The sequence below is a fragment of the Rhodococcus jostii RHA1 genome, assembly GCF_000014565.1.
GTDB classification, from domain to species: domain Bacteria; phylum Actinomycetota; class Actinomycetes; order Mycobacteriales; family Mycobacteriaceae; genus Rhodococcus_F; species Rhodococcus_F jostii_A.
On record NC_008268.1, the window covers coordinates 7105688 to 7163159 of the forward strand.

Genomic DNA, 57472 nt, shown 5'->3' on the forward strand with positions numbered 1-57472 from the left:
GGTACGGCGAGGAGACGTCACCGAGCGCGAAAACGCCTTCGGCACTGGTTCGTTGGTAGTCGTCGACCACGACGCGTCCTTCGTCGTCGAGGTCGATGCCGCCGGCGGCGGCCCCGATGGCGTCCCCGTTCGACTGCCGCCCGGTCGCGACCAGGAGAACGTCACCCGAGACGACGGTGCCGTCCTCGAGTTCGACCACGACGCCGTCACCGTCGCGGCGCACGGCAGCGACGGTGCTGCCGCGGTGCACGTCCCATTTCTTCTGGGCGAGATCCGTGAACCGGCGGGAGACGTCCTCGTCGAGATGCCGTAGCAGGTGGGAGCTGCGCGCGATCAGCGACACCCGGGTGCCGAGCGCGGAGAACACGTGCGCGAACTCGGCGGCGATGTATCCCGCACCGATGATCACCATGCGCTCGGGCAGCTCGGGCAACCGCATGATGTCGTCGTTCGTGTAGTACCGCACACCGGATTCCCGGACCACGTCGGGAATGATCGGCCGGGACCCGGCCGCGATCACCACCTGGTCGGCGGTGATGACCTCCCCGGTTCCGGTGTCGAGGGTCCGTGGGCCCACGAATGTCGCGTGCCCGCGGAACAGCGTGGTGTTCGGGCTGTCCTCGGCGCGGTAGCGTTCCCCGCCTGCCGAGATCGGGTCGATGCGGCCGAAGACCCGTTTGACGATGTCCGGCCAGCGCACCCCCTCGAGCTCTGCGTCGACGCCGTACTTCGCGGAATTGCCGACCGTGCGGGCCACCTCCGCGGCATAGACGAACATCTTCGTCGGGATGCAACCCACGTTCAGGCACGTCCCGCCGAACGTGCCCTCCTCCAGGATCGCGATCGTCTTGTCGGCGAACCGTTCGTCGGGCAGCGAGTTTCCGGAACCCGAACCGATGATCGCCAGATCGAAATGTGTCATCGGTTGGCCTCCGCAGCGTTGTGGCCGTGCAACCAGTCGAGCCAGAGGTCCACTTCGGCGAACGCCTCCGCCCGGGGCTGGTCGGCGGACAGGAACACGTCGTGCCGGGCGCCCGCGATGGGCACGATCGTGGTGCGGTCACCGAGGCACCCCGCCCAGCGGGCGATCTGCCGGACGTCGAGGACGGCGTCGGCCGTGTCCACCCTGGGGTCGTACCGCGGCGCGAAGTACGACGCCTTGGACCGGAGGATCAGGGCGGGAACCCCGATGTCGAGACCGCGGTGCAGCTGGGCGTGCCCGCGGCGCACCGCACGCAGCCACCCGAACGTCACCGGGAAACCGCTCAGCGGCTTCCAGTCGAGGTTGTAGTTCCAGATGCCGTTGCCCTCCACGTGCAGGCTGACGCCGTACGTGTCGAGCCCGGTCTTCGGGATGATCGACTTGCGTTTGACGCGCCCGACCGCGTCGACGGCCACCGTTCCCACGTTCCGCAGATACGACGGTCCCTGCAGGTCGAACCACGGGCTGTTGAGGATGACCCCGCTGATGCCGAGTGCGGCGGTGCCGCCCGGCCTGCGCTGCAGGCGGTGCAGCCACAGCGGCAGTACCAGACCGCCCGTCGAATGCGCGACCAGCAGGACCTCCCCGTCACCGGTCTGTTCCCGGACCTGGCGCAACGCCTCGTTCAGCTCGGCGTCGTACAGCGTCAGATCGGAGACGAAGTGCGGCGTCTGGCCGGGTTCGAGCGAGCGGCCGCACTTGCGCAGATCGAGCGCGAAGAAGGCGTAACCCTGTTCGGCGAAGTGCTCGGCCAGGTGCTTCTGGAAGAAGTAGTCGGTGAACCCGTGGACGTAGAGCACGGCGCGGCCGGTCTTCTTCGTCTCCTGCGCGGGCTGGTAGCGGATCAGCGTCGCCTTCACCTCCCCCTCGCCGTCCGGGTCGGTGCCGAGAGGAATGGTCAGCTGCTGATATCCGTCGCCGAGAACGTCGGGAGCCCATGTAGTCACAGATCACAATCTAATGTGCGATTCGGGGGCGCGGGGAGGCGCACAATTGGGGCAGGTGATTCTCGCTCATACGCGCGGGTAACCTATCCGGCGAACACGGCAGGCGTATGCGCGTACGGCTATGGACAAGGAAGTCGATACTCCAGTGTCAGATCAGAATGCGGTAGAGACGAGAACGGATGTAGTGCTGGTTGGCGCGGGCATCATGAGCGCGACGCTGGGAGCGATCCTGCGTCAGGTGCAGCCCGATTGGTCGATCACCACATTCGAGCGGCTCGACGCAGTAGCCGCCGAGAGCAGCGACCCGTGGAACAACGCGGGCACCGGCCACTCCGCGCTGTGTGAGCTCAATTACACTCCGCAGAACGCCGACGGCACCGTGGACATCACGAAGGCTGTCAACGTGAACGAGCAGTTCCAGGTGTCGCGGCAGTTCTGGGCGCACGGTGTCGAGAGCGGTGTGCTGACGCAGCCCAAGGAGTTCATCAACCCCATCCCGCACGTGAGCTTCGTGCACGGCGAGGCCAACGCGAAGTACCTGCGGGCCCGCTACGACGCCCTCGCCGGTCACCCCCTGTTCGCGGGCATGGAGTACATCGACGCACCCGACGAGTTCACCCGTCGCCTGCCGCTGATGGCGAAGGGCCGCGACTTCAGCGATCCCGTCGCCCTCAACTGGACCCAGGACGGCACCGACGTCGATTTCGGCGCCCTGACCAAGCAGCTCCTCGGTTACGTCGGCGCGTCCGGCGGCGTCGTCCACTTCGGGCACGAGGTCACCGACCTCACCAAGCAGTCCGACGGCAGCTGGGTGGTCAAGGTCACCAACCGCCGCAACGGTGTGAAGAAGGTCGTGCGCGCCAAGTTCGTGTTCGTCGGCGCCGGCGGCGGTGCGCTGCACCTGCTGCAGAAGTCCGGGATCGAGGAGGCCAAGGGCTTCGGCGGGTTCCCCGTCAGCGGCGCCTTCCTGCGCTGCACCAACCCGGAGCTCATCGACCAGCACCGCGCCAAGGTCTACGGCAAGGCCGCCGTCGGCGCACCGCCCATGTCGGTTCCGCACCTCGACACCCGCGTGATCGGCAACAAGCCCGGACTGCTGTTCGGGCCGTACGCCGGCTGGTCGCCCAAGTTCCTCAAGCAGGGCCGCGTCACCGACCTGCCCAGCTCGGTCAAGCCGGACAACCTGCTCTCGATGCTCGGTGTCGGCGTCAGCGAACTCGGTCTCGTCAAGTACCTGATCAGTGAGCTCGCGATGTCCGAGGCCGGCCGGATCGAGACCCTGCGGGAGTTCGTCCCGAAGGCGCTCGGCAAGGACTGGGAACTGATCACCGCCGGCCAGCGCGTCCAGGTCATCCGTCGAGCCAAGGGCAAGGGCGGCGTTCTCGAATTCGGCACCGCCGTCGTCAACGCCGCCGACGGCACCATCGCGGGCCTGCTCGGCGCGTCGCCGGGTGCGTCGACCGCGGTGCCCGCCATGCTCGACGTGCTGCAGCGCTGCTTCCCGGCCCAGTACGAGTCGTGGAAGCCGAAGCTCCAGGAGATGGTTCCGTCGCTGGGCGTCAAACTCTCCGACGACACCGCGCTGTTCTCGCAGGTGTGGGACTGGACATCGAAGGTGCTCCAGCTCGACACCAGCAAGGTGGAGGACGCGTCGGTCGCGGTCTGACGCACGGCCCGGGCCGGGTCCACGGGCGCGCGCACTTGCCGGTGCTGTGCGATAGTTGCCTGTCATGACGGCAACTGCAGCACTCAAGCGTTCGTGGGCACTCGATCTCGACAACAAGACGCTCTACGAGTTGCTCAAGCTTCGCGTAGAGGTCTTCGTCGTCGAGCAGGCGTGCCCGTACCCGGAACTCGACGGCCGCGATCTGCTGGCCGAGACCCGCCACTTCTGGCTGGAACAGGACGGCCAGGTGGTCTGCACTCTCCGCCTCCTCGAGGAGCACGCCGACGGCACCACGTCGTTCCGCATCGGTCGGCTGTGCACATCGCGGCCTGCGCGCGGTCAGGGGCACACGACGCGTCTGCTGCGCGCCGCGCTCGCCGAGGTCGGCGACGCGCCGTGCCGCATCAACGCGCAGACGTATCTGGTGGACATGTACGCCAAGCACGGTTTCAAGCCGGACGGCGAAGAGTTCGTCGAGGACGGCATCCCGCACGTCCCCATGCGGCGCGGCGGCGGCGCCGCCTTCGGCGCCGGCAGTGCCGCGCACGAGGTCGCGGAGACGGCCCCGTCGAGCGCCGGGCAGTAGGCCCCGACTAGGGTCGTCAGGTGAATGTCCGCGGGGAAGTCCTGTTCGAATCAGGCGCGGTCCCGCCACTGTGACGGATCTCTGACCGGCTGCCACCACCCTGGTTGCCGATCCGGTCTCCCAGCCAGATTGCCGCGGCGTTCGTACCGGCCAAAGCTCTCGGCGAGGAAACCGGGACGTGAAGGGATGCAGCGTGCGTACGGATCGTGAAGTGAACCAGGTTCGACCCGACTTTTCGTGGGGATTCCCGTTCAGCGCGGTGGTCGGTCAGGACCGGTTGCGCCTCGCCCTCATCCTCTGCGCAGTCCACCCCGGTATCGGCGGCGTCCTCGTCCGCGGTGAGAAGGGGACGGCCAAGTCGACGGTGGTCCGCGCTCTCACCGCACTGCTGCCCGCGGTGCACGACGAGAACGGGACGCGCCCGGCGCGACTGATCGAACTGCCGGTCGGAGCAACGGAGGACCGCGTCGTCGGTTCCCTCGACCTCGAGAAGGTCCTGCGCGACGGTGAGCGCGCGTTCCAACCCGGGCTGCTGTCGGCCGCCCATCAGGGTGTTCTCTACGTCGACGAGGTCAATCTTCTGCACGACCATCTGGTCGACGTGCTCCTCGACGCGGCGGCGATGGGCCGCGTCCACATCGAGCGTGACGGCATCTCGCACTCGCACGCCGCCCGGTTCGTGCTGGTCGGCACGATGAACCCGGAGGAAGGCGAGCTCCGGCCGCAGCTCCTCGACCGGTTCGGGCTGGCCGTCGACGTCGCCGCGTCGCGGGAGGTGGACGTGCGCATGGAGGTGGTCCGGCGGCGCCTGGACTTCGAGCGTGACCCGGCACGGTTCGCCGAGCGCTACGCCGAGCAGGACGCGGCCTTGGCGGCCGCCATCCTCGAGGCCCGCGACCGGCTCGACTCCGTCGAGCTCGACGACGTCGAGTTGCGCCGAATCTCTTCTCTCTGTGCGTCGTTCGACGTGGACGGCATGCGCGCCGATCTCGTCCTCGCCCGGACCGCGACCGCGCACGCCGCATGGCGGGGCGCCGGGGCCGTCACGGCGGAGGACGTGCGGGTCGCCGCCGAGCTGACCTTGCCGCACCGCCGCCGCCGGGATCCGTTCGACGAACCCGGCCTCGATGAACAGCAGCTCGACGACGCGCTCCGCCAGGCCGACGAGGACGCCAGGTCCGGTGCCGAGGAACCGCCGGAGCAGGCGCCGGGAACTCCGCCCGGCACCCCGCCCGGACCGGACGGCAGGGACACCGACCCCGAGGGGCCCGACGATCCCGACGGACCCGGAGGTGGGGCTCCGGCACCCCCGGAACGCCCGGCGGGGCCGACCGGCACCCAGTTCACCACCAAGCTCCTCGAGGTACCCGGAGTCGGCGAGGGCGCGCCGGGCCGGCGTTCCCGTTCGCGCTCGTCCCGCGGTCGCGCGGTGCGCTCCACCGCCGAACAGGGGCACGGACTCCATCTGGTGGGCACGCTGTTCGCCGCCGCTGAGCGGCAGGTCGCCCGCGGCCGGAGCACGGGCCGGATGATCCTGGACTCGGCCGATCTGCGCGGGGCGATTCGCGAGGGGCGCGAGGGCAACCTCGTGGTGTTCGTCGTGGACGCGTCCGGGTCGATGGCGGCCCGTGACCGATTGTCGGCCGTGACCGGTGCCGTCGTCTCACTGCTGCGCGACGCCTACCAGCGCCGCGACAAGGTGGCGGTGATCACAGTTCGTGGACGAGCCGCGGAACTGGTCCTGCCGCCCACGTCTTCGGTGGACATCGCCGTCCGCCGCCTGCGCGGAATGAAGACGGGCGGCAAATCCCCACTGGCAGAAGGATTCCTGCGCGCGCGTGAGGTCGTGCTGCGGGAACGTCTCCGCGATCCGCAGCGCCGCGCCCTCGTCGTCGCACTGACCGACGGGCGGGCGACGGGCGGCAAGGACGCACTGCACCGGGCCAAGGTGGCCGCGGGGCTGCTCGCCGACAGCTCGGTCGCGTCGGTGGTCGTCGACTGCGAGACCGGCATGGTCCGGCTCGGGCTGGCCGCGGAGCTGGCCCGCCGGCTGCGGGGCGGCTACGTGCGCCTCGGCGAATTGTCCGCGCAGCAGGTCGCGGGCGTCGTCCGCGCCGCGGCGTGATCCGGATGCGGCTTCGGTAGGGGAGAGAGTAGAGAGAAGAGACATGCCCAAGGGTGTTCCCGAGAACGTTCCGAACGACGGCCTCACCACACGTCAACGACGCAACGCTCCCGTGCTCGCGGTCCACACCGGACCGGGCAAGGGGAAGTCGACGGCGGCATTCGGCATGGCGCTGCGTGCCTGGAATCAGGGATTCGACGTCGGGGTGTTCCAGTTCGTCAAGAGTGCCAAATGGAAGGTGGGGGAGGAAGCAGCCTTCCGAGCCCTCGGTCAGCTGCACGAGGACACCGGTGTCGGTGGGTCGGTGCAGTGGCACAAGATGGGCGAGGGCTGGTCGTGGACGCGTAAGCACGGCAGCGAGGAAGACCACGCCGCCGCGGCCGCCGAGGGTTGGCGCGAGATCGCCCGCCGGCTGGGGGCCGAGGAACACCGGTTCTACGTTCTGGACGAGTTCACCTATCCCCTGAAGTGGGGGTGGGTGGACGTCGACGAGGTGATCGAGGTCCTGCAGAACCGGCCCGGCAACCAGCACGTGGTGATCACGGGCCGCGACGCCCCGCAGGCACTGATCGACGCCGCGGATCTGGTGACGGAGATGACCAAGATCAAGCACCCGATGGACGCCGGCCGGAAGGGCCAGCGGGGCATCGAGTGGTGACCACGCTCCCCGCGGCGCCGGCGGTGGTCATCGCCGCTCCCGCATCGGGCAGCGGAAAGACCACTGTCGCAACCGGTTTAGTGGGAGCGCTCCGTGCGTCGGGCTGCACGGTGGCACCGTTCAAGGTCGGCCCCGACTACATCGACCCCGGATACCACGGGCTCGCGGCCGGACGTCCGGGACGCAATCTCGACCCGGTCATGGTGGGCGCGCAGCGGATCGGCCCGCTGTACCGGCACGGCAGTTCGGGGTGTGACCTCGCGGTCGTCGAGGGCGTCATGGGCCTGTTCGACGGCAAGATCGACGCGGCGTCGCAGGAGCCGTCGGCCGAGGGATCGACGGCCCAGGTGGCGGCACTGCTCGGCGCCCCGGTCGTGCTCGTGGTCGACGCCCGCGGCCACAGTCAGAGCCTGGCTGCGATCCTGCACGGCTTCTCCACCTATGACTCCGGGGTCCGCATCGGCGGGGTGATCCTCAACCGGGTGGGAAGCCCGCGGCACGAACAGGTGCTGCGGCAGGCATGCGAGCGCGTCGGGCTCCCCGTGCTCGGCGCCGTGCCGCGGATGGCCGAATTGGAGGTCCCGTCCCGCCACCTCGGGCTGATCCCGGCGGCGGAGCACGGGGCCGACGCGGTGGACGCCGTCGACGCGATGACCCGATTGGCCGCTCGCCACCTCGACCTGCCTGCCATCCGCGCGCTCGCGTCGTCGGCGGTCGACGGGCCGGTGTGGGACCCCGCCGCCGAGGCCGGGCCGATTCTCCCCGGCCCTCGCCCGGTCGTGGCGATCGCCGGGGGCCGGGCATTTACGTTCGGGTACGCCGAACACCGCGAACTCCTCGGCGCCGCCGGTGCGGACGTGATCACGTTCGACCCCCTGCACGACGGGTTGCCGCCCGGCACCAGCGGCGTGGTGCTGCCCGGTGGCTTCCCCGAGGAGCACGCCGTCGCGCTCGCGGAAAACTCCGTGCTCCTGACGCAGATCCGCGAACTCGCCACCGCGGGGGCGCCGATCCATGCGGAGTGCGCCGGTCTGCTCTACCTCGCCCGCAGTCTCGACGGGCACGCGATGGCCTCCGTGGTCGGGGTCGACGCTTCGTTCGGGTCTCGTCTCACGCTCGGGTACCGCGAGGCGGTGGCGGTCACGGACTCCGTCCTCTTCGCGGCAGGTGAGCGGGTGGTCGGCCACGAGTTCCATCGCACGTCGCTCGCCGCGGCCGAGGCGGACGGCTTCGCGCCGGCCTGGGGCTGGCGGCCCTGGGACGGCCACCCTGCGCGCGAGGGTTTCGTCCGCGGCGGCGTGCACGCCTCGTACCTGCACACACACCCTGCGGGTCATCCGGAGGCGATCACCCGTTTCGTGGCCGCGGCCCGCACCTTCGCCGCGCATGGGTGACGTCTGCGTCGGCGTCGGGTTCCGCGCGGCAACGAGCAGCACGGACATCCTCGCCGCCGTCCGGCACGCGCTGACGTCCGCGAACCCGGGTTCGGACGCGACCCTGGACTGCCTGTGCACCCTCGACCGGAAGGCCACGGAGCCGGCTGTCCGGGATGCGGCAGCGGCGTTGGGTGTCGCCGTCCGCGGATTCGCCGCGGGGGAGCTGGCCGCCGTCGAGGTGGCGAACCCGTCGGACCGCGTGCACTCGGCGACGGGATCGCCGAGCGTCGCGGAAGCGGCGGCGGTGCTCGGAGCGGGCGGCGGGCCCTTGATCGTGACCAAGTGGTCCGCGAATGGCGTCGTCGTCGCGGCAGCCCGTAAAGTTTCGTAGGTTCGAGACGAGACGTGCAGGATTTTCTGGAGAAACGGGGAGAGCGCGTGACTGCTGCCACCGGAGACGAGACCAACTACCTGGTCGGACTCAATTTGGCCGATCGTCGTGTGGTCGTGGTCGGTGGCGGAACAGTGGCACAGCGCAGGCTCGGGCTCCTGATCGCATCGGGTGCGCGGGTGCACCTGATCAGCCGCGCGGTCACGCCGGCGGTCGAGGGAATGGCCACCGCGGGACAAATCACACTGGAACTTCGCGAATACCGGGACGGCGATCTGGCCGACGCCTGGTACGCCATCGCGTGCACGGACGAACCGGACACCAACGCGGCGATCGTCGCCGAGGCCGAGCGGAATCGTGTCTTCTGCGTCCGCGCCGACAACGCCCGCTACGGCACCGCCGTCACACCGGCGAGCGCAAGCTACGACGGGATGAGCATCGGCGTGCTGGCGGGCGGCGACCACCGCCGGTCCGCCGCAGTGCGCACCGCCCTCGTCGAGGGCCTGCAATCCGGTGCGGTCGCCGACACCGCCGACCACCCGGCGGCCGGTGTCGCACTGGTGGGCGGCGGCCCGGGCGACCCCGATCTCATCACCGTGCGCGGCCGGCGACTGCTCGCCCGCGCCGACGTGGTGGTCGCCGACCGCCTCGCCCCGCCGGAACTGCTCGCCGAACTCGGCTCCGACGTCGAGGTCATCGACGCCGCGAAGATTCCCTACGGCCGTGCGATGGCGCAGGAGGCGATCAACGCCGCCCTCATCGACGGTGCGAAGGCAGGCAAGTTCGTGGTGAGGCTCAAGGGCGGCGACCCGTACGTGTTCGGGCGCGGCTACGAGGAACTCGAGGCGTGCGCCGCGGCGGGTGTGCCCGTGACGGTCGTCCCCGGCATCACCAGTGCCATCTCGGTGCCGTCGGCCGCCGGCATCCCGGTCACTCATCGAGGCGTCACCCACGAGTTCGTCGTCGTCAGCGGTCACGTCGCCCCCGACCACCCGGATTCGCTCGTCGACTGGTCGGCGCTCGCCCGGTTGAAGGGCACGATCGTGTTGCTGATGGCCGTCGAGCGCATCGAGGCGTTCGCGACGGTCCTCATGGAGGGAGGGCGTCCGGTGGACACCCCGGTCACGGTCATCCAGGAGGGGACGCTGCGCACGCAGCGCACCGTGCGGGCCGATCTCCAGACCGTTGCCGCCCGGGTGAAGGAAGAGCAGATCCGGCCGCCCGCCATCGTGGTCATCGGGCCGGTGGCCGGGTTTTCTGTGGACGCTGGGTAACGTGAACCCTCGTGTCTGAATCCCGAGTACCCGAAGGCGCGTCGGCGTCGAACAAGTCTGCGGCGAGAGCCACGGTGAATCCGCCGGCTGCCACCCGCGTGATGGGGCTTGCGATCATCGTGCTCAGCGGGCTGCAGATGATGGTGGTCCTCGACGGCACCGTCGCCAACCTGGCGCTCGCACCGCTGCAGGCCGATCTCGGTCTCAGCGACAGTGGCCGCAACTGGGTGCTGACGTCGTACGCACTGGCGTTCGGTGGCCTCATGCTCCTCGGCGGACGGCTCGGCGACGCGTTCGGCCGGAAGAAGATGTTCGTCGGCGGTGTCGCCCTGTTCACCGTCGCCTCGCTGCTGTGCGGTCTCGCGGTGGGCGAGTTCATGCTGATCGCCGCCCGGTTCCTGCAGGGTGTCGGCGCCGCGGTGGCGTCCCCGACGGCGCTGGCCCTGGTCGCGACCACGTTCGCGGCCGGACCTGCGCGTAACCAGGCCATCGCGATCTTCGCGGCCATGACGGGCATCGGGTCGATCGCGGGCCTGATCATCGGCGGCGCCCTCACCGAGGTGTCGTGGCGACTGATCTTCCTCATCAACGTGCCCATCGGCGTCGTCATCGTGGGGTGCGCGTTCGTGGCATTGAAGGAGACCGCGGGTGAGCGCCTGGCCCTCGACGTTCCCGGGGCGGTTCTCGCCACGGTCGCGGCGACGGGCGTGGTGTTCGCGCTCACCGAAGGTCCGGAACTCGGCTGGGGGAGCCCGTACGTGATCGGTGCGCTCGTCGCCGGTCTGCTGCTGTTCTGCGCGTTCCTGTACGTCGAACGGACCGCCGACAACCCGCTGCTGCCGTTCTCCCTCTTCCGCGACAAGAACCGGGTCGCGACGCTCGTCGCGATCTTCTTCGCCGGTGCCGTGATGTTCACGGTCGCCGCCTTCGTCGCGTTGTTCGTCCAGGACATCCTCGGCTACAGCCCCCTCGAGGCCGGCCTCGCGTTCATCCCGTTCGCGTTCGGCCTCGGCGGCGCGGCCGCGGTGGCGTCCAAGCTCGCCGTGCGGATCCAGCCCCGGTGGCTCGTGATCGCCGGCGCGGCGATCATGGTGGTCGGGCTGCTGTACGGCTCGACCCTCGACAGCTCCGCCACCTACCTCGGCAACCTGTTCGTGCCGGTCATCGGTATCGGATTCGGTGTCGGACTCGCCGTCGTCCCGCTCCCGCTGTGCGCCATCGCCGGTGTGTCGGAGACGGAGATAGGTCCGCTCGCCGCCATCGCCCAGGTGGCGCAGACCCTGGGTGGACCCCTCGCCCTGGCGGTCATCGGGGCGATGGCCACCTCGCGAACGCTGTCCCTCGGCGGCATCTCCGGCAAGGTCGCCGACATGAATCCGACGCAACTCGAGGCGCTCGGCAACGGGTACACGTTCGCCCTCGTCGGCAGTGCCGGGTGCGCCCTCATCGCGGGACTGGCCGCGCTGTTCATCCGCTTCACCCCGCAACAGGTCGCGCAGGCCCAAGCCGCCGAGAAGGCCGCGCAGCAGGCGTGAACGCGGTCCGGTCCGGTTTCGGCCCGGTTGACGTAGTCCGTCTATAGCATCCGGTCATGGACTACAAAATCGAGCTGATCATTCTGCCGGTGTCCGACGTGGACCGGGCCAAGGCGTTCTACGCCGACCAGGTCGGCTTCGTCGTCGACCACGACCACCGCGTGAACGAGAACGTCCGGTTCGTCCAGCTCACGCCGCCCGGGTCGGCGTGCTCGATCGCTGTCGGCGAGGGCCTGGTCGACACGCCGCCCGGCTCGGTGCACGGGCTGCAGATCGTCATCGACGACGCCGACGCCGCCCACGCCGAGCTGTCCGCCCGTGGCGTTCCCGTCAGCGACGTACAGGACCTGGCGTGGGGGCGCTTCGTGTACTTCGCCGATCCCGACGGCAACGAGTGGGCGCTGCAGCAGCTTCCGCCGCGGACCTGACGTCGCGGCCGGTAGCGGAAATCGGCCTGCCCTCGCGCGATGAGCGGAGCATGATGGTCCTGTGGTCACGCCCTCCCGCACGTCCGTCACGGGGGCAGCCGCGGTGGGCCTGCTCCTCGCTGCCTGCGTAGCAGGGGGATCGGCCGCCGCCGCGCCTGCCGCCGCAGCCCCGGATCCTCGCGTCGGTCCGCTGTTCCTGGCCGGCACGCCCATCCACGTCTGCACCGGATCGGTTCTGGACAGCGCGGACGGCGACCTCGTCCTCACCGCCGCGCACTGCATCGCGGGGTCCGGCGGCGCGCTGTCGTTCGCGCCCGGATTCGACCGCGGCGTGGCCCCGTTCGGACTGTGGACGGTGTCCCAGATCTATGTCGACCCCGCATGGCTGGAGTCGCAGGACCCGCAGCACGACTTCGCCGTGCTCCGGGTGGCCCCGAGCGGAACCACCGTGCCGGCATCCGTCGAATCGGTGGTCGGTGGGGGATTCGAGTTGGCGTCCGCGCCGGAACCCGCGACCACCGTGGCCGTGACCGGCTATCCGACCCTCGGGGACGGTCCGGTGTCGTGCACCGCCGCGACCACGTCGACGGACAGCTATCCCACGGTGGTCTGCGACGGTCTCGGTGAGGGAACGAGCGGCGGCCCGTGGATCACGGGTTCGCGGGTCGTCGCCCTCGTCGGCGGCCTCGACCACGGCGGGTGCACCGAGTCGGTGTCCTACTCGCCGACGTTCGGTTCCGGAACGCTCGCCCTGCTGGATCGCGCGGAGCGCCGCGATGCAGGCGACTCGACACCGTTCGCCCTCGCCGGCGCCTGCACCCGATCCTGACGAACCGGGTCAGCGCGGGGCAGGCCGATATCGGCGGACTGGCCTGCCGGCGCCCCCGTATTCGAGCCGGACCTCCAGCAGTCCCTCGGACAGGTAGTGCTCGAGATAACGGCGCACACTGACCCGGGACAGTCCGGCGAGTTCGGCGCATTCGGTCGACGACAGCTCGCCCTTCGACCGCAGGATGTCGAGCACCAGACGCCCGGTTTCGGCGCTGAGCCCCTTCGGGAGCCGGCTCGGCTCCGGATTCTTGCCCTTGCCGCCGAACAGGGAGTCGATCAGGGATTGGTCTGCACCGGACTGTGATTCGAGGGCACGGGCACGGCGGCGGAAGTTCTCGAGTTTCTCCTGCAGCTGCGTGTAGTCGAACGGCTTGACCAGATAATCGGAGGCGCCGCCGTGCAGTGCGCGGCTGACGGTGTCGATCTCCCTGGCGGCGGTGATCATGATGACCCCGACGGCGTTGCCCTCCGCACGCAGTCGCTGCAGGACGTCGAGGCCGGACATGTCCGGCAGGTACACGTCGAGGAGCACGAGGTCGGGGTGTGCGGTGCGCACCGATTCGAGGGCGTCGGCGGCGGTCCGCGCCACCCCGACGGTGGTGAACCCCGGTGTCTTGTCGACGAATCGGCGGTGGATCTCCGCGACCATGAAGTCGTCGTCGACGACCAGGACCTCATACATCGCCACGCCGTCCCGTCATGATCGGAGAGTCTAGCTACGCGGCACGTGGACGGTGAACAACGCACCGCCGGTGCCGGGTGCGTCCGAGACGGCCGCGGACCCGCCGTGCTGGGAGCTGACGAGACGGACCAGGGCGAGCCCGATCCCGCGGCCGCCGGGGGTGCCCGGCTTCGAGGTGACCCCGCGCGAGAAGATCTCCTCCCGCATCGACTCGGGAACTCCGGGCCCGGAATCGGCGACCTCGATGAGGATGCCGTCGTCGTCGGTGATCCGGATCGAGATCCGCGCGTCCCGGCCGCCCTCGGACACGTCGACGGCATTGTCGATGAGGTTGCCGAGGACGGTGATCACGTCGGTGGCGAGTTCGGGGTCGAGGGCGTGCAGGTGCGAGTCGGGTTCCAATGTCAGTGACACCCCGGTCTCGGCGGCGAGCGACGTCTTCGCGATCAGCAGCGCGGCGACAGCCGGATCTGAGATACGTTGCGTGACAGCATCACTGATCTCCGCTCGGCGGCGGGTGAGGGTGCCGACGAAGTCGGTGACGGCGTCGTAGTCGCCGAGCTGCGTCAGACCCGAGATCGTGTGCAGCTGGTTGGCGAACTCGTGCGTCTGCGCCCGCAGGGTGTCGGTGACACTCTTGTGCGAGGACAGCTGGCTCTGCATTGATGCCAGTTCGGTGCTGTCGCGCATCGTGGTGACGGTGCCGATCTTGTGTCCCTGGCTGGTGGCCGCGCGCCGGCTCAGCGCGAGCATGCGCGACGACGTCGACAGCACCACGTCGCGGCCGTCCTCCCCGTTGAGGAGGTACTGCCGGACGGCGGGGTCGAGCGCGACGTCGTCGACGTGTCGGCCGACGGCGTCGTCGGTGAGGTCGAGCAGTTCCTGTGCGCTGTCGTTGAGCACGGTGATCACCCCGTCGGGGTTCACCGCGACCACACCCTCGCGGATGCTGTGCAAGAGGGCCTCGCGATGGTCGGCAAGGCTTGCGATCTCGGCGATTTCGAGTCCACGGGTGTGGGTCTTGATCCGGCGGGACAGCAGCCACGAGCCGAGAAGCCCGAGACCGGCGCCGATTCCGAGATACAGGAGCAGGCGCGCCCCCGCGCTGCTGAGCAGGTCCCAGACGGACGGGTAGTCGTCGCTGACGGTCACGACCGCGAGGACGTCCCCGGTGGCGGACAGGATCGGGACGTGTCCGACGATGGCGCGGCGTCCGTCGACGTCCACGTCGCCCGACCAGGCCCGCCCGGTCATCACATCGCTGGCGCCGAGTTCGGCGGGCACCCCGAGCCGCGTCGGATCGGACGACACGGTCACCGCCCCGTTCGGTGCGACGATCTCGGCGAGCGTGGCGCCCGACAGGTTGACGGCGCGATCGACCTCCGGCGCCAGCACGCGCTCGACCGAGCGGTCCGACAGCTGATCGCGCACCACCGGCGTCGACGCCACGTTCTCGGCCACCGCGATCATGCGCTGCCCCTGGAGGTCGCGGAACTCCACGGTCGACTGGTGGACCGACACGGCGGCCACCGCGAGCAGTACGACGCCGACGACGACGAGCTGGAGGAGCAGGACCTGGCCCGCGAGGCTACGCACGCGGGGATGAAGTGGTGACCACAATGAACTTAAGTTCCATTTCGTTCGCATAGGTGACGTGCATCACCCCTGGGGTTCAGTATTGCGGAAGATCACATTCATGGCGAAATGAGGAACGATGTCGAGAACAGGTAGCGGGAGCAGGGTACGCGCGCTGCTCCTGCTCGCGCTCGTAGGCCTCCTCGCGGCCGGCTGCGGGGTCACCCGCGGCGAGGACGAGGGTTTGCACAGAGTGCGGATGATGGTTCCGAACAGTCCGGGCGGCGGCTACGACCTCACGGCGCGGACCGCGGTGAAGATCATGGAAGACGAGGGCATCACCGGCCGCGTCGAGGTCTTCAACGTGATCGGCGCAGGTGGAACGGTCGCGATGGCCAGGCTGATGAACGAGGCCGGCAACGACGACCTCATGATGATGATGGGTCTGGGTGTGGTCGGCGCCGGCTACACCAACGGATCCACCGCACGGGTCTCCGAGGCCACCGCGCTGGCCAAGGTGGTCGAGGAGCAGGAGGGCATCCTCGTGCCCGCGGATTCACCGTTGCAGACCATCGATGACTTCGTGGCCGCATGGCGCGCCGACCCGGCGTCGATCACCATCGGCGGCGGTTCCTCGCCCGGCGGCCCGGACCACCTGTTCCCGATGGAGACGGCGCGGGCGGTCGGAGTGGACCCGAACGCGGTGAACTACGTGTCCTACGACGGCGGCGGCGACCTGTTGACGGCCCTTCTCGGCCAGAAGATCACCGCAGGCACGTCGGGACTCGGCGAGTACGTCGACCAGATCGAGGCCGGCCAGGTCCGGGTCCTCGCGGTGTCGGGGAACGAGCGGGTCGAGGGTATCGACGCGCCGACGCTCACGGAGGCCGGCGTGAACCTGACCTTCACCAACTGGCGGGGAATCCTGGCGCCGCCCGGACTGTCCGACGGCGCCAAGGCCGACATGGTCGAGGCGCTCCAAAAGTTGCACGACACACCGGAATGGAAGGAGGCCCTGGTGAAGAACGGTTGGAGTGACGCCTTCACGACGGGACCGGAGTTCGAGCAGTTCCTCCGGGACCAGGACGAGCGGGTCTCGTCCACCCTGGCCGAATTGGGGCTGACATGACCGCGCCCGCAGAACCGTCCGCAGTCTCCGCGGACGCGGCCCCGGCGCCGAAGCGGCGGGACTACGCACAGTTCATCGTCTGCGCGGTGATGGCCGTGGTCGGGGTCTTCCTCATCGTCGACGCACTGTCGCTCAGCGACGGTTTCGCGAAGGTCGACCCGGTGGGTCCGCGACTGTTCCCGCTCGTCATCGGCGGGGGACTCCTGGTCTTCGCCGTGATGCTCGCCGTCGCGATCCTGAGGGGCTCCACCGGGGAAGCCGACAGCGGCGAGGACGTCGATCCGGACTCGCCGGGTGACTGGAAGACGGTGGGCCTGCTCGTCGGGTTGTTCGTGGTGACCATCGCACTCGTCGACTTCCTGGGCTGGGCGATCATCGGCACCGTCCTGTTCGCCGGGGCCGCAACCATTCTGGGCAGCCGGCACTGGGTGCGCAACATCGCGATCGGGGCCGTGCTCGGATTCGGCAGCTTCTACGCGTTCTACGTCGGGCTCGGAATACCGCTGCCCGCAGGCATTCTGGACGGAATTCTCTGACATGGACAATCTGAACTGGCTGCTGCAGGGTTTCGAGCAAGCAGCCACCCCCATGAATCTGCTGTACGCGTGCATCGGCGTCCTCCTCGGCACGGCGGTCGGCGTCCTCCCGGGCATCGGACCGGCCATGACCGTGGCCCTCCTGCTGCCCGTCACCTACAACGTCAGCCCGAGCGCCGCGTTCATCATGTTCGCCGGCATCTACTACGGCGGCATGTACGGCGGGTCGACGACGTCGATCCTGCTGAACACACCGGGGGAGTCGTCGTCGGTGATCACGGCGATCGAGGGCAACAAGATGGCGAAGGCCGGCAGGGCCGCGCAGGCCCTGGCGACCGCCGCGATCGGGTCGTTCGTCGCCGGGTCGATCGGCACGATGCTCCTGGTGCTGTTCGCTCCCATGGTGTCGAGTTTCGCGGTCACCCTCGGAGCCCCGTCCTACCTCGCGATCATGCTGCTCGCCCTTGTCGCCGTCACGGCCGTCCTCGGAACCTCGAAGCTCCGCGGATGCATCTCCCTTCTGCTCGGTCTCGCGATCGGATTGGTCGGCATCGACTTCCTCACCGGCCAGCCGCGTGCCACGTTCGGCATCCCGCAACTGTCCGACGGGATCGACATCGTCGTCGTCGCGGTCGCCGTGTTCGCACTCGGTGAGGCCCTCTGGGTGGCCGCTCACCTCCGCCGCAAGCCGGCCGAGGTCATTCCCGTGGGCAGGCCGTGGATGGGGAAGAAGGACTGGAAGCGTTCGTGGAAACCGTGGCTGCGGGGTACCGCGTACGGATTCCCGTTCGGCGCACTACCCGCGGGCGGTGCCGAACTACCCACCTTCCTCTCGTACATCACCGAGAAGAAACTGTCCAAGCACAAGGACGAATTCGGCAAGGGCGCCATCGAAGGTGTCGCCGGGCCGGAGGCCGCCAACAATGCCTCGGCGGCAGGCACACTCGTGCCGATGCTGTCGCTGGGTCTGCCGACCAACGCCACGGCCGCGGTCATGCTGACGGCCTTCGTGTCGTACGGAATCCAGCCGGGCCCGACACTGTTCGAGAAGGAACCGCTGCTGATCTGGACTCTGATCGCGAGCCTGTTCATCGGCAACTTCCTGCTCTTGGTACTCAACCTTCCGCTCGCACCGCTGTGGGCGAAGCTGCTCCGCACACCGCGGCCCTACCTCTACGCAGGCATCCTGTTCTTCGCCGCGCTTGGTGCGTTCGCCGTCAACCTCCAGTGGCTCGATCTCGCGCTGCTGCTGACGTTCGGCCTGATGGGTCTGATGATGCGGAGGTTCGGGCTGCCTGTGCTGCCGTTGATCATCGGCGTCATCCTCGGCCCGCGCATCGAACGGCAACTGCGGCAGAGCCTGCAGCTCGGTGGCGGTGACTGGGGCAGCCTGTTCACCGAGCCCGTCGCGATCATCGTCTATATCGTGATCGCAGTGCTCCTCATCGCACCCCTCGTCGCCAAGGTCGTCCGCGCGCACTACCCGGTCGCGGCGCCCGATTTCCCCGACGGACCGGCCGGTGGCGACTCCACCGACACCAGAGAGAAGGCACACGCATGATCGTCGTCGGATACACCCCCGACCAGTTCGGAGGGGCCGCCCTCGAGCACGGCGTCGCGGAGGCGCAGCTGCGCGGGACGTCGCTGCTCGTGATCAACACGTCGAAGGGCGACTCCCTCGCCGACCAGTCGTTCGCCGACAACGCGCACCTCCAGGAACTCGAAGGCAAGCTGGCCGCGAGCGGGGTCGACCACGAGATCCGGCAGATCGTGGGGGACGAGACCGTCGACGTGATTCTCGAGGCCATGACGGCGCCCAGCGCGGAACTGCTCGTGATCGGCATCCGCGACCGCACCCCGGTCGGGAAGCTCCTGATGGGCAGCACCGCCCAGCGCCTGCTGCTGTCCTGCCGCAAACCGGTCCTGGCCGTCAAGCCCGAATAGAGCTGCTGTGAGTACTTATCAACCGCCGGCGGTTGATAAGTACTCACAGGTCAGTCGGTGAGGATGATCAGCTCGCGGTCCGACGCCACCTCGACGCGCAGGCCGGCCTTCGACGCCACCCGCGCCACCCCGCGCACGTCCTGGGGTTCGGCGCGGGAGACTGTGAGCGCGCGTGCCAGCAGACCCTTGTGGTGCTTGTTGAAATGACTGACGACGGTGCGGGTGCCGTCCGGCTTCTCGGTGAGGACGGTGGCGATCACGGCCTCGGGGATCGGTCCGAGTTGCTGGTATGTCCCCGACCGCAGGTCGACGACGAGGCCGTCCGCTTCCGCGGCGATCGCCCGGCTCAGTTCCGGCTTCCACAACGCGCGGAGAGTGCCCAGCCCGGGAAGCTTCGACCCGCCCGACAGTCGGTAGGCGGGGATCAGGTCGCCCGCGCGCACCGCACCGAACAGCGCGGATCCCATCGCCAGCCGCGCCAGCGCCTTGGACTTCTGGGCCTTGGTGAACGACTTCGCGTCGAGCGCGTCGAACAGCACACCGGTGTAGCGCTCCAGTGCGGGCCGGGTGGGGGAGACCCACAGTTTGGCGTTCCGCTCGATCTCGTCGGCCTGGGTGGGGCCGAGGCCGAGCGCGAGCTGCGACGCCTCCCCGTCCGCTGCCAGCGCGACCAGCGCCTGGACCAGCACTTCGCGGGTTTCGGTGAGCTGCGGCATCGACAGCTCGGCCAGGTCGAGGGGCGCGTCGGCGCCGCCGTCGGACTTGGTTTCGGAGGGAGGAAGTAGCACCAGCACGCACGAAACCCTACCGACGCGCCCGGCCCCGTCCCAGCCGACTATTCTGGTATCCCGTGATTACCCGCCTGTCCCACCTGTTCCTCCGCACTCTGCGCGACGACCCCGCCGACGCCGAGGTCCCCAGCCACAAGCTGCTGGTCCGCGCCGGTTACGTGCGTCGCATCGCGCCCGGCGTCTACTCGTGGTTGCCGCTGGGTCTGCGCGTGTTGCGCGAGGTCGAGCGGGTGGTGCGGGAAGAGATGAACGGCATCGGTGCCCAGGAGATCTCCCTGCCCGCGCTCCTGCCGCGCGAACCGTACGAGGCGTCCAACCGCTGGACCGAGTACGGCGACGGACTGTTCCGACTGAAGGACCGCAAGGGCGGCGACTACCTGCTCGGCCCCACCCACGAGGAACTGTTCGCGCTCACCGTCAAGGGTGAGTACAACTCGTACAAGGATTTCCCGGTCACCCTGTACCAGGTGCAGACCAAGTACCGCGACGAGGAGCGCCCGCGGGCCGGCATTCTCCGTGGCCGCGAGTTCGTCATGAAGGACTCGTACTCTTTCGATCTCACCGACGAAGGACTGACCGCGTCGTACCGCGCGCACCGCGACGCCTACGAGCGGATCTTCAGCCGCCTCGGCGTCAAGTACGTGATCGTGTCGGCGACGTCCGGTGCGATGGGTGGCAGCGCGTCGGAGGAGTTCCTCGCCGAGAGCGAGATCGGTGAGGACACGTACGTCCGCTGCCTCGAGTCCGGTTACGCCGCCAACGTCGAGGCTGTGAAGACGCTGGCTCCCGAGGCCGTCCCGTTCGACGGACTGCCCGCCGCGAAGGTGCACGACACACCGGACACCCCCACGATCGCGACGCTCGTCGACTGGGCCAACGGCGCCGACCTGGGCTGGACCGTCACCGCCGCGGACACCCTGAAGAACATCCTGGTCAAGACCCGGCAGCCCGGTGGCAAGTGGGAACTGCTCGGCATCGGTGTTCCCGGCGACCGCGAGGTGGACGACAAGCGTCTCGGTGCTTCCCTCGAGCCCGCGGAGTTCGAGTTGCTCACCGAGGCCGACTTCGCGGCCAACCCCTTCCTGGTCAAGGGCTACATCGGGCCGAAGGCGCTGCAAGCCAACGGTGTTCGTTACCTCGTCGACCCGCGGATCGTCGACGGCACCAGCTGGATCACCGGAGCCGACGAGCCGGGCAAGCACGTGGTGGGGCTCGTCGCGGGCCGCGACTTCACCCCGGACGGCACCATCGAGGCCGCCGAGGTTCGCGACGGCGACCCGTCACCCGACGGAGCCGGTGCGCTCGTCGCGGCCCGGGGCATCGAGATCGGTCACGTCTTCCAGCTCGGCCGCAAGTACACCGACGTGTTCTCCGTGGACGTGCTCGGCGAGAACGGCAAGCCCGTCCGCCCGACCATGGGCTCCTACGGGGTGGGCGTCTCCCGCCTCGTCGCCGTGATCGCGGAACAGCACCACGACGAGAAGGGGCTCCGCTGGCCGGCCGAGGTGTCGCCCGCGGACGTGCATGTAGTGATCGCCAACAAGGACGAGACCGCCCGGGAAGGCGCCGAGGGACTCGCCGCCGAACTCGACAAGGCCGGTCTCGAGGTGATCCTCGACGATCGCAAGGCGTCGCCCGGCGTGAAGTTCAAGGACTCCGAACTGCTCGGTGTCCCGCTCGTCGTGGTCGTCGGCCGCGGCTGGGGCGAGGGCAAGGTGGAGGTCCGCGACCGCTTCACCGGCGAGAGCCGCGAGGTGGCCGCCGAGTCGGCGCTGAGCGAGATCGTCAAGGCCGTCAGGGGCTGATCAAACCGCCCCACGCCTTTCGTCCGGACTGTTAGCTTGGCCTGACACGTCCGGACGAAAGGCTTGCTGTGACGAATTCCCTGCTGTTCGATCCGACCTCCTACGATCCCGAGCATTTCGATCCGGAGACGCGCAGACTGCTGCGGGCGCTGATCGAGTGGTTCGAGTCGCGGGGCAAGAAGCGGCTGCTCGAGGACGATCTCGAGGCCGTGTGGCCCGAGGACTTCCTGGAGTTCGTGAAACGGGAGAAGCTGTTCGCGAAGTTCCTCACCCCAGCCGACCTGGCGGGCGGCGACCCGGACAAGCGCTGGGACGCCGCACGCAACGCCGCCCTCAGTGAAATCTTCGGTTTCTACGGTCTGGCGTACTGGTACGCGTGGCAGGTGACCATCCTGGGTCTCGGCCCCATCTGGATGAGCGGGAACCGTGCCGCGAAGGAACGGGCCGCGACGCTCCTCGACGACGGCGGGGTGCTGGCGTTCGGGCTGTCGGAGAAGGAACACGGCGCGGACGTCTACTCGACGGACATGCTGCTGAACCCTGCGGAGAACGACCCGGGCCTCGCGTTCACCGCGAGCGGCGACAAGTACTACATCGGCAACGGCAACGTCGCGGGCATGGTGTCGGTGTTCGGGAGGCGCACCGATGTGGAGGGCAGCGACGGGTACGTCTTCTTCGTCGCGGACAGCCGCCACCCGGCATACCACCTGCAGGGCAATGTGGTGCACGGCCAGATGTACGTCAGCACGTTCCGGCTCGAGGACTACCCGGTGCGGGAAGAAGACATCCTCCACACCGGGGTCGCCGCGTTCGAGGCGGCGCTGAACACCGTCAACGTCGGCAAGTTCAACCTGTGCACGGGATCCATCGGGATCTCCGAGCACGCCTTCTACGAGTCGATCACCCACGCGCACAACAGGATTCTGTACGGAAACCCCGTCACCGATTTCGCGCACGTGCGCGGAAACTTCGTCGACGCCTACAGCCGGCTGATCGCGATGAAGCTGTTCAGCGCACGCTCTGTCGACTACTTCCGCAGCGCGAGCCTCGACGACCGCCGGTACCTGCTGTTCAACCCGATGACGAAGGCGAAGGTCACCTCCGAAGGGGAGAAGGTGATCGCGCTCCTGCACGACGTGATCGCGGCGAAGGGCTACGAGAAGAACACTTACTTCCGCGAGGCCGCCCAGCTGATCGGCACTCTGCCGAAGCTCGAGGGCACGGTACATGTCAACGTCGGCCTCATCCTCAAGTTCATGCCGAACTACCTGCTCAACCCGGCGGAGTACCCGGAGATCGGCCCCCGGCTCGACGCTGCCGACGATGCCTTCTTCTGGGCCCAGGGCCCGACCCGCGGTGCCGGCAGGATTCAGTTCCACGACTGGACGAAGACCTACGAGGCACACTCGGACGTCCCCAACGTGGCCCGGTTCCACGAGCAGGCGACCGCGCTGAGGGAACTGCTCACCACCGCCCCGCCCGACGCTGCCCAGCAGAAGGATCTCGACTTCCTGCTCGACCTCGGGCACCTGTTCTCGCTCGTGGTCTACGGGCACCTGATTCTCGAGCAGGCCGCGATCGCCGGCATCGACCGTGATCTGATCGACCAGATCTTCGACTTCCAGATCCGCGATTTCTCCCGTTATGCCGTTGCGCTGCACGGTAAATCGTCCGCCACCGAGGCGCAGCAGAAGTGGGCGCTCGGTGCGATTCGCCGCCCCGTGGTGGACGCGGAGCGGTTCGCTCGGGTGTGGGCACAGGTGGAGAACTACGACGGCGCCTACGAAATGCGGCCGTAGACAGGGCTCTACGGGGGTGGGGTGGCGTCATCCCTCGGGGTGCCGGTTGCGCCCCCTGGGGTGCCTGTTCCGGTGGGTGCGATCGGCGCATTCTTATGTGGCAAGCAAAACCTCACCCCCACAGAAAGATCCACACATGGCACACACCCTCAAGCGCACCCTTTCCGCTCTCGCCATCGCGGGCTTCGCCCTCACAGCCGGAGCGGGAATCGCCTCGGCTGATCCGGGTGGCAACGGCGGCACGGCGCCGGGCGGCACCTCGCAGGGCGGTAACGGTGGCACCTCTCAGGGCGGCGCCGGCGGCGCAGGTGGCAACGGCTCCGGTGGGAACGTCGTCCTCGGCGGTCCGGTCATCGGCAGCCCGGGCACTACCACCGGACCCCAGAACGCCGGCAACGGCGGTAACGGCGGTAACGGCGGGAACGCCGGAGATGCCAACGGAGGGAACGCCGGGGATGCGAATGGGGGCGCCGCGAACGGAGGCGCAGGTGCCGGCGACACGACGACCACGGACAACACCCAGAACTGCGGGTTCGTCTTCTGCTGGTGACCGAGTCGTGATCGCTCGATCTTGCTGAACAGCCCGAGGGGCCGTCACCGCCAGGTGCCGGCCCCTCGGCGCCACGCCTGTACCACCTTCCCGCCTCCCCGGCGCCACGCACTGCGAAAGGTTCTTCCCATGTCGACTTCCTTCGGCTTCTCCACTGTCCTCACGCGCACGGGTGCCACCGTCGCGGCCGCGTTCTTCGTCCTCGCGGCGGGCGCCGGCATTGCCTCGGCGGCCCCGGACTCCCCGTCCGATGACCCCTCCGTCAGCACCGTTGCCCCCGGACAGAACGCCCAGGGCGGCAACGTCGACATCGGCGGCCCGCATGTCGGGCCGATCGCCGTGGACGGTATCAAGGCCGGCCCCGGCGGGGCGAACGTCGGCGGATACGACTTCGGCGGCGGCCAAGGGCAACTCTGGGGGTGACCGGATTCGCACCCCAGGGTGTCTGGTTGCGCCGACCCCGGGTGCCGCATCCTGAAGTGGCAGTAGAGAATACCCTCCCGTCGCGAGCGGACCGGACAGGTTGATTCGTCGCGGCGAGGACCCCGAAGCCGGAACTCACGAGGCGAAGATTTCGGGGTCCTCTCGATCTGGCACTCTCGGGTGCCGAGTGCTAAATTAGCGATGCACAGTGAATCTGGCTGCCCGTCGGGGTGGCGGGCGCCTCGAGTGATGTGGGAGGTGTGTTGCTGTGCTTCGCTTCGATCCTTTCAACGACCTCGAATCCATGACCAAGAGTCTGCTCGGCACGGAAACCGGAACCGCACGGGTACCGCGATTCATGCCGATGGATCTGTACAAGGTCGACGACCACTACGTCCTGCACGCCGACCTGCCGGGCGTCGATCCGGGTTCCGTCGACGTCAGTGTCGACAACGGCACGCTCACCCTGACGGCTCATCGCAGCGCGCCGTCCGAGGAGAACGTGCAATGGATCGCGTCCGAGCGGTTCAGTGGAACGTTCCGTCGGCAGCTGTCGCTCGGCGACGGCGTCGACCCGGACCGCATTTCGGCGTCCTACGAGAACGGTGTCCTGAGCGTGACCATCCCGCTCGCCGAACGGGCGAAGCCGCGGCGGATCGAGGTCTCCAGCCTCGGAAGCGGTGAGCATCGCACGATCGAGGCGGGTCCCGCGAGCGAGACGGACTGACGCTGCAGCGGAAACATCTGCTGTGTCGAAGCCCCCTCGACGAGGGGGCTTCGGCGTGCCCCCGTCCACCCACCCCAGGGGTGGAAAGGGCAACACCTCCGGGTGCACCGGCCACCACTGGGGGTCCTGGTCGGGTCGGACCGTGCGCGGCACAGTAGAGAACAAGCAAGAACGTAACGCTTCACCAGCCGCGAGCGAAGAAACCGAGGAGGCCATCATGACGAACACCCCGGTTGCACACGAGCACGAAGGCCGTCGCCTCACGGTCAGGACCGACGACGGGATCGCACTCGCGGTTCGCGAGTTCGGTTCGCCCGACGCAGCCACCACCGTGGTGTTCGTTCACGGTCACTGCCTGCGCACCGAGTCCTGGTGGGCACTGCGCAAGCAGCTGGTCCGCTTCTGGCGCAACGACGTTCGCATGGTCTTCTACGATCACCGCGGACACGGAGAGTCCGGGGAGGCGCCGGCAGCCACCTACACGATCGATCAGCTCGGCCGCGACCTCGGCTGCGTGCTCGACGCCGTCGCACCGCACGGTCCGGTCGTCCTCGTCGGCCACTCGATGGGCGGGATGACCGCGCTGTCCTACACAAGGCAGAACCCGCACACGATCGGTTCGCGGATCGTCGGCATGGCCCTGATCTCCACCGCGGCGTGCGATCTCGCCGAGGCCGGTCTCGGACGACACCTGCGCAGCCCCGCGGTGTCGCTGTTCCGCACCGCGGTGCGCCGGGCACCCCGGGTCGTGCACGGATCGAAGCGGGTGGGACGCACCGTCTGCACGGCGATCGCCCGCGCGGCAGGCGCCCGCAACCGAGTCGTCGATCCTCGCCTGGCGGCGCTGGTCTCCGCCATGGCCAACACCACGTCCGTCGTCACCATGTCGAGCTTCCTCGAATCCCTGCTCGGGTTCGACGAGCGGCACTCCCTCGCCGCGCTCGCTCACATTCCGTCGCTGATCCTGTGCGGCTCGGTGGACATGCTCACCCCGCTCCAGCATTCCGTCGCGATGGCCTCGAAGCTCCCCGCCTCGGAACTCGTGAGCGTCGACGGGGCCGGCCACTCGGTGATCCTCGAGCGCGCCGCCGACGTCGCACTCGCGATCATCGGCCTCGTCGAGCGGATCGCACACGGTGAGACCGCCGCTTTCGACCGCGAACTGATGGCCGTCGGCTGATCAGAGATCGCGCTCGTTGATGATGCCGCTGCGCATGGCCCGCTCGGCCAGGCTGACCCGCTTCTGATTCTGCGGGAGATCGCCGACGCCGAACTTCGCGAACAACGCCCGAAGGTGAGTCTTGATCGCATCGACACTGAGAAACAGTTCCTGGGCGATCTGCTGATTCGACGCCGGATTCGCGAACGCGGCGCCGTGCTTGTACGGCCGGCACAGTGCCGTGAGGACCGCCCGCTGGGTATCGGTGAGGGACCGGACGTCGGGCATGTCGGTGCCCATCCGGGTGGCCTCGTCGAGAGAGCCGCCGAATTCCAGGTACCGGATCTTCGTTCCGCCGATGCGGATGCTGTCGCCCTGGCGGAGCCGCCGGCGCCCCGCGAGACGCTCGCCGTTGACGAAGGTGCCGTTGCGGGAGAGCCCGTCGTCGAGGATGGTCCAGTGCGAGCCGACGCATTCGAGGACGGCATGGAGACGTGAGACCTCGTCGTCCTCGGTGAGGAGCAAATCGGAACCGGGCGACCGTCCGATCGTGACGCGCGCGGAAGTGGGGGAGAGGTCCACGGTGTGGTGGTGACCCTCCCGGTCGGAATAGCTCAGTCGAGACTCAACGGCTCGGTCCACGGCGACACCCCTTCGGCACGCTTCCATCGTGCCCCGCTACGTGTCCTCTGAGCAAGATCAAGAGCGGAAATCGCCGTTCACGGATCAGTTCTCGGAGCCCGCGGCGTCCAGGGTGCTGCCGAACGCGCACACGGCGAGCTCCTCGAGCGCCGGATCCTGCCCGGCATGCTCGGGTACCTGCATGGCGAGCAGGGTGTTGAGGAGCATTCCGTTGGCGATGAAGGTGCGGGCCCGTTCCGGGCTGCACCCGGTGCGCGTGCGGATCTGCGTGTAGAGCCGGGACATCCAGTCGCGGGCCAGCGCGCCGATCTCCGGGTTCGCGCCCGACGTGAAGCCGTGCATCATCACGAGCAGGAGGTCGCGGTCCTCGAGCAGTTCGGCGTATGCGATGCCCATCGGGAGCCACGACTCGTCGTTCTCCGGGTTTGCGGCGACATCGTCGAAGTACGGCTCGAAGGTGTCCATGATCCGACGCATCGCGCGGTCGAAGACGTCGGCGAACAGCCGCGACTTCGAGCCGAACATGCGAACCACGTAGGGCTGGGACACGCCCGCCTCGCGTGCGACGGCGTCGGTGCTGGTGCCGTGATAGCCGTCCCTGGCGAACGCGCGGGAGGCGGCGGCCAGGACGAGTTCGCGACGTTCGGTCGCGCTCATGCGGGTCTGTTTCACGGGCGATGCCATGTTGACATGTTATCAGTCGATTACTAGTCTTCGAATTAAGTAATCATCTGATGCTTACAACTCCCTTCTTCCCGTACTCACGACTCGAATACGAGGACCCGTCATGACGACACTCTCCGAACGCCTGGAACACGAATCGGCGGCGCCTCCCTCGGGACGGGGCCACGGCCGGCTGGTGCCGGTATGGCTGGCGATCGTCGCCGCCTCGATACCGATGTTCATGGCCACACTCGACAACCTGGTGATGACCAGCGCCCTGCCGGTGATCCAGCGCGACCTCGGTGCGTCGGTCGGGCAGTTGCAGTGGTTCATGAACGCGTACACGCTCGCCTTCGCGACGTTGATGCTGACGCTGTCGGCACTGGGGGACCGCCTCGGCCGTCGCCGTGTATTCCTCTGGGGCATAGTGCTCTTCGCACTCGCGTCGATTGCATCGGCCCTGTCGACCACCTCCGAGATGCTGATCGCCGCGCGCGCCGTCCAGGGCGTCGGCGCGGCCGCGATCATGCCGCTCTCCCTCACCCTGCTGGCCGGTGCCGTACCGCTCGCCAAGCGCGCCCTCGCCATCGGGATCTGGGGTGGCGTCTCGGGACTGGGCGTCGCCCTCGGCCCCGTGGTCGGCGGTGCCGTCGTCGACGGGGTGTCGTGGCAGGCCGTGTTCTGGATCAACGTTCCCGTCGCTGCGGTCGCGATTCCGTTGGCGCTGTACGCGCTCGGCGAGTCGAAGGGAAAGCGGCAGCCGCTGGATCCGCTCGGCGTCGTCCTGGCCGGAGCCGCCGTGTTCCTCGGAGTCTGGGGCATCGTGCACGGCAACGACGACGGCTGGACCAGTGCCACGGTGCTCGGTGCTCTCGTTGCAGCGGCGGTGTTGCTCGCGGCGTTCGTGGTGCGCGAGTTGCGCACACCCTTCCCCGTGATGCCGCTGCGGCTTTTCCGGTCCCGGCAGTTCTCCCTGGCCAACGTGATCGGGCTGACGTTCACGCTGGGAATGATGGGCGCCGTCTTCCTCCTGTCGCAGTACCTCCAGATCGTCATGGGATACTCCCCGTTCGAGGCCGGCCTGCGAACCCTGCCGTGGACCGCCGCACCCATGCTGGTGGCGCCGATCGCAGGCCTGCTCGCGCCGCGGCTGGGAGTCCGGACCCTCCTCGTCACCGGACTGGTCCTGCAGGGGTTGTCGCTGCTGTGGATGGCGTCGCTCATCGTCCCCGGCGCCACGTACGGCAGCATGGTTCCGGCGTTCGTGATGGCAGGCGCAGGAATGGGTCTGACGTTCGCTCCCAACGCGACCGCCGTCCTCGCCGACATGCCCGAGGCCGACCACGGCACGGCCAGTTCGACCAACGCGACACTCCGTGAGATCGGAGTCGCGCTGGGGATCGCGCTCCTGACCGCGGTGTTCCTCGGTGCGGGCGGCAGCCTGACCCCGACGGGATACATCGACGCCCTCGCACCCGCTCTGTACGTGGGAGCCGGATTCGTGGCGGTCGCGGTCGTTGCCGCGGCCCTCATGCCGGGACGATCCAAGGCCGTCCTGGCATCGACGTGACCCTCCCGGAGTGCGGGCGGGCCCGGACCGTGAGGTCCGGGCCCGCATCAGTTCCAGGGCGGGGAGGAACGCATCGGAGAGTTCGCCGGGAAAGGCATACTCGTCCATCCCGTGCCGCCGACTTCAACGGTCGATCAGCACCTGCGCGACCTGGCTATATCGCACGGCGGAAATCCGTCTGGCTCGTCCCCAGGCGCGACGTGACCTGAGCCTGCGGCTCAGAACAGCGGGCCGCCGCCGAACGGTTCCCGGTGCGACGGCGGGGTCCGGCCCTGGGTGTCGGTGATGCCGTACTCGACGGCCAGCTCCGCCGTGACGAAGGTGTGGCCGCTGCGCTGAGGGAGGGTGGGATCTGCGGTCAGGGCGCAGATCACCTCGCCGATGAACTCGGGGGACTCGGCATCCGCGACGGAAAAGCCGGCGATGGTCTCGAGGCCGCTGGCGACGATCATCTCCGTCCGGACGATGCCCGGCCACAGCGAGACCGCGCGCACGTCGTGCGGAGCCAGCTCCGCCGCCATGTCGCTGGCCATCTTGTCCAGCCCGGCCTTGGACATGCCGTACAGCACCGAGTGCAGATGCCCGCGGGTCCCGAACGACGAGATGTTCGCGATCAACCCGGAGCGGCGGGGCACCATCAACCGCGCAGCCTCCACGGACGCGACGTAATGGGCGCGCAGTCCTACACCGATCAGCGAGTCCCAGTCGTCCAGTGGCCGCTCCCAGAACGGGGTGCTGAACCCGCCGAATCCCTTGGGGGCCGCCCACACGTTGTTGACCAGCAGATCGAGTCGGCCGGCCTGCTCGTCCGAGATCCGGGCGAACAGCGCACGCACATCTGCGTCTTCGCGGTGATCGCAGGCCACCGCGATGCCGGTCCCACCGGCGCCGGTGACCGTTCGCGCCGACGCCGACAGCGGGCAGTCCTCCGTCATCGGGCCGCGCCCGGTGACGTAGACGGTCCACCCGGCGGCGCCCAGCGCCGTCGCCACGCCCTTGCCGACGCCGCGGCTCCCACCGGTGACCAGAGCTACCCCGGCGCTCACTGGACCACCACCGTGTCCTGGGTGAGCGGACGGGTGATCGACCAACGAGTGGTGAAGTGGCATCGCGACATTCGCCAGACGCCGTCCTCGAGACGGTAAGCGTCGTCGTATTCGCCGGAGGACACGGTCTCCGTCCGCTTCAGCAGATCGACCTGGCGAAACTTCAGCGTCCACGCGCCCGACGCCTCGGTGTCGTTGTGCAGCACGATGTCCGGATGGAAGCCGTGGTGCATGTCAAGGATCACGTGCTTGCCGTCCACTTCGTGGAGCGCGATCCTGCTGAAGATGTCCGTGAGTCGGTCGGCGTCGTCGAACCGGCCGAGTGGACCTAAGTCGATCGACGCCCCGGACGAGACGAAGCAGGCACGGAACGCGTCCGGATCCTTGCCGTCGCACGCTCGCCAGTAGCGGTACTTGAGCGCCTTGATCGCGTCGATCCGCTCCAGGTCCGCCAGACGCTGCTCCACCGAGCGTTCGTCCACGCTGCCGTCCTCCCGTTGCCGTTCACCGTGTCGGGAGAGACGCTAGGCCGGGAACGCGCCGCGTGGACGCAGAATCCCGGTGGGCGGGAACCTGCCCGTCGTCAGGGCCCGCCGGGGAACGGGTCGGTCACCGGATCGGTCCCGAGCGCCACTCGCCAGGTGGCCTCCCGGACGGCCGCCTCGGTCAGCGCGGTGACGCCGAGCGTGCGGGTGTCCTCCGTCTCACCGTGTTCGACGACCGCCCGCCACGCGACGGCGGTGTCGGCCTCGACCTGGGCCGCCAGCTGCGCGGCCGTGATCGGATCGGTGACCGGGAACGGCAGGGTGTAGCCCGCCTCGGCGGCCGGAGCCGTCAGTCCTGCCGCGGTCAGCGTGTCCAGGAGGCCGTCCCGGCGCGCTCGGTGGGCCGCGGCGGCGGTGGCCACCTGGGTGGCCCGGGTGGGATTCGAGAATGCGGCGACCACGCCGTAGGCGAACACCGCGGAATGTTCGGCGGTCAGCGCGTCGGCGAGGCTCTTACCCTCGGCTTCGGTGGGTGTCGTCACGGCAGCACCACCGCCAGATACGTACCGCACGCGGCGCTGATCGACGCGCAGAGCCCCGCCCGGTAGGCGGTCAGTGTGCGCGCCGAATCGGCTGCGCTGCGCTGCGACTCGGCCAGGTCGGCCCGCAATTGATCGAGACCGGGCGGCGGCGCCGGTGCGGTCGGTGTCGTCGCCGGGGGAGCGGACGTGGTCGGCGCGGTACCGTCCGGATAAGTTCCTGCAGCCCTGGCGATTTCGGCGTCCAGTGCGTCGGCGTGTGCGGTGCGCTGGGCGCGGACGAGTTCGAGTGCCGCACCGCGATCGGGGAGCAGCGCGATTGTGGCCGCCGCGCCGGCGGCGTCACGACGAGCCAGACGCGACTGTGCGACGAGTGAATCGACCTCGGTGCCGGAGTCCGCGTCGTCGGCGCACCCCGCCAGCAGGGAGACACTCGCGACGCCGAACGCCGACGCTGCTGCGAACCGGAGAGCGGTGCGCCGGGACACGGCCGGACCGGATGTCGGGGGCCGGGAGACGGTGGGCATGAGCACCGGTCCATGGTGCCAGGTCGGGCCGCGATCGCGGGAATCGAGCACCGGGGCTGGTCACGGACGCCTCGAATCGGCGTTACTCTTAGATGCTCGAACCCGTCCCGGCGGGTTCGAGGTGCTGCGTGCGCGGCACGATGACCTGCCCGACCACGAAGACAACTGAAACGAGGAGCTTCCCCGATGCCGGTTCCATCCAAGGAGAGGGTGACGGAGCTCATCTCCGATCTGGTGCAACGCCAAGGTTACGACTTGGAGGACGTTGCAGTCACCCTCGCGGGTCGGCACAGCGCGGTCCGGATCATGGTGGACAGCGACGCCGGACTCGAACTCGACGCGGTCGCGAACCTGAGCCACGAGATCTCCGAGGTCTTCGATTCGGTGTCCGATTTCGGGGAGTCGCCGTACACGCTCGAGGTCACGTCTCCCGGTATCGGCCGGCCGCTCACGCACGAGCGGCACTGGCGTCGTGCCCGCGGCCGCAGGGCGCGTATCGATCTCGCGCACGAGACCGTCGTGGGTCGGATCGGCCTCCTTGACGGCGACTCGGTCGCGGTGGTGATCGGCTCGCGCACGGGCCCGGAGGTTCGGCGTGTCGCGCTCCCGGACATTCAGAAAGCTGTTGTGCAGGTGGAATTCTCGAAACCCGACCCGAGGGAGCTGGAACTCGCCGGCGGGATTCCCGAGGGTCGAGTGGCACCCGCGGACGCAGACGCGTCGGGAGATGAAGAAGTAGTAGAGGGGTTGGACAAGTGAATATCGACATTGCGGCGTTGCGCGCCATCGAGGCCGACAAGGGCATCTCGATCGAGACCGTCATCTCGACCATTCAGACCGCGTTGCTCACCGCCTATCGGCACACCGAGGGGCATCAGCAGCACGCACGGATCGACGTCGACACCAAGAGCGGCATCGTGCGGGTGATGGCGCACGACGTAGACGCCGACGGCAACATGGTCGGCGAGGAATGGGACGACACCCCGGAAGGTTTCGGCCGGATCGCCGCGACCACCGCCCGCCAGGTCATCCTCCAGCGGCTGCGGGACGCCGAGCACGAGCGGAGCTTCGGCGAGTACTCCACCCACGAGGGCGAGATCGTCGGCGGCGTGATCCAGCGCGACACCCGCGCGAACTCCCGCGGCATGGTCGTCGTGCGGATCGGCAGCGAGGCCAGCGGCGCCGAGGGCCTGATCCCGCCCGCCGAGCAGGTGCCCGGCGAGAACTACGAGCACGGCGAGCGGCTCAAGTGCTACGTCGTCGGTGTGGCCCGTGGGCAGCGCGGACCTCAGATCACGCTGTCGCGCACCCACCCGAACCTCGTCCGCAAGCTGTTCGCGCTCGAGGTTCCGGAAATCGCGGACGGTTCGGTCGAGATCATCGCCGTCGCCCGGGAGGCCGGGCACCGGTCGAAGATCGCCGTCCAGTCACGGGTGCAGGGACTGAACGCCAAGGGTGCGTGCATCGGGCCGATGGGCCAGCGGGTGCGCAACGTGATGAGCGAACTCGCCGGCGAGAAGATCGACATCATCGACTTCGACGAAGACCCGGCCCGGTTCGTCGGCAACGCGCTGTCGCCGTCGAAAGTGGTCTCCGTCACTGTCGTGGACCCCGATGCGCGGGCCGCGCGTGTCGTCGTCCCCGACTTCCAGCTGTCCCTCGCCATCGGCAAGGAAGGGCAAAATGCCCGTCTTGCTGCGCGCTTGACCGGGTGGCGAATCGACATCCGCAGTGATGCCGCACCCGCCCCCGAGTCGGCAGGCGGACCCGCCGCGACCAGTCGTTGAGCCGGGAATGCGGAGATCGGGGCGAGTCGGCGGTAGAGTGGTCAATGGTTCAGCATGAGCATCCCGATTCTGCGCGCGTTCCTACCGGTTCACCGGTCCGAACATGCATAGGATGTAGGGAGCGCGCGCTGGCTGTCGATCTGCTCAGGGTTGTGGTTAGTGAGAGTGGGCCGCAAGGTCATGTTCTCGCCCCGGACCCGAGGCACAGGCTTCCCGGTCGAGGTGCGTGGCTGCACCCCGCCGAGGCTTGCCTGAGTCTCGCGGAACGACGCCGAGCATTCGGCAGAGCACTGCGAGTAACCGGAAGTGTCGACACGTCAGAAGTCGACCACTGGGTACGAGCAGGGCACCCACCCAGAGCAGTACCTCTCGAACAGAACAGGCACAAGCACTCATGAGCACACCGTGAAGCACCAGCGATGATCGTCCATCGGAGATAACCCGAGGTCGTGCGGGCCCCTCTCAGGGGAGCCTCCTGCTCGACCTCATCAGTGAGGAGAGCAGTGGCAGGCAAGGCCCGCGTGCACGAGTTGGCTAAAGAACTCGGTGTCACAAGTAAAGAACTACTCGCAACGCTCAAGGAGCAGGGCGAGTTCGTGAAGTCGGCGTCCTCCACAGTGGAGGCGCCCGTCGCCAGGCGTCTGCGGGAATCCTTCCCGTCGGCGAAGTCCGCCGATTCCGCAGCCCGTCCGGCTGCCAAGCCCGGCGCACCCGCGCCGAGCACCCCGGCGACCGCTGCGAAGCCGGGCGGTCCCCGTCCCGGCCCGAAGCCGGCAGCTCCGGCTCCGGCTCCGGTCGCACCCGCTGCGGCAGCCCCCGCGGCCACCCCCGAGGCGCAGGCCCCGGCTCCGGCCGCACCCGCAGCAAGAGCTGTCACCCCGGCTGCCCCGGCGACCAATGCTCCCAAGCCCGGTCGCCCCACACCGGCTGCCCCGGCTCCGGCCGCACCCGCACCCGCAGCTCCGGCCGCACCCGCAGCCCCGGCTGCCAGTGCCCCCGCGGCTCCGTCCACGGGCGCCAAGCCCGGCGGACCCCGTCCCGGCCCGAAGCCCCCGCGTGTCGGTAACAACCCGTACTCCTCGGCTCCCGCCGAGCGTCCGGCACCCCGCCCCGCTCCCGGCGCACCGCGTCCGGGTGCACCCCGTCCGGCTCCCGGTCAGGGCGGACCTCGTCCGGCTCCCGGTCAGGGCGGTCCCCGTCCGGCACCGGGTCAGGGCGGACCTCGTCCGGCACCGGGTCAGGGCGGTCCCCGTCCGGCTCCCGGTCAGGGCGGACCCCGTCCCAGCCCCGGCTCGATGCCTCCTCGCCCGAACCCGGGCGCGATGCCTGCACGTTCCGCACGTCCCGCCCCCGGCGGTCGTCCCGGCCGTCCCGGCGGAGCCCCCGGCGGTCGTCCCGGTGGCGGCGGCGGTGGATACCGCGGTGGCGGAGCCCCCGGTGCCGGCGCAGGTGCGCCCGGTGGCGGAGCGCCCGCAGGTGGTTTCCGCGGTCGTCCCGGTGGCGGTGGACGCCCCGGTCAGCGCGGTGCGGCAGCAGGTGCGTTCGGTCGCCCCGGTGGTGCCCCGCGTCGTGGTCGCAAGTCGAAGCGGCAGAAGCGCCAGGAATACGATTCGATGCAGGCGCCCGCCGTCGGCGGCGTGCGGTTGCCCCGTGGCAACGGCGAGACCATTCGCCTCGCCCGCGGTGCATCCCTGTCGGACTTCGCGGAGAAGATCGACGCGAACCCCGCAGCGTTGGTGCAGGCACTGTTCAACCTCGGCGAGATGGTGACAGCGACCCAGTCGGTCAACGACGAGACGCTGGAACTGCTCGGCGGCGAGATGAATTACGTCGTCCAGGTCGTCAGCCCGGAGGACGAGGACCGCGAGCTGCTCGACAGCTTCGACCTCACCTACGGCGAAGACGAAGGTGGCGAAGAGGACCTCGAGTCCCGTCCGCCGGTGGTCACCGTCATGGGCCACGTCGACCACGGTAAGACCCGACTGCTCGACACGATCCGTAAGGCCAACGTCCGCGAGGGCGAGGCCGGCGGCATCACGCAGCACATCGGTGCATACCAGGTGCTGACCGAGCTCGACGGCAACGAGCGTCTCGTGACGTTCATCGACACCCCCGGTCACGAGGCCTTCACGGCCATGCGTGCCCGTGGTGCCAAGGCCACCGACCTCGCGATCCTGGTCGTCGCCGCCGACGACGGCGTCATGCCGCAGACGGTGGAAGCGATCAACCACGCCCAGGCGGCCGACGTGCCGATCGTGGTCGCGGTGAACAAGATCGACAAGGAAGGCGCGAACCCGGACAAGATCCGGCAGCAGCTCACCGAGTACGGACTGGTCGCCGAGGAATACGGCGGAGACACCATGTTCGTCGACATCTCGGCGAAGCTGGGCACCAACATCGACGCACTGCTCGAAGCCGTGCTGTTGACGGCGGACGCTGCCCTGGACCTGCGGGCCAACCCGGACATGGACGCTCAGGGTGTCGCCATCGAGGCGCACCTCGACCGTGGACGCGGCCCCGTCGCGACCGTGCTCATCCAGCGCGGAACGCTGCGGGTCGGCGACTCGATCGTGGCCGGCGACGCATACGGACGTGTGCGCCGCATGGTCGACGAGCACGGCGACGACGTGCTCGAGGCCCTGCCTTCGCGTCCCGTCCAGGTGGTCGGATTCACGTCGGTCCCCGGTGCAGGCGACAACCTGCTCGTGGTCGACGAGGACCGCATCGCCCGTCAGATCGCCGACCGGCGCAATGCGCGTAAGCGCAACGCACTGGCCGCGAAGAGCCGCAAGCGCATCAGCCTCGAGGACCTGGATTCGGCTCTCAAGGAGACGTCGCAGCTCAACCTCATCCTCAAGGGCGACAACTCGGGAACCGTGGAGGCCTTGGAAGAGGCCCTGCACGGCATCGAGATCGACGACGAGGTGCAGTTGCGGGTCATCGACCGTGGTGTCGGTGGCGTCACCGAGACCAACGTCAACCTGGCCGCTGCGTCGAACGCGATCATCATCGGGTTCAACGTCCGCGCCGAGGGCAAGGCGACCGAGTTGGCGAACCGCGAGGGCGTCGACATCCGGTACTACTCGGTGATCTACCAGGCCATCGACGAGGTCGAGAAGGCTCTCAAGGGCATGCTCAAGCCGATCTACGAAGAGGTCGAGCTGGGCAAGGCGGAGATCCGCGCGATGTTCCGTTCGTCCAAGGTCGGCAACATTGCCGGTTGCCTCGTCACCTCGGGTACCATCCGTCGCAATGCGAAGGCCCGGCTGCTGCGTGACAACACGGTTGTCGCCGAGACCGTCACCATCTCCTCGCTGAAGCGGGAGAAGGAGGATGTTGTCGAGGTACGCGAGGGTTACGAGTGCGGTTTGACGGTCACCTACTCCGACATCAAGGTCGGTGACGTCATCGAGGCCTACGAGCTTCGGGAAAAGCCGCGCGACTAGTCACCATCCGTTTGGGGTGACGCAGCAGCGTCATCCGGCGTGCGCTTCCCTGGCCGATCGACTCGGCCGGGGGAGCGCACGTCTCCCCGAAGGAGGAAAGTTTGTACGTCGGTGCGCTCGAGCTCGACATCTTGCTCGGTGACGTGCGATCTCTGAAAGAGAAGCGTGCAATGGTCAAACCGGTTCTGGCGGAGCTGCGACGTTACGGCGTCTCGGCGGCGGAGACCGGGGAACAGGATCGGTACCGCCGGTCGATGCTCGGTGTCACGATGGCGAGTTCGGCGGTCGATCACGTACACGAGGTACTCGACACGTGCGAACGGCACGTCGCCGAGCTGCCGGAACTGCAACTCCTTGCAGTCCGGCGACGGATTTTCGGCCCCGAGGACTGACTCGGAGTGCCCTGCCCGCCCCGCCGCATCTGCGGCCCGGCGTGCAGAATGAACTACAGCTACACACGCAACTTCACAACTTATTCAGCGGCCAGGGAGAGGAGTCTGATTGTCATGGTGGATCCCGCCCGGGCACGCAAACTCGCCAAGCGCATCGGCACGATCGTCGCGACAGCGATCGACCACGAAATCAAGGACCCTCGCCTGGCGTTCGTCACGGTCACCGATACCAAGGTGACGGCCGACCTCCACGACGCCACCGTGTACTACACCGTCATGGGCGCCGACCTCGAGTCCGAACCGGACCTCGCCGCCGCAGCCGCGGGGCTGGAGAAGGCGAAGGGCGTTCTGCGCTCGAAGGTGGGCGCAGGCACTGGAGTCCGGTTCACTCCGACGCTGACGTTCGTCGCGGACACCGTCCCCGACACCGCACGGCACATGGAGGAACTCCTCGCCCGCGCTCGCGCCGCCGACGACGAGGTCGCGCGTGTCGCGGCCGGTGCGTCCCCGGCCGGTGACCCCGACCCGTACAAGGAGCCCCGAGCCGAGGACGCGGACGACGCGGAAGTCGACGAGCCCTCCGGTTCCCGCCAGGCGGACTGACACGCACCGACATGACCCACACTCAGGAGACGTCCCTGTCTGATCTCGATCGTCGCGAGGTGTTTCTGCCGCAGGCGGTCGCCGTTCTCGAGAACGCGACGTCGGTGACGATTCTGTGTCACGTCCAACCCGATGCCGACACGATCGGCAGTGGACTCGCCCTGGCGTTGGTGCTCGAGCGCAAAGGGATTCCGGTACAGGTAGCGTTCGGCGCGCCCGACGAATTGCCGGAGTCGATGCGGGAACTGCCGGGCACCCACCTGCTGGTGCCTGCGGATCAGGTGCGCCGCAACGTCGACCTGCTCGTGACCGTCGACTGCGGCAGTGCCGGGCGTCTCGGGAAGCTCGCCGACCGGCTCGCGAACGCGGGCAACACCCTCGTCATCGATCACCACCGGTCCAACACCCGTTTCGGTCGCATGAACCTGATCGACGAGTCCGCGGAATCGACGACCGCTGTCGTGGCGCAGATGTTCGACCTGTGGGGTGTGGACATCGACGCCGACCTCGCGCACTGCCTGTATGCGGGACTCGTGACCGACACCGGTTCGTTCCGCTGGGTGCAGCCCGGCACCCACACGCTCGCCGAGAGGCTGCTCGCCACCGGAATCGACGGAGCCCGCATCGCGCGGCGCCTGCTCGACACCCACCCGTTCGGCTGGCTGCCCATGCTGTCCTCGGTGCTCGGATCGGCGACGCTCGTCCCCGACGCAGCGGGAGGGCGGGGACTGGTGTACGCCGTCATCCGGCAGGCCTACATCGGAGACCTCCGCTCGGAGGAGGTCGAAAGCGTCATCGACATCGTCCGGACGACGTCCGAGGCCGAGGTCGCCGCAGTCCTCAAGGAGGCGGTGGACGGCACCTGGTCGGTGTCGCTGCGATCGAAGTCCGACGTGGACGTGTCGGTCGTCGCCGGGTATCTCGGCGGCGGCGGTCATCGGTTCGCCGCCGGTTACACGGCCGAGTGCTCTGCGGACGAGATCGTGACCTCGCTCGTCGAATCGCTCGGCTGAGGTCCGAATTCGTTGGCTGACGTCTCAGAAGTCACGGGCGACGCGACCGCCCGGACGGTGTTCGGGCTGGCGCTGCCCGCGCTCGGTGTCCTCGCTGCCGAACCGATCTATCTGCTCTTCGACATCGCCGTCGTCGGTCGGCTGGGCGCTCTGGCGCTCGCGGGTCTCGCCGTCGGCGGTCTCATCCTCGCCCAGGTCAGCACGCAGCTGACGTTCCTGTCCTACGGCACAACGGCGCGCGCGTCCCGCATGCACGGTGCCGGCGACGAGCGCGGCGCGGTCCGGGAGGGCGTGCAGGCCACGTGGCTGGCACTGGGCATCGGCGCGCTCGTGATCGCGCTGGTCCACCTGTTCGCGCGGCCGGTCACCTCGGCGATCGCCGGCGGCTCCGACATCGCGGCGGCCGCCGAGAGCTGGCTGCGGATCGCGGTGTTCGGGGCCCCGCTGATCCTCGTCGCGATGGCGGGCAACGGGTGGATGCGTGGCGTGCAGAACACGGTGCGGCCCCTCCGTTTCGTGATCGCCGGTCTCGTCGTGTCGGCCGTGGCCTGCCCGGTGCTGGTGCACGGATTGTGGGGCGCGCCGCGGCTGGAACTCGAGGGTTCGGCGGTCGCGAACGTTATCGGTCAGGCGCTGTCCGCGAGCCTGTTCGTCGGAGCGCTGGTGGTCGAGCGGGTGCCGTTACGTCCGCGATGGAGCGTCATGCGCGCCCAGATGGTGCTCGGCCGAGACCTGATCCTCCGGAGCCTGGCCTTCCAGGCGTGCTTCCTCTCGGCTGCGGCCGTCGCGTCCCGGTTCGGTGCGGCGGCGGTCGCCGCCCACCAGGTGGTGCTGCAGCTGTGGAACCTCGTCGCCCTCACCCTCGACTCCCTGGCGATCGCCGCACAGGCGTTGGTCGGTGCCGCGCTGGGCGCCGGACACGCCAAGGGCGCCACGCGACTGTCGTGGCGCATCACCCGATGGTCCACGGTCTTCGCGACAGGGCTCGCCCTGATCTTCGCCCTCGGCCACGGGGTGATCCCCGAACTGTTCACCTCCGATCAGGCCGTGCTCGACGAGATGGCGGTGGCTTGGTGGTTCTTCGTCGCGATCATGCCGGTCGCCGGAGTGGTGTTCGCCCTCGACGGCGTACTGCTCGGGGCCGGCGACGTCGCCTTCCTCCGGAATGCCACGCTGTCCTGCGCGTTGGTCGGATTCCTTCCACTGATCTGGCTGTCGATGCTGCACGACTGGGGTCTTGCGGGAATCTGGACGGGACTCACGGTGTTCATAATTCTTCGGATGCTCGCGGTCGTATGGCGCGTCGGAACGGGCCGGTGGGCAGTGGTCGGGGCCGACCTGCAGACACGACACGGATCGGACAGCGATCCCGCGGCGGAACACGATCGGAAAGGTGGTTGACGTGGCACCCAAACTGATGGCGGTGAGCGACGTCCATGTGGGGCACCGGGGAAACCGCCCGATCACCGAGGACATCTATCCCGACTCGCCCGAGGACTGGCTGATCGTCGCGGGCGACGTCTCGGAGAAGACCGACGACATCCGATGGGCGCTGAAACTCCTGCGCAGTCGTTTCGCCGAGGTCATCTGGGTTCCCGGCAACCACGAACTGTGGACGACGGCGAAGGATCCGGTGCAGATCCACGGCGCCGCCCGCTACGACTACCTGGTCACCATGTGCCGGGAGATCGGCGTCATCACCCCCGAGGATCCGTTCCCGGTGTGGGAGGCCGAGGACGGCCCGATCACCCTGGCCCCGATGTTCCTGCTGTACGACTACACGTTCTTGCCCGACGGTGCCACCACCAAGGAGGAAGGTCTCGCGATCGCGCGCGAGAAGAACGTGGTGGCCACGGACGAGTTCCTGCTGTCGAGCGAACCGTACGGAACCCGGGATGCCTGGTGTCGCAGCCGCGTCGAGACGACGAAGGCCCGGTTGGACGCCCTGCCCGCGGGCACCCGCACCGTGCTGATCAACCACTTTCCGTTGGTGCGTCAACCGACGCAGGTGCTGTGGTACCCGGAGTTCTCCCTGTGGTGCGGTACCGAACTGACCGCGGACTGGCACACCCGGTACAACGCCGTCTGCGCCGTGTACGGGCATCTGCACATTCCGCGCACCACCTACTACGACGGGGTGCGGTTCGAAGAGGTGTCGCTCGGCTACCCGCGGGAGTGGCAGCGGCGGGGACTCCCGGACCGCCTCCTGCGACAGATCCTCCCGGTGCCGGAGTACCCGCCGGGAACGCTGAACAAGTGGGGAGGCCACTTCAAGGTCACCCCCGAACAGGAAGCCGAAGTGGAGAAGATGCGGGCGAGGGGGGCCCTGTGATCGAGAGAATTCTGCCTGCCGGTGTGGTGTCGTCGGAACTGTTCGAAGATCCGCCGGGCCTGCGTCCGCACCCGCAGGAGGAGGCGCTCATCGGCAGGGCGGTGGAGAAGCGGCGCCGCGAGTTCACCACCGCACGTCATTGCGCCCGCCTGGCGATGACGAAGCTGGGCGTGGACCAGGCCCCTGTTCTGCGGGGCGACAAGGGTTCCCCCGTGTGGCCGCGCGGGGTGGTCGGAAGCCTCACCCACTGCGACGGTTACCGCGGCGCGGTGCTCGGCTACGCCATGCAGGTGCGGTCCGTGGGGATCGACGCCGAACCGCACGAGGCGCTGCCCGACGGTGTGCTGGACGCGGTGAGCCTGCCCGCCGAACGCGACTGGCTGTCGGGCGCGGCGGACTCCGGGCAGTGGCGCTCCGCCACCGGCGGTCCGGTGCACCGGGACAGGCTGCTGTTCTGCGCCAAGGAGGCCACGTACAAGGCGTGGTTCCCGCTCACCGCCCGGTGGCTCGGGTTCGAGGACGCGCACATCACGTTCGAGGCGTCCGGGGACGGCACGGGCACGTTCCATTCGGATCTCCTGATCTCCGGAGAGACCGTCGACGGCCCACCGCTGGCGTCGTTCGACGGACGGTGGATGGTGTCCGACGGCCTGATCATCACCGCCATTGCGGTGCACTGATTTCGGTACTGTGCGGTGCACTGATTTCGGTGCGGTGACGTCGGCTGGCAGAATCGGACCTCGTGTCTGCACGTGAAAAGCCCTCTTCCGGTCTCGTCGGCGCCGGACTGCTCATCGTCGACAAGGATGCGGGCGTCACCAGCCACGACGTGGTGGCCCGGTGCCGCAAGCTGCTCGGCACTCGGAAGGTCGGGCATGCGGGCACTCTCGACCCGATGGCCACCGGGGTGCTGGTGCTCGGTGTGGAGCGGGCGACGAAGCTGCTGGGGTTCCTCGCGTTGACCACCAAGGCGTACACGGCCACGATCCGGCTGGGTCAGGCCACCACGACCGACGACGCCGAGGGCGAGGTCGTGGCGTCGGCCGATGCGTCCGGCGTGACGGACGAGGAGATCGCCGCGCAGGTGCACACCCTCACCGGAGACATCCAGCAGATCCCGTCGAGCGTCAGCGCCATCAAGGTGGACGGCAGGCGGGCGCATGCACTCATCCGTGCGGGCGAGGAGTTCGAACTCGCTCCCCGTTCGGTCACGGTGTCCCGGTTCGAGGTCGTCGCGAGGCGAACCGAGGGCGCGTTCGTCGACGTCGACGTCGAGGTGGAATGTTCCTCCGGCACGTACGTCCGGGCGCTTGCGCGTGATCTGGGGATCGCGCTGATCGGCGTCGGCGGGCATCTCACCTCGCTGCGACGGACCCGGGTGGGACCGTTCACGCTCGAGCACGCGCGCACGCTGGAACAGCTCGCCGAGGAGCCGGGGGTCAGCCTCGACATCGACGCCGCCGCGCAGACCGCGTTCCCGCACCGGCAGGTCGACGCGGACGAGGCCGAATCGATCAGTCAGGGCCGGTGGCTCGAGCCGATCGGAATCAAGGGCGTCTACGCCGCCATCGATCCGAGCGGGCACACGATCGCGCTGCTCCAGGAACGTGGACGGCGGGCCAGTTCGGTGATGGTGGTCCGCCCCGCGACCCTGAGGTAGCGGTTCACACCAGCCAGATGGCCTGGGCTGCGGGATTTCCGAGCTCGACGGAGTCGTCGTGCGAGCCGAGCCGGATCGAGACGGTTCCGGCGTAGTCGCGTCGCTCCAGCACGGTGATCGTGACGTCCAGCGCAACCCCGACCGAGTCGAAGTACCGCAGCATCGCCGGGTCGGAGTCCGAGATCCGGGCGATGCGGCCGCTCTCGCCGTTGACGAAGTCGCTGAGCTGGCGTGCAGGGGGAGTGGGCACCGAGCCGTCGACCGCGGGAATCGGATCGCCGTGCGGATCGCGCTCGGGATGGCCGAGCTTGGCGTCCATCCGGGAGATCATCAGATCCGAGACGGCGTGTTCGAGTACCTCCGCCTCGTCGTGCACCTCGTCCCAGCCGTATCCCAATTCGTGCACCAGGTACGTCTCGATGAGGCGGTGCCTGCGGACCATTCCGACGGCGGCGACGCGCCCCGCCTCGGTGAGGGCGATGGACCCGTACCGGGCGTGATCGACGAGACCCTGGTCCGACAGTTTCCGGATGGCCTCCGACACGGTGGACGCCGACACCCCGATCTTCTCGGAGAGCAATTTCGTGGACACCCGCTCCTGCGACCACTCCTGAACGGTCCAGATGACCTTGAGGTAGTCCTGCGCCACTGCCGAGAGAGCCCCGGTCTCGGAGGTCGAGTCCTCGGTCACGCTCTGGTCATTCTTGTTCACGGCCACGCCATCGAGCTTAGGCAAGTCTTACCGGCGAGACACATCGACACACCTGATCCGTCTCCGGGGGACGGCCCGGGTGACCGCGAACCGCGAGGTCGTGGCGCTTCGCCGACGCGCGGGGCGGCCGGACACCCGGTCCGGAGATGAACATCGGCGCGCGGCACCGTAGGCTGCCACTCGTGCTGAGATGGCGTGGTCTCGACGAGGTTCCTGCCGACTGGGGTCGTTGTGTTCTCACGATCGGCGTATTCGATGGCGTGCACCGAGGTCACGCCCAACTGATCAGTCGAGCGGTGGCGGCTGCCCGCACGCGTGGAATACCCAGCGTGCTCATGACTTTCGATCCTCATCCGATGGAAGTGGTTCGTCCGGGCAGTCATCCCGCCCAGCTCACGACGCTCGCCCGCCGGGCGGAGCTCGCGGAGGAGCTGGGGATCGACGTGTTCTGTGTCATGCCGTTCACCGCCGAATTCATGAAGCTGACGCCGGAGCGATACGCCCACGAGATCCTCGTGGAGCGCCTGCACGTGGCGGATGTCGTCGTCGGTGAGAACTTCACGTTCGGCAAGAAGGCTGCGGGCAACGTCGACCTGCTGCGTCAGATCGGCGACCGGTTCGGGTTCGCGGTCGACGGTGTGACGTTGCTCGCAGAGCACGCGGTCACGTTCTCGTCCACCTACATCCGGTCGTGCGTGGACGCCGGCGACATGGCCGCCGCGACGGAGGCCCTCGGCCGTCCGCACCGCGTCGAGGGTGTCGTCGTTCACGGCGACGGTCGTGGACGGCAGCTCGGCTATCCGACCGCGAACGTCGCGCCGCCCATGTATGCCGCGATTCCCGCGGACGGCGTGTACGCCGCCTGGTTCACCGTGCTCGGACACGGAGTCGACCTCGGCACGGTCACCTCCGGCGAGCGGTACATGGCCGCCGTGTCGGTGGGCACCAATCCCACGTTCTCCGGGCGGACGCGCACGGTGGAGGCCTTCGTCCTCGACCGGGAAGCCGACCTGTACGGCCAGCACGTGGCCGTCGATCTGGTGGAGCGGCTCCGCGGGATGGAGAAATTCGATTCGGTCGACGACCTGATCGTCGCGATGGGCAAGGACGCCGAGCGTGCGCGTGCGATCCTGGCGGCGTCGGAGGACGTGCGGTAAAGCCGGCCCGTTTCAGCTGGTAAAGTAGACGGCTGGCGTGCGCTGCGGTTCGCGGTGGCCGCGCCGAGTTTCGATCCTTGCACGCGAACGTCATCACCAGGAGTGAACCAGTGGCATTGACCACCGAAGAAAAGAAGCAGGTTCTGAGCGAGTACGGCCTGCACGAGACCGACACCGGTTCGCCGGAGGCGCAGGTGGCCATGCTCACCAAGCGCATCGTCGATCTCACCGAACACCTCAAGATGCACAAGCACGACCACCACTCCCGCCGCGGCCTCCTGCTGCTGGTCGGACGCCGTCGTCGTCTGCTCAAGTACGTCCAGAAGGTCGACATCGAGCGTTACCGCTCGCTGATCGAGCGTCTCGGCCTGCGTCGCTGAGTTTCGTACACAGCGGTCATTTCGATCGCAAATCACTCCGGTAGCCGGCGGGGCCTTGCTTAGACTGGGCCTCGCTGGCTATCGGCGTTAGCTGCCGAGGGCAGCACTACCGTATGCACCCGAGAATGTGGTGTCGGTCTTCGGTAGTGGTCTTCCGGACACGGTCCGGGGGACTTCGATCGACGGCCGCCTCCGCACAGCGACATCCCGAGAACTCGAGAGGGGGATGTCCCTCAGGTGCGCAGTTCTCGCCAGGAGGGTGAGAACGCCCCCGCGGGTACGGCGAAGACGAGAGGGAAGTGAAAAGAAGAGATGACAGAGAATTCCGCAGTAGAGGTCGATGAGGGCGTGTTCGAATCCACCGCCGTGATCGACAACGGGTCCTTCGGAACCCGCACCATTCGTTTCGAGACCGGTCGCCTCGCGCAGCAGGCAGCCGGCGCCGTCGTCGCCTACCTGGACGACGAGACGATGCTGCTGTCCGCGACGAGCGCCAGCAAGCACCCCAAGGAGCACTTCGACTTCTTCCCCCTGACGGTGGACGTCGAGGAGCGCATGTACGCGGCGGGCCGTATCCCCGGCTCGTTCTTCCGTCGTGAGGGCCGTCCCTCCACGGACGCGATCCTGACCTGCCGCCTGATCGACCGCCCGCTGCGCCCGTCGTTCGTCGACGGTCTGCGCAACGAGATCCAGGTCGTCGTCACGGTGATGAGCCTGAACCCGCAGGACCTGTACGACGTGGTCGCGATCAACGCCGCGTCCGCTTCCACCCAGATCGCCGGACTGCCGTTCTCCGGACCCGTCGGCGGTGTGCGCGTCGCGCTCATCACCTCGGACGAGAACAAGGCCGGCCAGTGGGTCGCATTCCCCACCGTCGAGCAGCTCGAGAACGCCGTCTTCGACATGGTCGTCGCCGGCCGCATCGTCTCCGGCAGCGGTGACGATGCCGACGTCGCGATCATGATGGTCGAGGCCGAGGCCACCGACAACGTGATCTCCCTGATCGACGGTGGCGCACAGGCTCCCACCGAGGCGATCGTGGCCGAGGGCCTCGAGGCCGCCAAGCCGTTCATCGCCCGCCTTTGCACCGCGCAGCAGCAGCTCGCGGCCAAGGCCTCCAAGCCCACCGGTGACTTCCCCGTCTTCCCGGCGTACCAGGACGACGTGTTCGCAGCCGTCGAGGCCGCCGCAGCGGAGAAGCTCAGCGCGGCACTGACCATCGCGGGCAAGCAGGAGCGCGACGACAAGACCGACGAGGTCAAGGTCGAGGTTCTCGAGCAGGTCGCCCCGAACTTCGAGGGCCGCGAGAAGGAACTCGGCGCGGCATTCCGTTCGCTGACGAAGAAGCTGGTCCGTCAGCGCATCCTGCGCGACCAGTTCCGCATCGACGGCCGTGGCATCACGGACATTCGTTCGCTGTCGGCCGAGGTCGCGATCGTTCCGCGTGCACACGGTTCCGCTCTGTTCGAGCGCGGCGAGACCCAGATCCTGGGTGTCACCACCCTCGACATGGTGAAGATGGCGCAGCAGGTCGATTCCCTCGGACCCGAGACGACCAAGCGGTACATGCACCACTACAACTTCCCGCCGTACTCCACCGGTGAGACGGGACGCGTCGGTTCGCCGAAGCGCCGCGAGATCGGTCACGGCGCGCTGGCGGAGCGGGCACTCATGCCCGTGCTGCCCAGCGTCGAGGAATTCCCGTACGCCATCCGTCAGGTCTCGGAGGCGCTCAGCTCCAACGGCTCCACCTCGATGGGTTCCGTGTGCGCGTCGACGCTCGCACTGCTCAACGCAGGTGTGCCGCTGAAGGCTCCGGTCGCCGGTATCGCCATGGGCCTCGTCTCCGACCAGGTCGACGGTGAGACCCGCTACGTCGCGCTCACCGACATCCTCGGTGCCGAGGATGCGTTCGGCGACATGGACTTCAAGGTCGCGGGCACGAAGGACTTCGTCACGGCCCTGCAGCTCGACACCAAGCTCGACGGCATCCCGTCCAAGGTCCTCGCCGGCGCGCTGTCGCAGGCCAAGGATGCGCGTGCGACGATCCTCGAGGTCATGGCCGAGGCCATCGACACCCCCGACGAGATGAGCCCGTTCGCCCCGCGCGTCACGGCCATCAAGGTCCCCGTCGACAAGATCGGTGAGGTCATCGGCCCCAAGGGCAAGATGATCAACTCCATCACCGAGCAGACCGGCGCCAACATCTCCATCGAAGATGACGGCACCGTGTTCGTCGGTGCGACGGACGGCCCGTCCGCGCAGGCCGCGATCGACATGATCAACGCCATCGCCAACCCGCAGCTGCCGAAGGTCGGCGAGCGCTTCCTGGGCACGGTCGTCAAGACCACCGCCTTCGGTGCGTTCGTGTCGCTCCTTCCCGGCCGCGACGGATTGGTGCACATCTCGAAGCTGGGCAGCGGCAAGCGCATTGCCAAGGTCGAGGACGTCGTGAGCGTCGGCTCGAAGTTGCGTGTCGAGATCGCCGACATCGACAACCGCGGCAAGATCTCGCTGATCCCCGTCGAAGAAGACGGTGCTGCGGCTCCGGCCGAGCAGAGCGAAGAGGCGGCCGCCGAGAAGTAGCCTTCTCCCGGTCCTCACGCCGGCGACCCCGCACGAATCTCGTGCGGGGCCGTCGGCGTCTTCGTGTGGGGTGGGTCAGGAGGTCGGTGCCGCGGTGAACCGTCCGACATACCGACGCTGCCACGGTGTCTCGACCGCGTGACGCTGGTAGTGCTGCCGGACGTACGCGACGGCGTCCCGCGCCGCGACCCCGTCGAGCACGGCGATGCAGGCGAGGGCTGTGCCCGTCCGGCCGCGACCGCCCCCGCATGCCACCTCCACCCGTTCCATCGGGGCGCGGCGCCACACCTCACCCAGCGCATCGAGGGTGTCGTCGCGGTCCCGCGGCAACGCGAAATCGGGCCAGCGGACCCACCGTGAGTCCCACTGCACCGGCGGCGGTGTCCGCCCCAGCAGGTAGACGGCGAAATCGGGGAGGGGACCGTCGGGGAGTGGTCGCCTCAGCCCCCGGCCGCGGACCAGGCGCCCGGACGGCAGGCGGAGGACTCCAGGAGCGTCGGCGTCCCAGGTATCGAACATGGCGCTCACTCTATTGCGCAGCCGCTCGGAAGACGCGATCTTCGAGGACCGGGACGGCGGTGCTCCGGTCCACCTCGGCGGCGATTGCGACGTCCTGCGGGTATCCCGAGGCGCGCAACTCCCGTCCCGACGCACACGCCGCGAGGGACTGCGGGAGGGTGTCCGCGACACCGCGCCAGGCGGTCATGGCCGCCAGCGCTTCCGGCGAAGCGTCTGCGCCCCGACCGATCGCCGTCAGAGCGGACAGCACTGCGCCCGCGCCCCACAGATCCTCGATCGCCGGCCGGAGTTCGCCGGCCGGCCACTTCTCCCCGGCGGCGATCACCGACACCACCGACGTCGAGGTGCGGTGCCGGGCGATCCAGCCGGCGACCGCGGTCGCATTCCGTAGGGACGCTCCGACGCACACGCCGGTTCCGGCGCCGAGTTCGAAGCTGATGCTCGACCCGTTCGGCGAGGGAAGCACCAACCTGCGCGGCGCGTCGGATCGCCGAATCGTATTCGGCGACAAGCTGATCTGCCCGTTCGTGGCCCGGCCGCGTCCGACGGCGAGGACCGCGTCCGAGGCACGGGCGTAGCGTTCGGCGGAATCGTCGTTCCACCGGTAGGGGAGGACGTCGACGCCGGCGTCGAGCGCAACGGTGAGGGTGGTGGTGAACGACAGGACGTCCACCACGACCGCGATGTCGGCGTCTGCGCCGATGGCTTTCGCCCCCGGCAGGCCCCAGTCGAAGCGGAGGCCGTAATCGAGCTGGAGATGTTCGCGGTTCACGTCGTCTCCCTGTGCTCCGTCGACGTGAGCGTCGTGAGGGCAGCGATAACCGTGGTGACCGCGGCGCTCGGGGGACCGGGTAGGCGCGCGGCACCGATGTCGCGGAAGGCTCGGGGATCGTCGAGGCGAATCTGCGCGCACCCGGGTGGGGGAGTGTCCGTGGCCGGCACGATGCCCACACCCAAGCCGGATGCGACCAGGCCGTGCACGGTGCGCACGTCCTCTCCTTCGAACGCGATCGTGGGTAGGGCACCGGCTCGCGCGAACAGGTCGTCGAGCGATCCCCGCAGCCCGTAGCCCGGCTTGAGGGTGACGATCGGCTCGGAGGCGAGGTCCCGGATCGTCATCGAGGTCGAGGTGGCCCGCGGGTGCTCGGAGGGCACCAGGACGACGAGCGGCTGTTCGAACAGCGGCGTGACCGTGAGGCCCGCGGGCGGTGGGGTGAGACGGGAGGCGAGCGCGATGTCGGCCTCACGGTTGAGGAGGGCGTCCAGGCACGTACGGCGCGCGCCCTGACTGAGGACGAACCGGATCGTCGGATCCGTCGCGCGGACGGTGCGAATCAACTCGGGCACGAGGTGCTCGCCGAGCGTCATCTGAAAGGCGACGCGAACGGTGGCCCGCGCCTGTCGGTCTTCGGACTGCACGGCGTCGAGGCCGTCGACCACCGCCGCGAGTGCGCGTTGCGCGTAAGGCACCAGTGTCCGGCCGGCATCGGTCAGGCGCACGCCGCGGCCGTCCGGTTCCAGGAGTGGGATGTCGAGTTGCTTTTCGAGTCGGCGGATTATCCGGCTGACCGTGGGCTGGGGCATCCCGAGCATCGCGGCAGCGACAGTGACGTGTTCGACTTCGCCGAGGGCGACGAGGACGGGGAGGTGCGGCAACAGCGCCTTGACGGTCTCGCTATTCATGACTCAACTGTATGAGTGGATGGATGGTTCTGCATTGGATTCATCAGTTCTTCGGATCTAACGTCGACTTCATGTCCGCCACAGACCTCACGAGGAAGGCCACCCGCGCAGCGGCTGCCCTGCGGAACACGCCGCCGACGGGCAATCCGGACCGCCGACTCTCGGCGGCCCTGTGGTGTGCCGGCGTGGCGACCTTTGCCCTGATGTACGCCCCTCAAGGGCTCCTCACACAGATCGGGCACGACGCGTCCGTGAGCCCGGCGCAGGCTTCCCTCCTGGTGTCGGCGGCCACGCTCGGACTGGCGTTGTCGGTTCTGCCGTGGGCCCGGTTCTCGGATCGGGTGGGGCGCCCCACCGCGATGCGGTACGCGGCGGCAACCGCGGGACTGCTCGCCGTGGCCGTCCCCTGGCTCCCGACGTTCGACGCCCTGGTGGCGGGACGATTCGTCCAAGGGGTGGCGCTCGGGGGACTCCCGGCGCTGGCGATGACACTTCTCCACGAGGTCGCGGCCCGGGCGCGGACCGCAGCATTGGCCGGTTCCTACGTGGCAGCAACATCTTTGGGTGGCTTGAGCGGTCGACTTCTGGTCGTCCCGGTCGCCGATCACCTCGGGTGGCGCCCGGCACTGGCGATCCTCGGGGTAGGTCTCGCGATCCTCATGGCCATCCTGATCGCGCTGCTACCCGCGGGACGGGGGCGGCGAGCGCCCGTCCCGTCCACCGGGATCCTTGTCATCCACCTGCGGGACACCCGCCTGCTGGCATTGTTCGGCATCGGTGCGCTACTCGTCGGCGGCATGGTGGCCGTCTTCAACTACCTTCCCTTCCGGCTCGAGGCCGCTCCGTACCACCTCGCGCCCACGGTGGTGTCGCTGATCTTTCTCGCCTACCTGGCGGGCACGGCCGGCTCTCGCGCCGCCGGCTGGTTGGTGGGCCGGTTCGGTCACCGAACCGTACTCGTGTCGGCCTGCGCCTTCATGGCGGGCGGGGCGATGCTCAGCGTCGCCGGACCGCTGGTCCTGATCCTCCTCGGCGTGGCCGCGATCACCGGCGGACTCTTCGTCGGCCATGCCGTCGCATCCGGGATGGTCGCCCACGCGAAAACGGGTCGCGCACAGGCGACGGCGCTGTACAACGTCTCCTACTACGCCGGCTCCAGCCTGTTCGGCTGGGTCGGAGGAATCGCCTGGGCGAACGGACAATGGCTTTACGTGGCCGTCCTGGTCCTCGTCCTGACGGTGCTGGCCCTCGTCCTCGCGCTCCTCCCGTCGACAACCGCGCGTCGCGTCGTTGCCGTCGAATCCTGCTGAAACGGGAGTTGGGATCCGTCGCAGGCCGGAGCCCGTGTCCGGGTGGGGGCCTGCTGTAATGGGGACAGGACAGAGGGGAGGGTCTGATGAGTGGAATGTTCATGCTCGGTGCGGTGTTGGCCGGCAGCGGAGGTGTTCTGGGGTTGGCAGTCGCACTGTTCGGAGGCGCGGAACCAAGCCGCCTTCGCCTATGTGCGTTGGACGGCCACACCGAAGCCTGTGATTCGCCTCGGGCTTGACCGGAGAGTCGGTCGGGTTGTCGGCCGTCTGGCACGAAAATGCGTCAAGATCAGCTGCGGCGGCGGGCAATGTGCAGGACTGTACCGAAGTGCCGCCGGATGCGGCGTTCGGGCCGCTCGGCAACTCGACGACGAATCTCGCTGTACAGCTGTTCCCGTTGCCATTTCGCCATGGCGATGTGGCCGGAGAAGGTGTCGAGAAGGTCGATGTAGCCGTCCACGTCGTAGCTGACTTCCCAGTCGAAGTTACGCACCACGACGCTGTCGAAGAGCCCGCTCTCCTCGATTTCGGCCTGATGATCGGCCAGCTCACCCGGGCGCGCCCACGTCGCGGTATCCGGGAGACCGTCGCCGATCTCCTCGTAGACGGGCTGGATCTCTCGAAAGATCGGGTCCCCACCTTCCGGGAACACGTGTTGTGCACTCCACAACGCCAGATGCCCTCCGGGGCGAATGAGGCTGGCCGCCTTGATGTATCGCGTTGCGGGGTCGATCCAGTGCCAGGAGGTTGCCGCGCACGCGAGGTCGTAGGTCATGCCTGGCGCCGGCTCCCAGTGCTCGAAATCGGCGCAGACCACCTCGGCGTTGGGGAACGGCGCCACATTCGCACGCGCGATCGCTGCCAATTCATGCCCGAGTTCGACCGACGTGATGGTGAAGCCCCGCCGCGCGAGTTCGACGGTGGCCTTGCCCGAGCCTCCTCCGATCTCCAGTAGCGAGTCACCTGGGCGCAGTCCGGCCGTGAGGACGAGTTCGTCATAGAGCGCCGACGGATAGCTGGGCCGAGCGGGGTGGTACTTCTCGGCGGCGACAAGCTGATGCGCCTGTCCGACACCTCCGCGAAACGGTTGCGCGACTCCGGAGTGATACGGATGCTCCAGCCCACGGAGTACGGCGGCTACGAATCGCATCCGCGCGAGTTCGCCGAGACCGCAATGGGCATCGGCGCCATCGACGGGGCCGCGGGCTGGGTGAGCGGCATCGTCGGCGTCCACCCGTGGGAACTGGCGTTCTTCGACCGCACGGCCCAGGACGAGGTGTGGGGCGAGGACTCCGGGCCAACTCGAATGTGTTCCGAAGCGTACGGCGATCCGATGTCGTGGTTCGATCATCTCTGCTCCTCGGCGGATCGATCCAGCACCGGTTTCGTCGGCGTTTCGTGGGCTTGTCTACTCCGCCACCAGCGTTTTGATGCGCTAACCATCAGTGACAGCGACCCCGCGCAGAGGGGAAAATCAAACAGACCGGTCTCCAGTCTTCTGGCCCTACATCGCCTGAGGAGCGTGACGAGGCAGGTCGACTCCGATCCAGCCATCACCAGAAGGATGATCACCATGCCGGTTGTCGAGCAGTCCGTCGTCATCGCCCGTCCTGCGTCGGAAGTGTGGAGTTTTGTCACCGTCGCGGAGAACTGGCCGTCGTGGGAGGCGTCCACCGTTGAATGCGAGCAGCTCACCGACGGGGAACTCGGGGTGGGCACCCGGTGGCGCGGGGTAACCCGCATTCTGGGTAGGCGCCTCGACTGGGTGACCGAATTCGTCGAGTACGAGCCGTTGAAGGTGGCCACGTCCAAGTCGGTGGAGAGCAAGGTCGGCTTCACCGCGACGACGAGGCTCGAGGAAGTCGACGGCGGCACCCTGTTCACCTATCGGACCGACAGCGAAAGTGGCCTCGGAGGAATCTTCGGCAAGCTGGCTGACCCGATAGTCGCGAAGGCGTACTCACGGACGGTGCGGGCGAGCCTGGACAACCTCGCAGACCCGCTCACCATCGACGGCTGACCATGTGGGTCGGCTCTCATTCGGTCGTTCCCCGAGCAGCGATGAGATTCCGTGTCGCGACGAGTCTTACCGTGCATACGATGTGGCCGACCGAAGGAGCGAGCTGTGGAAGATGTCTGGTCGATGGTGCACGCGGAGCGTGTGGCGCTGGTCGACGACCTCGGGAGTCTCGACGCGGCGCGGTGGGACGAGCCGTCGCTCGGCGGCGAGTGGACGGTGCACGACGTGGTCGCCCACCTGGTCGACACGGCTCGGACGACGCGCCTCGGTTTCATGGTCGGTCTCGCGCGGGCGCGGTTGGGACTTCGACCGCCAGAATGCCCGCGGTGTCGAACGCGAGCGCGGTGCCTCACCGCAGGAGACGTTGGCTCGGCTTCGTCAGGTGGCGTCGCGGCGGCGATCTGACGAACCGCGGTCCGGGGCCCGGGCGACGGTCGCGGGTCGTCATCTGAAGGACACGTCGGTTCCCCTCATGGTCGAGGCGCCTGCATCTTCGATCCCGCGTAACTTGCGGGCGTGATCTGGGCTCCGTATCCCGGTACCTGATCGGGGACCCCGGTGACGTCGTAGCAAGCCGGTCCGCGATTGTCGAGCAGGCGCGGCTCGTCCTGGTTGGGCAGGTAGCGACCTTTCGGGTTGATGAACTGCACGCCGAGCGTGTTCGCCAGCGTGTCCCGCCGGCCTGGATCGGCAGAGCCGTGTCTCCCTCGGGAACGATCAGCGACACATAGCGTTCGCCGGATAGCGTCTCGGGCAGCAACCGCGCCGTCGTGGTGGACGGAATCAGCTGCCCCTTGTCCGGCTGGATCGCGAGATGCGTTTTCATGCGGTCGTTGCACCATCGAGTAGTTCGTTTGACACGGGGAGGCGCCGCTAACTGACAGCGTCGACGAGGTAAGTGTTGAGAACTCGTGCAATCTCTGCCAAGGCACGTGGCGTGGTCATACGAATATGCGTGGCATCGATGGGATAGTAGTCGATTGAACCAGTTATGTATGGATTCCAACAACTTTCGGCAATCTCCTGGGTCATCTCGCCAGCTGCGGCGGCGAAGAAAACCATGTCTCCGTCGAACACGACGGGGCGGTAGTCGGCGACCAACCGTGGCGCGTCATTGAAGGATTCGACGATCCGCTTCACGTGTGATGGCTGGAGAAACTCGAATGCTCCGGTTCGCAGATGAATCAGTTCGGTCGCTTGTTCAGCCGACATGGTTTCTCCCGCGGCATCGAAGTCTTCGGCACCGAATCCAAACAGATCGGCTAGCTCGACCAGGATGTCTTCAACAGTGAATTCCTGGTTTGCAGTCGATTCCGCTTCGCGGAACCGGCTGTCCAACATCGCCAGCATCGAGACCTGCTTCCCGAGAAGGCGGAGTCGTGTGGCTACGGCGTGGGCAATAACTCCGCCCAAGGACCAGCCGAGCAGGCGATACGGCCCATCTGATTGCACGGCCTGGATCTCCCTGACGTATTGCTCCGCCAACTGCTCGATCGAACGGGGATGCGGGTCGTCTTCGACGAGTTCGGGGGATTGCAGCCCGTAGATTCGCCGTCCCGGTTCGATGTGTGGAGCCAAACCTGCGTAACACCAGGCTAATCCGCTGGCTGGGTGTATGCAGAAGATGGGGTCGGAATCCCCGGCTGATCTGATCGGCAACAGGACGTCGAACGCCGAAGGTCCGGTCGGCGCGATACGTGTCGACCCGTCGGAGGCCGCCTCGACTCTACTGGCGATCGCTTCGACCGTGGAGTCGGTGAAGAGCCACATTACTTGGATCTCGACGCCGAGCGCCTCTCGCAGCCGCGACACCGCTTGTGTGGCGAGCAGCGAGTTGCCTCCCAGGGTGAAGAAGTCGTCGTCGAGTCCGATTCGGTCGCGGCCGAGGACGTCGGCGAACACCCAGGCAACGACCCCCTCCACCGCCGTGACCGGCGCCCGGTACTGCGGTGTCGGGAGCACCGGGGTGGGTAGTGCTTGCCGGTCGATCTTGCCGTTGGTGGTCAGGGGTAGTGCGTCGAGGATGGTGATGGGGGTGGGCACCATGTAGTCGGGGAGGCGGTCGGCGGCGAAGGTGTGGATCGTGGTGGGGTCGAGGGGGGCGCCGTTGCGGGGGGCGACGTAGCCGACCAACCGGTCGCCGGTGTGGTGGTCGTGGTGGACTGTCACTGCGGCGTGGGTGATGTCGGGGTGGGTGGTGAGGGTTGCTTCGATTTCGCCGAGTTCGATGCGGTGGCCGCGGAGTTTGACTTGGAGGTCGCGGCGGCCGAGGTATTCGAGGGTGCCGTCGGGGTGCCAGCGGACGAGGTCGCCGGTGCGGTACATGCGTTCGCCGGGTGGGCCGTAGGGGTTGGCGACGAACCGTTCGGCGGTCAGTGCGGGCCGGTTGTGGTATCCGCGTGCCAGCTGGACCCCGGCCACATACAACTCGCCCACCACCGCCACCGGTACCGGATGCAAGCGGTGGTCCAGCACGTAGGCGTGGCAGTTGGTCTGCGGTGTGCCGATGGGTACCACCGACTCTTCGTGTTGGGTGCAGCGGTGGCAGATGACGCTGACGGTGGTTTCGGTGGGCCCGTACTGGTTCCACACCGTTGCCGGACTGAACTCCGCCAACCGCGCGACCGTGTTCCCGGACAGTGATTCACCGCCGAGGTAGACCACCTTCAACCCATCGAGAGCGTCCGACGACCGGCTCGCCATCAGACTGGTTAGCACCGTCGGCACCGACGCAACGTGAGTGACCTTCTGAGCCCGGATGAGTTCGGCGAGGTAGTCGGGGTCGCGTTGGCCGTCGGGCCCTGCCAAGACCACGCATCCGCCGACCTGCAGCGGTGCGAAGAGATCGGGGGTCGATGCGTCGAAGGTCACCGCGTTGCTCTGCAAAAGACGGTCACCGGCACGGTGATCGAACGCCTCGACCACCCACTGAGCCTCGTTGACGATCGCGCTGTGCGCCACGGTCACCCCCTTCGGCCGGCCGGTCGATCCCGAGGTGAACATCACGTAGGCCGTGTTCTGCGGGCGTAGTGGTGCATGCCGGTCCGCGTCGGTGACCGGCGCCGCGGACAGCGGTGACAGATCGATGGTGTCGAGGTGGAGGACCGGTACCGGGTCGGGCAGATCGACTTGCTCGTCGTGGGTGGTGGTCAGAATGCAGGTGGGTTGTGCCACTGCGAGTATGAAGTGTGTGCGCTCGGCCGGGTGGTGGGGGTCGATGGGCAGATAAGCTGCACCGGCGGTGAGGGTCGCGTAGACGCCGACGACGAAGTCGAGGGAGCGGCGCATCCGCAGGGCCACGATGGTTTCCGGGCCCACTCCCTGGGTGATCAGGTGTCGGGCGAGGCGATTGACGCGTGCATCGAACTCGGCGTAGGACAGTGTTCGGTTTCCGTCCACCACCGCGGGCGCGTCGGGTGTGCGCGCGACCTGCGCACCGAAGATCGACACCAGTGTGTCGGTGGTTGTCGCATGATCGGTGTGGTTCCAGTCCTCGAGGATCAGCTGTTTTTCGGTGGGGTCGAGGATGTCGATGTCGCCGACCGGGCTGTTGGGATCGGCCACCACGGCCTCGAGGAGCCGGGTGAATCTGTCGGCGAAGCCGCGGATGGTGTCCTCGTCGAACAGGTCCTGCGCGTATGTCAGTGCGGCGGTCAGACCGCGAGCGGCACCATCGCGATCGATGCGTTCGCTCACCATCAGCGTGAGGTCGAACTGGGTGGCGGTGTGGTCGATGTCTTCGACACGGGCGGTCAGCCCCTCCAGTTCGAGCTTCGGGTGCTCCTGGTTCTGGAAGACGAGCATCACCTGGAACAGGGGGTGTCGGGCGGTCGACCGTGCCGGGTTGAGGGCCTGGACCACCCGTTCGAACGGCACGTCGGCGTGCTCGAATGCGGCCAGGTCGGTTTCTCGCACCGTCGTGAGCAGTTGGGTGAAGCTGCTGGCACCGTCGACCGGGGTTCGCAGTACCAGGGTGTTGACGAACATGCCGACCAGGTCGTCGAGGGCCGGGTCGCCGCGGCCGGCGACGGGGGTGCCGATCGCGATATCCCCGGTTCCCGATGTCCGGGCCAGGAACACCGCGAATGCGGTGTGCAGCACCATGAATACCGTTGCGGTGTGCTGTCGTGCGAGTTCGGCTGCCGCGCGGTGGGTGGGCGCGTCGAGGGTGAACGTGTGGGTTCGTCCACGGTGGGTGACGGCGGGCGGCGTTCGGTTCCCGGGCAGTTCGAGCTGTTCCGGTTGCCCGTCGAGTGTGGAACGCCAGTAGGTCAGCTGCCGGGCGAGCAACGAGTTCGGGTCGTCGTCGGAGCCGAGTAGTTCGCGTTGCCACAGGGTGTAGTCGGCGTACTGCGCCGCCAGTGGTGGCCACGATGGCGTGTGTCCGCCGGTTCGGGCCGTATAGGCGGCCATGAGATCCCGGGCCAGCGGGGCGATCGAGGAGCCGTCGGCGCAGATGTGGTGCAGCACCACGGCGAGCA

The 57472-nt window shown here is 68.2% G+C and carries 56 protein-coding genes and 2 pseudogenes (2 of these 58 cut by a window edge); 39 read left to right on the forward strand and 19 right to left on the reverse strand.

Annotation, left to right across the window (positions count from 1 at the left end; translation table 11 throughout):
* Positions 1-922: the 5' portion of a mycothione reductase gene (gene mtr / locus RHA1_RS32310; protein ID WP_011598450.1), read on the reverse strand. It extends 464 nt beyond the left edge of the window; only the first 922 of its 1386 coding nucleotides appear in the window; it begins with the start codon at positions 920-922; its stop codon lies off the left edge, out of view.
* The gene (locus tag RHA1_RS32315) at positions 919-1929 is read right to left on the reverse strand and encodes an alpha/beta hydrolase (protein ID WP_011598451.1); all 1011 of its coding nucleotides are present in this window, start codon (positions 1927-1929) and stop codon (positions 919-921) included. Before RHA1_RS32315 ends, mtr begins: the two co-directional genes overlap by 4 nt.
* A 121-nt stretch (positions 1930-2050) precedes the next feature.
* On the opposite strand from RHA1_RS32315, the gene mqo reads away from it, so the two are divergent.
* The 10 genes from mqo to RHA1_RS32365 all read left to right on the forward strand — a co-directional run bounded on the left by mqo (position 2051) and on the right by RHA1_RS32365 (position 12797).
* Positions 2051-3595: a malate dehydrogenase (quinone) gene (gene mqo, locus RHA1_RS32320; RefSeq protein ID WP_011598452.1), complete on the forward strand. Its 1545-nt coding sequence runs from the start codon at positions 2051-2053 to the stop codon at positions 3593-3595.
* A 64-nt stretch (positions 3596-3659) separates the two neighbouring features.
* Positions 3660-4181 carry a GNAT family N-acetyltransferase gene (locus RHA1_RS32325; protein ID WP_009479775.1) on the forward strand — a complete coding sequence of 174 codons (522 nt, stop codon included), beginning with the start codon at positions 3660-3662 and terminating at the stop codon, positions 4179-4181.
* Positions 4182-4392: 211 nt separating this feature from the next.
* Positions 4393-6306 carry a magnesium chelatase subunit D family protein gene (locus RHA1_RS32330; RefSeq protein WP_029537585.1) on the forward strand — a complete coding sequence of 638 codons (1914 nt, stop codon included), beginning with the start codon at positions 4393-4395 and terminating at the stop codon, positions 6304-6306.
* 43 nt (positions 6307-6349) lie between these two features.
* Positions 6350-6964, forward strand: coding sequence for a cob(I)yrinic acid a,c-diamide adenosyltransferase (cobO, locus tag RHA1_RS32335; RefSeq protein ID WP_011598455.1), 615 nt, complete (start codon positions 6350-6352; stop codon positions 6962-6964).
* Entirely contained in the window at positions 6958-8358 is a 1401-nt protein-coding gene (locus RHA1_RS32340) for a cobyrinic acid a,c-diamide synthase CobB (RefSeq protein ID WP_041812225.1), read from the forward strand. The genes cobO and RHA1_RS32340 overlap by 7 nt, the downstream gene beginning before the upstream one ends.
* Entirely contained in the window at positions 8351-8731 is a 381-nt protein-coding gene (locus RHA1_RS32345; protein ID WP_041812226.1) for a cobalamin biosynthesis protein, read from the forward strand. Before RHA1_RS32340 ends, RHA1_RS32345 begins: the two co-directional genes overlap by 8 nt.
* A 47-nt stretch (positions 8732-8778) precedes the next feature.
* Entirely contained in the window at positions 8779-10005 is a 1227-nt protein-coding gene (gene cobA / locus RHA1_RS32350; RefSeq protein ID WP_011598457.1) for a uroporphyrinogen-III C-methyltransferase, read from the forward strand.
* A 101-nt stretch (positions 10006-10106) separates the two neighbouring features.
* Positions 10107-11540, forward strand: coding sequence for an MFS transporter (locus RHA1_RS32355; protein ID WP_050787539.1), 1434 nt, complete (start codon positions 10107-10109; stop codon positions 11538-11540).
* Between the two features lie 56 nt (positions 11541-11596).
* A complete protein-coding gene (locus RHA1_RS32360; protein ID WP_009479783.1) occupies positions 11597-11968 on the forward strand; it encodes a glyoxalase superfamily protein in 372 nt (123 codons plus the stop codon).
* Positions 11969-12029: 61 nt separating this feature from the next.
* Positions 12030-12797 (forward strand): trypsin-like serine peptidase, encoded by a 768-nt coding sequence (locus tag RHA1_RS32365; RefSeq protein ID WP_041812227.1) that lies wholly within the window; start codon positions 12030-12032, stop codon positions 12795-12797.
* Between the two features lie 9 nt (positions 12798-12806).
* Here RHA1_RS32365 and RHA1_RS32370 read toward each other — a convergent pair whose 3' ends face one another.
* Both RHA1_RS32370 and RHA1_RS32375 read right to left on the reverse strand, forming a co-directional pair.
* Positions 12807-13481 (reverse strand): response regulator, encoded by a 675-nt coding sequence (locus RHA1_RS32370; protein WP_011598459.1) that lies wholly within the window; start codon positions 13479-13481, stop codon positions 12807-12809.
* Positions 13482-13511: 30 nt separating this feature from the next.
* Positions 13512-15128, reverse strand: coding sequence for a sensor histidine kinase (locus RHA1_RS32375; protein WP_011598460.1), 1617 nt, complete (start codon positions 15126-15128; stop codon positions 13512-13514).
* 67 nt (positions 15129-15195) lie between these two features.
* Here RHA1_RS32375 and RHA1_RS32380 point away from each other — a divergent pair, with 67 nt between their 5' ends.
* The 4 genes from RHA1_RS32380 to RHA1_RS32395 are packed head-to-tail and all read left to right on the forward strand — an operon-like array spanning position 15196 to position 18665.
* A complete protein-coding gene (locus tag RHA1_RS32380; RefSeq protein ID WP_009479787.1) occupies positions 15196-16185 on the forward strand; it encodes a Bug family tripartite tricarboxylate transporter substrate binding protein in 990 nt (329 codons plus the stop codon).
* Positions 16182-16721: a tripartite tricarboxylate transporter TctB family protein gene (locus RHA1_RS32385; RefSeq protein ID WP_011598461.1), complete on the forward strand. Its 540-nt coding sequence runs from the start codon at positions 16182-16184 to the stop codon at positions 16719-16721. Before RHA1_RS32380 ends, RHA1_RS32385 begins: the two co-directional genes overlap by 4 nt.
* 1 nt (position 16722) lies before the next feature.
* The gene (locus RHA1_RS32390) at positions 16723-18282 is read left to right on the forward strand and encodes a tripartite tricarboxylate transporter permease (protein ID WP_009479789.1); all 1560 of its coding nucleotides are present in this window, start codon (positions 16723-16725) and stop codon (positions 18280-18282) included.
* The gene (locus RHA1_RS32395; protein WP_009479790.1) at positions 18279-18665 is read left to right on the forward strand and encodes a universal stress protein; all 387 of its coding nucleotides are present in this window, start codon (positions 18279-18281) and stop codon (positions 18663-18665) included. Before RHA1_RS32390 ends, RHA1_RS32395 begins: the two co-directional genes overlap by 4 nt.
* Positions 18666-18715: 50 nt before the next feature.
* On the opposite strand, the gene yaaA is transcribed toward RHA1_RS32395, so the two are convergent.
* Complete coding sequence (gene yaaA, locus RHA1_RS32400; protein WP_011598462.1) at positions 18716-19459, reverse strand: peroxide stress protein YaaA; 744 nt, start codon at positions 19457-19459, stop codon at positions 18716-18718.
* 56 nt (positions 19460-19515) lie between these two features.
* On the opposite strand from yaaA, the gene RHA1_RS32405 reads away from it, so the two are divergent.
* The 6 genes from RHA1_RS32405 (at position 19516) to RHA1_RS32430 (ending at position 25940) form a co-directional block, all read left to right on the forward strand.
* Positions 19516-21261: a proline--tRNA ligase gene (locus RHA1_RS32405; protein ID WP_009479792.1), complete on the forward strand. Its 1746-nt coding sequence runs from the start codon at positions 19516-19518 to the stop codon at positions 21259-21261.
* Positions 21262-21329: 68 nt separating this feature from the next.
* Complete coding sequence (locus RHA1_RS32410) at positions 21330-23060, forward strand: acyl-CoA dehydrogenase family protein (protein WP_011598463.1); 1731 nt, start codon at positions 21330-21332, stop codon at positions 23058-23060.
* Positions 23061-23196: 136 nt separating this feature from the next.
* Entirely contained in the window at positions 23197-23610 is a 414-nt protein-coding gene (locus RHA1_RS32415) for a hypothetical protein (protein ID WP_009479794.1), read from the forward strand.
* 129 nt (positions 23611-23739) lie between these two features.
* A complete protein-coding gene (locus RHA1_RS32420; protein WP_009479795.1) occupies positions 23740-24033 on the forward strand; it encodes a hypothetical protein in 294 nt (97 codons plus the stop codon).
* Positions 24034-24301: 268 nt separating this feature from the next.
* Positions 24302-24760 carry an Hsp20/alpha crystallin family protein gene (locus tag RHA1_RS32425; protein ID WP_009479796.1) on the forward strand — a complete coding sequence of 153 codons (459 nt, stop codon included), beginning with the start codon at positions 24302-24304 and terminating at the stop codon, positions 24758-24760.
* 217 nt (positions 24761-24977) lie between these two features.
* Entirely contained in the window at positions 24978-25940 is a 963-nt protein-coding gene (locus RHA1_RS32430; RefSeq protein ID WP_011598465.1) for an alpha/beta fold hydrolase, read from the forward strand.
* On the opposite strand, the gene RHA1_RS32435 is transcribed toward RHA1_RS32430, so the two are convergent.
* Together RHA1_RS32435 and RHA1_RS32440 are read right to left on the reverse strand one after the other, a co-directional pair.
* Complete coding sequence (locus tag RHA1_RS32435; RefSeq protein ID WP_011598466.1) at positions 25941-26588, reverse strand: FHA domain-containing protein; 648 nt, start codon at positions 26586-26588, stop codon at positions 25941-25943. It abuts the gene before it with no gap.
* Between the two features lie 57 nt (positions 26589-26645).
* Entirely contained in the window at positions 26646-27245 is a 600-nt protein-coding gene (locus RHA1_RS32440) for a TetR/AcrR family transcriptional regulator (RefSeq protein WP_011598467.1), read from the reverse strand.
* Between the two features lie 103 nt (positions 27246-27348).
* On the opposite strand from RHA1_RS32440, the gene RHA1_RS32445 reads away from it, so the two are divergent.
* Positions 27349-28794 carry an MFS transporter gene (locus RHA1_RS32445; protein ID WP_009479800.1) on the forward strand — a complete coding sequence of 482 codons (1446 nt, stop codon included), beginning with the start codon at positions 27349-27351 and terminating at the stop codon, positions 28792-28794.
* Between the two features lie 218 nt (positions 28795-29012).
* Here the strand turns inward: RHA1_RS32445 and RHA1_RS32450 are convergent, their stop codons facing one another.
* From RHA1_RS32450 to RHA1_RS32465, 4 genes are all read right to left on the reverse strand, one after another.
* Entirely contained in the window at positions 29013-29840 is an 828-nt protein-coding gene (locus RHA1_RS32450; RefSeq protein WP_011598468.1) for an SDR family NAD(P)-dependent oxidoreductase, read from the reverse strand.
* Entirely contained in the window at positions 29837-30322 is a 486-nt protein-coding gene (locus RHA1_RS32455) for a nuclear transport factor 2 family protein (RefSeq protein ID WP_011598469.1), read from the reverse strand. Before RHA1_RS32455 ends, RHA1_RS32450 begins: the two co-directional genes overlap by 4 nt.
* Before the next feature lie 101 nt (positions 30323-30423).
* Positions 30424-30867 carry a ferritin-like domain-containing protein gene (locus tag RHA1_RS32460; RefSeq protein WP_009479803.1) on the reverse strand — a complete coding sequence of 148 codons (444 nt, stop codon included), beginning with the start codon at positions 30865-30867 and terminating at the stop codon, positions 30424-30426.
* Entirely contained in the window at positions 30864-31391 is a 528-nt protein-coding gene (locus RHA1_RS32465; RefSeq protein ID WP_009479804.1) for a hypothetical protein, read from the reverse strand. The genes RHA1_RS32460 and RHA1_RS32465 overlap by 4 nt, the downstream gene beginning before the upstream one ends.
* A 186-nt stretch (positions 31392-31577) precedes the next feature.
* On the opposite strand from RHA1_RS32465, the gene rimP reads away from it, so the two are divergent.
* The 11 genes from rimP (at position 31578) to truB (ending at position 42624) form a co-directional block, all read left to right on the forward strand.
* A complete protein-coding gene (rimP, locus tag RHA1_RS32470) occupies positions 31578-32150 on the forward strand; it encodes a ribosome maturation factor RimP (RefSeq protein WP_011598471.1) in 573 nt (190 codons plus the stop codon).
* On the forward strand, positions 32147-33178 hold the full coding sequence (nusA, locus tag RHA1_RS32475; RefSeq protein WP_009479806.1) for a transcription termination factor NusA: 1032 nt from the start codon (positions 32147-32149) through the stop codon (positions 33176-33178). Before rimP ends, nusA begins: the two co-directional genes overlap by 4 nt.
* A 44-nt stretch (positions 33179-33222) precedes the next feature.
* Entirely contained in the window at positions 33223-33576 is a 354-nt protein-coding gene (locus tag RHA1_RS46540) for a YlxR family protein (RefSeq protein WP_011598472.1), read from the forward strand.
* Positions 33577-33681: 105 nt separating this feature from the next.
* On the forward strand, positions 33682-36624 hold the full coding sequence (infB, locus tag RHA1_RS46545) for a translation initiation factor IF-2 (RefSeq protein ID WP_011598473.1): 2943 nt from the start codon (positions 33682-33684) through the stop codon (positions 36622-36624).
* A gap of 101 nt (positions 36625-36725) precedes the next feature.
* On the forward strand, positions 36726-37016 hold the full coding sequence (locus tag RHA1_RS32490) for a DUF503 domain-containing protein (protein WP_005240674.1): 291 nt from the start codon (positions 36726-36728) through the stop codon (positions 37014-37016).
* 114 nt (positions 37017-37130) lie between these two features.
* Positions 37131-37619 carry a 30S ribosome-binding factor RbfA gene (gene rbfA / locus RHA1_RS32495; RefSeq protein WP_009479808.1) on the forward strand — a complete coding sequence of 163 codons (489 nt, stop codon included), beginning with the start codon at positions 37131-37133 and terminating at the stop codon, positions 37617-37619.
* An 11-nt stretch (positions 37620-37630) separates the two neighbouring features.
* Positions 37631-38632 carry a DHH family phosphoesterase gene (locus tag RHA1_RS32500; protein ID WP_011598474.1) on the forward strand — a complete coding sequence of 334 codons (1002 nt, stop codon included), beginning with the start codon at positions 37631-37633 and terminating at the stop codon, positions 38630-38632.
* A 12-nt stretch (positions 38633-38644) separates the two neighbouring features.
* Positions 38645-40033, forward strand: coding sequence for an MATE family efflux transporter (locus RHA1_RS32505; RefSeq protein ID WP_011598475.1), 1389 nt, complete (start codon positions 38645-38647; stop codon positions 40031-40033).
* Between the two features lies 1 nt (position 40034).
* Entirely contained in the window at positions 40035-40964 is a 930-nt protein-coding gene (locus RHA1_RS32510) for a metallophosphoesterase family protein (protein WP_011598476.1), read from the forward strand.
* Entirely contained in the window at positions 40961-41644 is a 684-nt protein-coding gene (npt, locus tag RHA1_RS32515) for a 4'-phosphopantetheinyl transferase Npt (protein WP_009479812.1), read from the forward strand. The genes RHA1_RS32510 and npt overlap by 4 nt, the downstream gene beginning before the upstream one ends.
* Positions 41645-41706: 62 nt before the next feature.
* A complete protein-coding gene (truB, locus tag RHA1_RS32520) occupies positions 41707-42624 on the forward strand; it encodes a tRNA pseudouridine(55) synthase TruB (protein ID WP_011598477.1) in 918 nt (305 codons plus the stop codon).
* Between the two features lie 4 nt (positions 42625-42628).
* On the opposite strand, the gene RHA1_RS32525 is transcribed toward truB, so the two are convergent.
* A complete protein-coding gene (locus tag RHA1_RS32525; protein WP_029539443.1) occupies positions 42629-43342 on the reverse strand; it encodes a metal-dependent transcriptional regulator in 714 nt (237 codons plus the stop codon).
* A 176-nt stretch (positions 43343-43518) separates the two neighbouring features.
* Here RHA1_RS32525 and RHA1_RS32530 point away from each other — a divergent pair, with 176 nt between their 5' ends.
* The 3 genes from RHA1_RS32530 to RHA1_RS32540 all read left to right on the forward strand — a co-directional run bounded on the left by RHA1_RS32530 (position 43519) and on the right by RHA1_RS32540 (position 47459).
* Positions 43519-44493 (forward strand): bifunctional riboflavin kinase/FAD synthetase, encoded by a 975-nt coding sequence (locus RHA1_RS32530; protein ID WP_025432373.1) that lies wholly within the window; start codon positions 43519-43521, stop codon positions 44491-44493.
* Between the two features lie 110 nt (positions 44494-44603).
* A complete protein-coding gene (gene rpsO / locus RHA1_RS32535) occupies positions 44604-44873 on the forward strand; it encodes a 30S ribosomal protein S15 (RefSeq protein ID WP_005240682.1) in 270 nt (89 codons plus the stop codon).
* A 312-nt stretch (positions 44874-45185) separates the two neighbouring features.
* Complete coding sequence (locus RHA1_RS32540; RefSeq protein WP_005240683.1) at positions 45186-47459, forward strand: polyribonucleotide nucleotidyltransferase; 2274 nt, start codon at positions 45186-45188, stop codon at positions 47457-47459.
* A gap of 75 nt (positions 47460-47534) precedes the next feature.
* Here the strand turns inward: RHA1_RS32540 and RHA1_RS32545 are convergent, their stop codons facing one another.
* Genes RHA1_RS32545 through RHA1_RS32555 form a run of 3 tightly spaced genes read right to left on the reverse strand, consistent with a single transcriptional unit; the run spans position 47535 to position 49661 of the window.
* Positions 47535-47978, reverse strand: a complete 444-nt coding sequence (locus RHA1_RS32545) for a phosphatase domain-containing protein (protein ID WP_011598480.1) — start codon at positions 47976-47978, stop codon at positions 47535-47537.
* A 10-nt stretch (positions 47979-47988) separates the two neighbouring features.
* The gene (locus RHA1_RS32550) at positions 47989-48750 is read right to left on the reverse strand and encodes a 2-phosphosulfolactate phosphatase (RefSeq protein ID WP_011598481.1); all 762 of its coding nucleotides are present in this window, start codon (positions 48748-48750) and stop codon (positions 47989-47991) included.
* On the reverse strand, positions 48747-49661 hold the full coding sequence (locus tag RHA1_RS32555) for a LysR family transcriptional regulator (RefSeq protein WP_011598482.1): 915 nt from the start codon (positions 49659-49661) through the stop codon (positions 48747-48749). Before RHA1_RS32555 ends, RHA1_RS32550 begins: the two co-directional genes overlap by 4 nt.
* Positions 49662-49672: 11 nt before the next feature.
* Between RHA1_RS32555 and RHA1_RS32560 the strand changes: the two genes are divergently transcribed.
* Positions 49673-50971 (forward strand): MFS transporter, encoded by a 1299-nt coding sequence (locus RHA1_RS32560; RefSeq protein WP_011598483.1) that lies wholly within the window; start codon positions 49673-49675, stop codon positions 50969-50971.
* A gap of 289 nt (positions 50972-51260) precedes the next feature.
* Here the strand turns inward: RHA1_RS32560 and RHA1_RS32565 are convergent, their stop codons facing one another.
* The gene (locus tag RHA1_RS32565) at positions 51261-52121 is read right to left on the reverse strand and encodes a class I SAM-dependent methyltransferase (RefSeq protein ID WP_272942766.1); all 861 of its coding nucleotides are present in this window, start codon (positions 52119-52121) and stop codon (positions 51261-51263) included.
* Between RHA1_RS32565 and RHA1_RS49015 the strand changes: the two are divergent.
* From RHA1_RS49015 to RHA1_RS32575, 3 genes and pseudogenes are all read left to right on the forward strand, one after another.
* A pseudogene (locus RHA1_RS49015) lies at positions 52017-52265 on the forward strand (hydroxylase); the annotation flags it as partial. The gene RHA1_RS32565 and the pseudogene RHA1_RS49015 overlap by 105 nt on opposite strands.
* A gap of 270 nt (positions 52266-52535) precedes the next feature.
* Positions 52536-52991 carry an SRPBCC family protein gene (locus RHA1_RS32570; protein WP_011598485.1) on the forward strand — a complete coding sequence of 152 codons (456 nt, stop codon included), beginning with the start codon at positions 52536-52538 and terminating at the stop codon, positions 52989-52991.
* 105 nt (positions 52992-53096) lie between these two features.
* Complete coding sequence (locus RHA1_RS32575) at positions 53097-53396, forward strand: maleylpyruvate isomerase N-terminal domain-containing protein (RefSeq protein ID WP_423816269.1); 300 nt, start codon at positions 53097-53099, stop codon at positions 53394-53396.
* Between the two features lie 65 nt (positions 53397-53461).
* Here RHA1_RS32575 and RHA1_RS49580 read toward each other — a convergent pair whose 3' ends face one another.
* From RHA1_RS49580 to RHA1_RS32580, 3 genes and pseudogenes are all read right to left on the reverse strand, one after another.
* Complete coding sequence (locus RHA1_RS49580) at positions 53462-53641, reverse strand: hypothetical protein (protein ID WP_016885013.1); 180 nt, start codon at positions 53639-53641, stop codon at positions 53462-53464.
* Positions 53642-53643: 2 nt separating this feature from the next.
* Positions 53644-53805: pseudogene (locus RHA1_RS54010) on the reverse strand (MCE family protein); the annotation flags it as partial.
* Between the two features lie 59 nt (positions 53806-53864).
* A protein-coding gene (locus tag RHA1_RS32580) for a non-ribosomal peptide synthetase (RefSeq protein ID WP_011598488.1) crosses the window boundary here: on the reverse strand, positions 53865-57472 show its end. Its footprint extends 12883 nt past the window's final position; 3608 of the gene's 16491 nt are visible here — the last part of the coding sequence; its start codon lies off the right edge, out of view; the stop codon is at positions 53865-53867.

Coding starts and splice junctions, on each gene's coding strand:
- mqo (WP_011598452.1), top strand. CDS start 2,051: ATGGACAAGGAAGTCGATACTCCAGTGTCAGATCAGAATGCGGTAGAG.
- RHA1_RS32325 (WP_009479775.1), top strand. CDS start 3,660: ATGACGGCAACTGCAGCACTCAAGCGTTCGTGGGCACTCGATCTCGAC.
- cobO (WP_011598455.1), top strand. CDS start 6,350: ATGCCCAAGGGTGTTCCCGAGAACGTTCCGAACGACGGCCTCACCACA.
- RHA1_RS32345 (WP_041812226.1), top strand. CDS start 8,351: ATGGGTGACGTCTGCGTCGGCGTCGGGTTCCGCGCGGCAACGAGCAGC.
- RHA1_RS32355 (WP_050787539.1), top strand. CDS start 10,107: ATGGGGCTTGCGATCATCGTGCTCAGCGGGCTGCAGATGATGGTGGTC.
- RHA1_RS32360 (WP_009479783.1), top strand. CDS start 11,597: ATGGACTACAAAATCGAGCTGATCATTCTGCCGGTGTCCGACGTGGAC.
- RHA1_RS32370 (WP_011598459.1), bottom strand. CDS start 13,481: ATGTATGAGGTCCTGGTCGTCGACGACGACTTCATGGTCGCGGAGATC.
- RHA1_RS32375 (WP_011598460.1), bottom strand. CDS start 15,128: ATGCGAACGAAATGGAACTTAAGTTCATTGTGGTCACCACTTCATCCC.
- RHA1_RS32380 (WP_009479787.1), top strand. CDS start 15,196: ATGTCGAGAACAGGTAGCGGGAGCAGGGTACGCGCGCTGCTCCTGCTC.
- RHA1_RS32385 (WP_011598461.1), top strand. CDS start 16,182: ATGACCGCGCCCGCAGAACCGTCCGCAGTCTCCGCGGACGCGGCCCCG.
- RHA1_RS32390 (WP_009479789.1), top strand. CDS start 16,723: ATGGACAATCTGAACTGGCTGCTGCAGGGTTTCGAGCAAGCAGCCACC.
- RHA1_RS32395 (WP_009479790.1), top strand. CDS start 18,279: ATGATCGTCGTCGGATACACCCCCGACCAGTTCGGAGGGGCCGCCCTC.
- RHA1_RS32415 (WP_009479794.1), top strand. CDS start 23,197: ATGGCACACACCCTCAAGCGCACCCTTTCCGCTCTCGCCATCGCGGGC.
- RHA1_RS32420 (WP_009479795.1), top strand. CDS start 23,740: ATGTCGACTTCCTTCGGCTTCTCCACTGTCCTCACGCGCACGGGTGCC.
- RHA1_RS32430 (WP_011598465.1), top strand. CDS start 24,978: ATGACGAACACCCCGGTTGCACACGAGCACGAAGGCCGTCGCCTCACG.
- RHA1_RS32435 (WP_011598466.1), bottom strand. CDS start 26,588: ATGGAAGCGTGCCGAAGGGGTGTCGCCGTGGACCGAGCCGTTGAGTCT.
- RHA1_RS32440 (WP_011598467.1), bottom strand. CDS start 27,245: ATGGCATCGCCCGTGAAACAGACCCGCATGAGCGCGACCGAACGTCGC.
- RHA1_RS32445 (WP_009479800.1), top strand. CDS start 27,349: ATGACGACACTCTCCGAACGCCTGGAACACGAATCGGCGGCGCCTCCC.
- RHA1_RS32465 (WP_009479804.1), bottom strand. CDS start 31,391: ATGCCCACCGTCTCCCGGCCCCCGACATCCGGTCCGGCCGTGTCCCGG.
- rimP (WP_011598471.1), top strand. CDS start 31,578: ATGCCGGTTCCATCCAAGGAGAGGGTGACGGAGCTCATCTCCGATCTG.
- RHA1_RS46540 (WP_011598472.1), top strand. CDS start 33,223: ATGGTTCAGCATGAGCATCCCGATTCTGCGCGCGTTCCTACCGGTTCA.
- rbfA (WP_009479808.1), top strand. CDS start 37,131: ATGGTGGATCCCGCCCGGGCACGCAAACTCGCCAAGCGCATCGGCACG.
- RHA1_RS32500 (WP_011598474.1), top strand. CDS start 37,631: ATGACCCACACTCAGGAGACGTCCCTGTCTGATCTCGATCGTCGCGAG.
- RHA1_RS32540 (WP_005240683.1), top strand. CDS start 45,186: ATGACAGAGAATTCCGCAGTAGAGGTCGATGAGGGCGTGTTCGAATCC.
- RHA1_RS32545 (WP_011598480.1), bottom strand. CDS start 47,978: ATGTTCGATACCTGGGACGCCGACGCTCCTGGAGTCCTCCGCCTGCCG.
- RHA1_RS32555 (WP_011598482.1), bottom strand. CDS start 49,661: ATGAATAGCGAGACCGTCAAGGCGCTGTTGCCGCACCTCCCCGTCCTC.
- RHA1_RS32560 (WP_011598483.1), top strand. CDS start 49,673: ATGAGTGGATGGATGGTTCTGCATTGGATTCATCAGTTCTTCGGATCT.
- RHA1_RS32565 (WP_272942766.1), bottom strand. CDS start 52,121: ATGCGATTCGTAGCCGCCGTACTCCGTGGGCTGGAGCATCCGTATCAC.
- RHA1_RS32570 (WP_011598485.1), top strand. CDS start 52,536: ATGATCACCATGCCGGTTGTCGAGCAGTCCGTCGTCATCGCCCGTCCT.